The sequence below is a fragment of the Syntrophorhabdaceae bacterium genome (genome assembly GCA_028698615.1).
Taxonomy (GTDB): Bacteria; Desulfobacterota; Syntrophorhabdia; order Syntrophorhabdales; family Syntrophorhabdaceae; genus Delta-02.
Genome location: JAQVWF010000017.1, coordinates 1 through 49,766, shown reverse-complemented (window position 1 = coordinate 49,766; position 49,766 = coordinate 1). Strand labels below are relative to the sequence as shown.

The following is a 49,766-nucleotide window of genomic DNA, read 5'->3' as shown; positions in this document are numbered from 1 at the left end:
ACTTAGGATCCAGCGGGTTAAACCATAGGGGTTCAAGTCCCCTCTCTCGCATTATCCTTACCATCAATCGTTTACGTTATATATCCGGAAAGCTGTCTGGCTGCTGAAATATTATGGGTAAGCGTTTGGAGGTTATTGTTCGGTCTTTCTATCGATCAGACCCGCTTCTTCCATCGCCTTTTTGGCACACTCCGGACAGTAGCCGTGGGAGAACCGCGTGCCTGAGTGATGGCCGATATAGTCTTCCAGGTTTTGCCAAACACCCTGCTGATCACGGATCTTCTTGCATTCGGCACAGATGGGGAGGAAGGACTCGAGAACCTTAACCTCAGAAAGTGCCCGGCGCAGATCTTCTGCAGTGCTGTGCTCATGGTCAAGGGCGTGCCTTATTCTTGAAACAGACCACCCTATCGTCAAGAAGGAAAAGAAACGGATCATGGTGTTCCAGACTGCAATAATATGAGAGGCGGGTGTGTATCCCGTCAAGAAGTTCACTCCTAACCATACTAAAATACTGAGGACGGCTAAAGCCGCTGATGCCCCAAACCCAAGAAACCATGCACAGATCGATATGGGGGCAAAGTAGAACAACAGAAAATTTAGCTCATATCCAGTCAGCCAGTCGCCCCATCCGATGAGGAACACGCCTGCAGCCGCTGCTGTTGCCCATAGCCACACCGGCACATGTTTGTTCATCGCTTACCCTCCCTGGGTCAGGAATTATATTCCAAGCTCATTCCTTGATCCGCGCGAACCCCTGTAAAGTCTCAAGAACGAAACGTCGGGAACGTCAAAAGAAATATTCTGTTCAGAATGGTGGGAAGAAAATGGATTATATGGTGACATGATCCCTTTCATTTATTACCACCAGCAGCCATGGTGGTTCAAGGCAAAACGATCATGCTCTATTGCGGGAATCAACGGGCGGCGCGATATTCTACGTTTTATGTTCTCGGGACCCGGCGGGTTAAAACGCAGGGGGCCCTTCATCAGCATCAGCGTTGTTGACTTTCGCCTCAGATGAATGGCTCATCGATCTCTCGGGCTTCTCCGGCGTTTCTACAGGGAAATAGACATTAAAAGTCGTTCCCCTGTTCGGCTCGCTGGAAACGTTGATATATCCATTATGCTGCTTCACTATGCCGTAAACAATGGCAAGGCCAAGACCTGTTCCCTCCCCCGTTTTCTTCGTGGTATAGAAGGGCTCGAATATCTTGTCTTTTGCACCCTCATCCATGCCGGTGCCCGTGTCGGCAACGGTGATCAGGACATACTCCGCCGGGGCGCCGTATCCATGCAGCTCCTGGAATCTCTTGTCCAGGGTGACCTTTTTCGATTCAATGGTGATCTTCCCGCCTTGCGGCATGGCATCGCGGGCGTTTGCGATCAGATTCATCATGACCTGATCGATCTTGGATATATCCGCCAGGATCGTCTCATCCTGAGCGTCGAGCAACATCTCGAGCTGGATATTTTTCGGAAGCAGCGCGGCCAGAACGTATATGCCCTTCCTGATCACGGCATTGATCTGAACCGGTTGAAGCACGACGTCCTGTTTCCGGCTGAAGGCAAGGAGACTCCTGGTGAAGCTCGAGGCCTTTTCAATTGCATCGATGATCTGCGCCACACGGGCTTTCAGCGGATCGTCTCCCCGGATCTTCATCTTCAGAAAACCGGCATGGCCCAGCAGAACGGAAAGGATGTTGTTAAAGTCGTGGGCAATGCCGCCGGCCAGTTTTCCGATGGCTTCCATCTTTTCTGATTGGCGCATCCGCGCCTCAAGCTGCATCTTCTCTTTTTCCATCAGCTTTCGGGCGGTGATGTCCTCGCAGCTAATGAGGGTATCACCGCTGCTGAGCTGTACGGGGATAAAGTTGATCATCTTTTTCGAGCCGTCTTTACAGACCGCGGTAAACGTATAGGGTTTTCTCTCCCCGGCTTCGCCGGGCTTCAAGAATCTTCCCGCGCATTCGACCCAGGTGGAAATTACCCTGTGCCGATAGTCCCGATCGGGATATGCCTTTCGGAACCATGTCCTTCCATCCCGAAGATCTTCGATCTCATATCCGAATATTATTTTGAACTTGTTGTTGATATATTTGAGATTCCCCCGTTTATCGATGACCATCAGCCCAAATGGAGTGCTTTCTGTAAGGGCTGAAACTTTTTCGAGTTCATAATTGAGTCTTCCTGCGATACGTCTGCGGTTTGAAATATCGCGACAAAAAGCGACGATGCTATTTCCAGAATCGGTATTGATACGCGTGGAGTTGATCTCGACCGGCGTGACGCTGCCCTTCCTGTCCGTATGATCGATCTCGAGGTTCCGTGCAGAACCTTTCTCCAGGCATATCATCAGTTCTTGAGCGAGCCTGTCCCGATCGTGCGGCGCCGTCCATTCAAAGATGTTCTTTCCAAGGATGTCTCTGATACAGCGGTGGCCTGCAAGGCTGACATATGTAACGTTGGCGTCCACGACGGCGGCCCTGGCATTGAGGACCACAAAACCGATATCCGTTGACTCGATCAATGCTTGATATATCTCTTCCCTTTGCTTGATGGTCTCTTTATGCTCTTTTCGTTCCGTATCTTCTGCAAAGGTCATGGAACAGGCTCCCTCAGGGCGAACTGTGCCCGATTTGATGCTTTTTCATTTGAAATAGTCTGGATATGTCTTTCTTGCGCATTCCGGACAAAGGGCATGACTGAATTCTGCTTCCGAATGCCGTCTTATGTAATCTTCCAATTGTTCCCAACGACCCGTGTCATTGCGGATCTTCTTGCAGTGACTGCATATGGGAAGCAGTCCGCTCAATGTCTTGACCCTGAATAAGGCTTCTTTGAGTTCGACAATAAGTTCTTCCCGTTCCTCTTCCATGCGCTTCCGTTCGGTAATATCCCGGGCGATACCCTGCGAGTACAGAAAGCGTTTCCCCGGGTTTGATATGTCGGCATCGGGAACATCCCATTTCCCCTTGGAAGAAAGCTCAACGGTGACCTCGGCAAGAGAGTAGTTCTGGACGATTCTGTTCTTTTTAACAAGGCGCAGTTCCATTTTTCGGGTGGATCTATCGCCCACACGTCTTTCCACAAAGTGAGCCGGTGCTTGCCCTCGGTCATCAGGATGGACTATATCTTCGAACAACCTTCCCGTAAGCTCGTCCGGATCATAGCCGAGTTGTCTTACGGCGTTGGAAATGAACACTATCCGTCCTTCCTTGTCCAGGCGATAAATGATGTCGGGACTCAGGTCGACAAAAGAGCGGTAGTGTTCTTCACTCAAGCGAAACGTTCCCCCGACATGTTTGGTCTATGGCTTTCCTACGAAAGCAACACGTAATTGTATGCAAAAAGCAAACACAATGCTATAGCAAATAACTTGCTACGGAATACATATGAATTATTAGTATTGTGCAGACGCGAAAATTGTTCATGCAATTATGGGGGGGCCTCATTAAGTAAAACATGATATCGTTCGACCATTATTCCATAGCCCCGATGTCCAAGACGCATCATGACCAGGCGCAGGAATGGAGGGACGTGCACAGATTATGTGTAATATCAATGAAAACCGAAGGTCAGGGGAAGAGCTTCTCGAAAGGGAACGCAGATTTCGTGCGATATTTGACCTCACGTTTCAGTTCATGGCCCTGTTGACGCCTGGCGGCGACGTATTGGAGGTGAACAGGGCCGCATTGCTGTTCGTCGGGGCTCAGGAAAAGGATGTCATTGGACGCAAGTTCTGGATGACGCCATGGTGGTCTCATTCCAGGAAACTGATGAATATGCTGCGGAATGCCGTAAAGGAATCCGCAGACCAAAGACTCCAGCGTTTCGAGGCCACTCACCGCTCTTCGGACGGCGCCCTTCATTATTTCGATTTTTCCTTAAAACCCGTATTGGGCAAGGAGGGCAAGGCAGTTTTTCTGATTGCCGAAGGCCGTGATATAACAGAGCGGAGAAATGCTGAAACGCTGTTGAGGGAATCGGAAGAGCGTTACCGGATCGCTATTGAGAAATCGAATGACGGTGTTGCCCTGACAAAGGGCAGTCTGCATTTCTATGTGAATGAGAAATTCCTTAAGATGTTCGGATACGAAAATATCGGGGAGATCGTGGGACAGCCGATCACTATCACGGTGCACCCCGACGATCAAGAAATGGTGACCACCTACAGCAAAGGGGGGCGCAAGAAGCCCATCACGATACGAGTTCAAGGGTATCCGCAAAGATGGAACGGTTATATATATTGAGGTATCTGTTTCTGCCATAAAGTACTTTGGGGATTTCGCGCTGCTGTCGTACCTGAGAGACATAACAAATCGCAAACTGGCAGAGGAAGCATTGAAGAGGAGAGAGGAAGAACTTCGCTTCAAATCTCAGCATCTTGAGGAAGCAAATATAGCTTTGAAAGCGCTGGCCAGGCACATTGAAGAGAACAAACAGGAACTTGAGGATAACATTGTCCTCAACGTCAAAACACTGGTCTTCCCCTACATTAACAAAATGCAAAAAATGAATCTCAATATCAGACAAAAAATGTTCATGGAGATCATTGAAAACAACCTGAACAACATCATTTCACCGTTCTTGAAGAATATCAGTCATTTTGGGTTTACGCCCACGGAAATGCATATTGCGAGCCTGATCAAGGACGGCAGGAAAACAAAAGAGATTGCCGAATCACTTCACATATCCCGTCGGGCCGTTGAGGTTCACAGGTATAACATTAGAAAAAAACTGAACCTGAACAACAACAGGCGCAACCTGTGTGCTTTTTTGCTTTCCCTTGACCATTGGTCGTGATCGAGGCGGTTGAAGGCGGCAACATAATCGTCTTTCGCTTTACAATTTCAGGCACCGCTGGTACAATCGGAAAAATTCGGAAGGAGGTACGCCATGCGGTGCGGGAACTGCGGTAACGAGAATCCGGAGGGATCACATTTTTGCATAAAATGCGGAAAAGAACTGGGCGCAGCGGAACCCGGCATAGTGACCTGCCCCCATTGCGGCGTCCAGATAGCATCCGGGGCGCTCTTCTGCTCCGCATGCGGGAAATCCATAGGGGCCCCCTACGGGGATGTAAGCCAGGGCAGGACCTTTGACTCTCCCCTTCCCGAGCCCGACACAGGCTCCTTTTCATCGAACATCGCCCTCGACATCATCCTGTCCGTCATCACATGCGGCATCTACTGGTTCTTCTGGCAGGCCCGGCAGATGCGCGCCATCAATTACCTTCTCGGACAACAGCGGTATAATTTCTGGCTCTGGTTCCTTCTGACCATCGTGACCTGCAGCCTCTTTAACATTTACTACGAGTATTACATGGCCCAGGGTATCGTAGAAGCCCAGGACAAACGGGGCTTCCCACAATCCAGGGACCTGCCCGTCCTCAGTCTCATCCTCGCGATAATCGGCCTCAACATCGTCACCGACGCCATCCAGCAGAATGCCATAAACAAGATCTTCGGCAAATAGGATGGAGCATTATCTCATCCCCAGGAAAGCGGCCCTCGCCCTTATCGCCCTTCTCCTGGCGTTTGTCTTCGTTAACACGACGGGGATCGTCTCCGCCGAGAAACTCGTCGGCACCCTCCCCGTCTTCTGTCCCTTCGAGGCGCTCACGGGCATCCCCTGCCCCGGCTGCGGCATGACCCGCGCCATGCTCAGCCTTATCGCGGGCAACCCCGGAGACGCCGCCGCTTATAATCCTTTTTGCTTCTTCCTTCTCTTCGTGGTCATCGTAAGCATTATCCCCGCCCGCTGGCTTAAGAAGGCCCCCCCGGGCGTCGGACGTGTTCTGCCCCATCTTTATATCGTCGCTCTGGTCCTCGTCATCAGCTTCTGGGTGTTTGACCGCCTGCTGCCGAATCTGAAATGACGGGAGTGACCGGTGACCAGGAAAGCCGACAATAACCAAACAATGATACAGCTGCTGGTTCTTCTTTGGTCATTGGTTATTCGTTTGTCACTCACTTCGGTGCGATTTCCGGGAGGTATTCTTTGCGGATCTTGGCGAGGCTTCTGAAGATGTTCTTCTTTACGTTGCGGTTGTGCTGCCTGAGGTCGGCGACGATGCCTTTGACGAGGCTCCGCTTCGAGGTGTCCCCGCGGGGACATGACGAGGCGATGACGGGGAGGTCCAGGATCCTGGCGAGGCGGGTGAGTTCCTTCTCTTCGACATAGGCCAGGGGGCGAATGATGGCCAGTTCCCCGTCGAACATCTCCTGATAGGGCATCATGGTTCCGATCTCGCCCTGGAAAAAAAGATTGAGCAGCATCGTTTCTATGATGTCGTCCATGTGATGGGCGAAGGCGATCTTGTTCGCGCCGATGTCACCCGCGAGATCGAAGATGGCCTTGCGCCGGTTCCAGCTGCACCAGAAACAGTCGAAATCCTCCTCTTGCCCCTTCCATGCCTCGGGAGGCCGTGCGATGATGTAGGAAAGACCCTCCTTTTCGAAGTAGTCGGCGAGTATGTCCGTATTGACCCAGGGAAAACCCATGTCCACATGGCAGGCGATGAGTTCGTAATTGATGGGGACGAATTTCAGGCGCTCCTGCATTATCTTGAGAAGACACAGACTGTCCTTGCCGCCCGAGACGGCAAGGATGACCTTGTCGCCGTCGTTGAGCATCTTGTAGTCCCAGATGGCCTTGCCGGTCTTTTTCGTGGTGAAGTAGAAGGGACCGCGGATATTCATGCCAGTGATTCGGCGAGCGCCTTCGTCCTGTCTATGTATTCCTGTTTGACGCCCCCTTGCGGCTGGCAGCCGGGTACGTCGACCTGTCCCGCGTAGGTCACCTTGAGGAGGTCGAAGGTCTTCCGGAAAATATCGATCGCAGGTCGGCAGGAATCCATATCCTCGTCGCCGAATGTCGTCAGGGTAACGGCTTTCTTCCCTTCTATGCGGGAGCCAAAGTTCTCGTCCATGAAAGCCATGGACCGGTCCATGACGAGCTTCAACTGTCCTGAGGGGCCGAACCAGTATATCGGGGTCGCGTAAACAATGAGATCCGACTCCATGATATACTTGCGGACATCCCTCATGTCGTCATTGATCTTGCAGACGCCGCCGGGAAGACAAGCATAACAACCCTGGCAGGGCCGGATATTGAGGTCGTTGAGATAAAGCGTCCTGACACCCCATCCCCTGTCTTTCAGTGTATTTGACATGGCCCGGGCCAATTCGACCGTATTACCTTTCTTCCGGGGACTCCCAAAAAGGATCACCGCGTTTTTCATTCATGTCCTCCTCAGAGACAGGTTCCAGGTCACGGGACAAAATATACCATGGCCCCTTCTTTGCTGCCTTATTATATGGAAAGACGGTTTCAGGTTTCAAGTCTCAAGTTTCAGGCAAAGGATGAGCCGTTGCGGATCCCCCTTTAATGCGCCGGGGGAAGAATCCGCCTGCCTCTCGTCTTTTGTGCCTTTCGCACCATTCGAAGGTTAAACTTGAAACCCGAAGCTTGTCTTGATGTGGTATTATGATTATACTGTAGTAAGTTCGTTCGCGGGACACAGTGCAGCGTCCACATTGGCGTCTGGGGTCAATCTTGGTGAGAAGGGGGTGTCATGAATAATATTTTTCTGGGTATCATTACTCTGGCGGTGGTGGTACTCGTCGTGTATGTTGTTCATATGATAATAACTCTCAAGAAAACGGTGGCATCACTGGACCGGTTCATCGCAACCACGGAGGAAACCCTCCGGCCTACGCTGGAGGAATTGCAGACGACCTTGCAAAGCGTCAGGAAGATCACCGATGACGTGGGCACGGTAACGGACGACGCTCGGTATGTCTCGGGTTCCGTGAGGCAAATCGGAGAGGCTATCAACGAGGTAAGTTTTGCAGTAAAAGATGCCGCCGCGGCGTCGGTCAATGAAACAAGGGGGCTGAAAGCCGGGATAAGAGCGGGTGTAACTTATTTTTTGAGGAATGCGTGCTCCAGAGGCAGGACGCAGCGATAAAAAAGAGGAGGTAGTGTATGGGACAGCAGGATAGCGGTTTCAGTGCAGGTACGGTTCTTCTTTCCTTCTTTCTTGGCGGGATAATAGGCGCCGGAGTGGCCCTTCTGACAACTCCGAAGACCGGGCAGGAAACGAGAAGGATCATCAAGGATTTGGCCGAGGATGCAAAGGATAAGGCTGAAGAATACGTGGGCCATGTAAAGGAAAAGGCGACGACCTTTGTCGATAAGGGCAAGGACTTCGTCGACAAGGAGAAGAACATAATCACGAGGGCCGTTGAGGCCGGTAAGGAAGCATACGAAAGAGAAAAACAGGGCTAAGACCACATTGACACTCTGACATTATTTCCTAAGGCTGTCTCCGGGAACGGGGGCAGCCTTAACCCTATTCAGGTGGACCCATGATGGAAAACAGGTTCTACAGTTTCGTTCTTATGTTCATCGTTGTCGTGCTCGGGTATCTTACATACGAGATCCTCAGCCCTTTTCTGTCCGCCATCATGTGGGGGATCGTGCTTTCCCTTATCTTCTACCCCCTGTACGCCTTTATCCTTAAGTACGTGAGGTACAGATCGCTTGCATCGATCCTGACGCTTCTGTCCATCTTTCTTATCCTCATCGGGCCTTTCTCCTATTTCGCCTATCTCCTCACCCAGGAGACGGTCGCCCTTGTGAACCGCATCCAGACAGGTGACGGCAACCTGCTCCAGGGTTTTCTCGCCCACCCCATCGTCAGCACGGTAGTTCAAAAGCTCATCGTCGTCCTCCGGACGACGGAAGCGGAATTCTACAAGACCGTGACTGACAGCATCGTGTACACGGCGAGAGAGTCGACGGGTCTCATAAAGGCAGGGTTCGGCAACATTGTCGTCGGCAGCGTCAATTTCATCTTCATGTTCCTGGCCATCTTCTTTTTTCTTGAGGACGGTCCATCATTCATTGAAAAGATGGGGAGTTTCATGCCCTTTTCCAGGAAACAGCGCACCCGGCTTCTCCGCCAGACAAAGGATATCGTCGTATCCACCATCTACGGGGGTGTGGTCGTCGCAATGTCCCAGGCGGTCATTGGCAGCATCGCCTTTGCCCTTCTCGGTATTCGCTCTCCCATGGTTTGGGGTCTCGCCATGTTTATCGCATCTTTTATTCCCGCGGTGGGAACCTTTATCGTTTGGGGCCCCATGGTCATCTATCTTTTCTTCCAGGCCCAGTATGTAAAAGGTATAATCCTCATTCTCGTCGGGGTGCTGGCCATAAGCTCCGTTGACAACATACTCAGGCCCCTCATCATCAAAGGCAAAATGAAAATGCCCACAGTGGCGATATTCTTTGCCATCCTTGGGGGCATCAAGTTCTTCGGTTTCATCGGGCTCATCCTTGGCCCTCTTGTCCTTGCCCTCTTCGTCTCCGTCTTCGATATATTCAGGTATTCCGAGGAAGAAAGGGGCAAGATGGAAGATGACACCCAGTGACCAGATTCAAATAACCAAATAGAAAAAATCAGGAGCCGATGGCTGCCCATGAGAAAAGTTCTTTCAATTGGTAGATTGGCTATTGGTCACTATTCTTTAATGGTTATTCTCTTCTCTGAAAAGGTCCTGTACGCGCCCCTTCAGGGTGTTCCTCAGGTGGTCTTCGTCTCCGAAATATATCTCCCGGTACAGGGCGTCGCCAAGCCCGCACAGACTATCGACTATCTCGGGGTCAAAGTGCGATCCTCTGCCCTTTCTCATCATATCCATGGCTTCATCGTAGCTCATGGCACCTTTGTATGGCCGGGCGCTGGTCAATGCGTCGAAGACGTCCGCCACTGCAAAGATCCGTGCGTTGATGGGGATATCATCTCCCTTCAGACCGGCCATGTACCCCGTGCCATTGAATTTCTCGTGGTGGTAGAGGACAACATCGAGACAGTCGTTAAGCCAGGAATAGCTGTTGACGATATCGGAACCATGCTGCACATGGCCTTTCATGATCTCGAATTCTCTGCCCGTTAAGTGCCCTTCCTTGAGGAGGATCGCGTCGCTGATGCCTATTTTGCCCACATCGTGGAGAAAAGACCCCTTGATGAGGCTTCTCGTGTGCTTCTCGTCATGACCCAGAGCGGCCGCCACGTGGAATGCATAAAGTGTAACGCGATAATTGTGAGCGCTTGTCCCGTGATCTCTTTTCGCGATGGCGCTCCCCAGGACCTCGAGTACTCCTATGTTTGCCTGGTGCAGCGCTTTCGAGGTATTTTCCAGAACACCTTTCTGTTCTCTAAGGTTCTCGATCAGTCTTTCGAGGTTTTCCTCACGGGCCTCAACCATCACCATCATCATCCCGAAGGCCTCGGCAAGCTCCGTTATCCCCGGGGGATATTTCCCGGATTTTGTAAGCTCGAATATCTCCCCGGCCGAGCGATAGTCCCCTCGCGAAACTTCTTTTGCGGCTCTGGCCAGATACTCCAGGAGCTGGTGCAGGTTGTCTTCGCTCAAAAGCTCTCCCATGGATTTGCCCGGGCATGCGGCGTCTTTCCTTCACGCCGAACATTCACGATCATTATCGTCCATGTGGGACCAAGTTTCAAGTTTCAGGAAAACTCTCCCCTGTCAGAGGCCCCGGGTACCGTCGGCCAGCGCCTCAAGGGCAGGGCGGTCGATTATGCTGATGCGGCGCCCCTGCATTTCGATGAGCCCCCGCCCGGCCATTTTCGTCATGATGCGCGACAAGGTCTCCGGTATGGTCCCGAGGAGGCTCGCCAGCTGGCCCTTAGATATTCCGAGCGAGACCTGGTGCGACCCTTCGCGCTGAGCCAGGAATACGAGATATGCGGCCAGCCTCTGGGGTACCTCCTTGAGGGAAAGGTCTTCCACGAGACGCGTGAAATACTTGAGCCTCTGGGAAAGAATGGCGAGCATGTTCATTATGATGGAAGGGTCGTCCACGGCAAGCTGTTTGAAGGCCTTTCTCGAAAAGAACATCACCTCGCTCTCGCGGATAGCCTCGGCATGGGCGGGAAAGGTGGTCTCCGAAAAGAGGGCCACCTCGGCAAAAGGCTCACCGGACTCGATGATGTGCAGTATCTGCTCTTTCCCCTCCATCGAAAGCTTATATATCTTCAGGCGGCCTGAAAGGAGAACATAAAAACCTTCCGCGGGAGAGCCCTCCGCGAAGATCGTCTCTCCCGCTGCGTACCGCCGCCGCGGAAAGGCACGGGCAAGATCATCGAGCTGTTTATCCGAAAGGCCCTTGAAAAGAGGGACCGTTGCCATAGCATCCATTTTTTTGCATTCCCTCCATATCAGTAGCATATTCGGCACGAAAAGGCAACATCGCGGTGCCTGACCTTACAAAACGCATGTATTCGAACACGAAAATGTGGTATTACTTACAGACCATGGTCACCAAACAATCCAGGCCTGGGGGGGGTATGCAAAAACCAAGGGTCTTGATCCTGCTCGGCAGTGACAGCGACATCAATGTCATCGAAGACGGTCTTGCCTTCCTGGCGAAAGCGGGGGTTTCCTATGTCATCGACATCTCCTCGGCCCACCGCGACCCTGACAAGACTGTCAGCTATGCAAGAAACGCCCGCAAAGAAGGGATCGAGGTCATCATTGCCGTTGCAGGGATGGCCGCCCACCTGCCGGGCGTCATCGCGTCCCACACGACCCTGCCTGTCATCGGTGTGCCGGCAAGCGGCGGCATCCTTAAGGGTAAGGATGCGCTCTACTCTATCGTGCAGATGCCCAAGGGCGTGCCCGTCGCGTCCGTCGGGATCGATGCAGGCAAGAACGCGGCCATACTAGCCTGCGAGATACTCTCCATCAAATATGACGCCATCGCAAAGGCGCTGACAAAACTCAAGAAGGACCTCAAACGGGAAAACGAGCAAAAATCCCTGAATATTCGGAAAAAGCTGGGTAATTGACAAAATCTCATCATTGAAAGGTGATACCTTATGTTCAATTCCATAACTGACATTCCGGGCATCAAGGTGGGACATGCCTCCGACTTCACGGGGCTGACGGGCTGTACCGTCATACTTTGCGAAGAAGGGGCGGTGGGCGGGATCGACGTGCGCGGGAGCGCTTCGGGAACTCGGCAGGTCGATGCCCTCAGTACAGGCCATATCGTGGAACGGGTGCACGCAATTCTATTGTGCGGAGGAAGCTCCTTTGGTCTCGACGCGGCGACGGGCGTGTCCCGTTACCTCGAGGAAAAGGGCGTGGGATTCGACGTGGGGATAACACACGTCCCCATTGTTCCCTCGGCCGTCATCTTCGATCTTCTCTTCGGCGACCACAAGGCCCGGCCGACGGCGCAGATGGGCTACGAAGCCTGTATCAACGCCAGCGAAGAGGTTCCTGAGGGAAGCGTCGGCGCAGGAACGGGTGCTGTCGTCGGCAAGCTTTTCGAAATGTCGAGGGCGATGAAGGGCGGATTGGGAACATGCAGCGTCGCTATGCCCGACGGCCTCAAGGTGGGCGCGCTGGTCGTCGTAAACGCCTTCGGCGACATCATCGACAACGTGACGGGCAAGATCATCGCCGGCCTGAGAAAGTCCGAGGACAGCCTCGAATTCGCCAATACGACGAGTTGCCTGAAGCAGGGCATCGTAAAGAAACAATTTGGCATCGTGAACACAACCCTGGGCGTCGTCGCCACGAACGCCGGGTTCTCAAAGAGGGACATCACCAAGGTATCGCAGATGGCCCAGGGGGGTCTCATCAAGACGATAAATCCCGTCCACACAACCTTTGACGGGGACCTCGTATTCGCCCTCGCAATGGGAGAGATCGAAGCGGACATAAACAAGGTCGGGGTGCTTGCCGAATTTGTTCTTTCCGAAGCCATCAAGAGGGCCATCAAAAAGGCCGATGGATTCGGGATGATTCCCGCCTTCAGGGACATCAATAAGGGCTGGAAGACGGGTTGACAGGGACGTGAAGCGTAAAGCGTGAGGCGTCGAACTCCTTACTCCTTACGGCCTTTAAGGTAGAGATTGGGAATGAAAGAATACAGCAAGATAGCCGATATCATCAAGGAGCGAAAATACGTCGTCGCTTTCACGGGCGCCGGGATATCCGTGGATGCCGGTATACCCGCTTTTCGCGGCGGTCAGGGTCTCTGGGAAAAGTACGATCCCATGGAATATGCCCAGATCGGGTCCTTCATGAACCAGCCCGAAAAAGTCTGGATCATGTTGCGGGAGATGGCGGGGGTGATATTCGCGTCGGCACCCTCCAGGGCGCACCGCGCGCTCGGCAGCCTCGAAGAGATGGGCTACCTGAAGGCGATCATCACCCAGAACGTGGACGGCCTTCACCAGGAAGCGGGCAACAAGAACGTCATCGAATACCACGGTAATCATCGATGGCTCGTGTGCATTAACTGCCGCACGCGGCTGCCCTTCACACCCGAGGCGACCGCCATCCATCCCTATCCGCGATGCGAGAGGTGCGGAAAGGCCTTGAAGCCCGACGTCGTCTTTTTCGGTGAAGGCATTCCTGTGGGGGAGATGGCACGGGCCAATGACGAGGCGAACAAGTGCAAGGTCATGTTCATCATAGGCACGTCGGGGGTGGTCTATCCCGCCGCCGACATACCCTATATGGCTAAGTCCAAAGGGGCGGCCATTGTGGAGATCAACCTCGAAGAAACACCCTTCACCTCGGCCATCACGGACTATTTCCTCAAGGGAACGGCCTCGGACATCCTACCCGAGATCCTGAGATTCCTTTGAGGTGGGTGGCGCTATGAGCGAAAAAACGAAGAGGGCGGGGAAGAGAGTTTCCCCGAAAAGCAGGGCCTTCGAGGACACCTATTTCGTCATAATGGCCGGCGGGAAGGGCGAGCGTTTCTGGCCGCTGAGCACCGAGCTTGTGCCCAAACCCTTCGTCAGCGTCACCGGGGAAGGAACGCTCATCGAACTGACCGTCGACAGGGCCAGAAGGATAGTCCCCCTCGAGCACATCTTCGTGGTTCTCGGTAAGGAACATCTTCCTGTAGCAAGAAAATGTCTTCCCCGATTGCCCCGCGAGAATTTCATCATCGAGCCCGCAGGCCGCGACACGGCTCCCTGTGTGGGGTTGTCCGCCATGATGCTCCACAGGCGCAACCCCGATGCCGTCATGGTAATCCTGCCTTCCGACCACTATGTCCCCGACGATGCCGCTTTCTCGCGATCCATCGAAGAGACGGTGAAGGCCGCCCGCCGCGGAAACCACCTTGTTACCATAGGTGTCGTTCCGGGACGGCCGGAAACGGGATACGGCTACATAAAGACCGGCAATAAGGTTTCGTCGGCACTCTGCGCCGATTGTTTCGAGGTGGCGCAATATGTGGAAAAGCCGAACCTTGCGAAGGCCCGCCGTTACATCAAGGAAGGCGGCTACTTCTGGAACGCCGGAATCTTCGTCTGGCGCGCGGAAGTGCTCCTTGAGGGATTGAAAAACCATATGCCGGACCTTCACTCGGGCCTCCTGAGATTCGAAAAGGCGCTCGCAGCGGGTAAAAATGACCTGGCAGACACCATATTCTCCCGCCTGCCGAGGGTATCCATCGACTACGGCCTGATGGAAAAGGCGCGGAACGTCCTCATGATGCCCGCCCCCTTCACGTGGGATGATGTCGGCACCTGGACCTCCTTGCTGCGCGTGCTCCCCACAGACCAGAGCGGCAACGTCGTCCGCGGAAAGACCCTCGCCCTCGACACCAGCAGCTGCGTCATCATCACCGACAACACCCCCGTCGCCACCCTGGGCGTCTCGGGCCTCGTCATAGTCGCCTCAAGAAACGGCATCCTCGTCTGCGACGCCTCCAAGGCACAGGAAGTCCGAGAGATAGCGAAGACGTTATCAAAGAAAGGCAGCGGGTAATAAAGTGATGGGAAAGGCAAGACCCCATGACCTTATCGCCCATCGCCTGTCTTCTCCCCCCCCATTTTTTCGACACATAATCTCATCCCGAAAGTAATAGACCATAAATGGCACTTTCGTGCCTGCAAGAAGAAAAGGGGAGGAACATCTTTGATAGCGCGGATTCCTACGGCAACCGTTTATGGTATCAATGGAATAAAGATCGATGTGGAGGTGGACATTACCTATGGCTTGCCGGCATTCAACATCGTCGGCTTGCCGGAGGCCTCCGTAAAGGAGAGCAAGGAACGGGTCAGGTCAGCCATCAAAAATGCCGGGTTCGAGTTTCCCGGGGACCGCATTACCATCAATCTCGCGCCCGCCGATGTCCGCAAGGAAGGTTCATCCTTCGACCTGCCTATCGCTGTTGGCATCCTCGCCGCCATGGGGGCCCTGAAGAAAGACTCCCTGGAAGGTCATCTCATAGCGGGAGAGCTCTCTCTCGATGGCTCCGTAAAACCGGTTCGGGGCATCCTGCCCGTGGCATTGCTGACCCGAGAGGAGGGCATAGGCACCATCGTCGTTCCCCTCGGAAACGGCAGGGAGGCTTCCATCGTGCGGGACATAACCGTTCTCGCAGCCGACCATCTCCTTCAGATATTCCATTACTTCAAAGGGGAAGGTGAACTTGTCCCCTTTGTGGGAGACAGTCATCCCGGGCCGGGTACCGCGGCACGGGATGATGCGGATTTTTCCGATATCAGCGGCCAGGCTCAGGCAAAGAGGGCCCTCGAGATCGCCGCGGCGGGGGGGCATAATATCATTATGGTGGGGCCTCCCGGTTCGGGCAAGACGATGCTTTCCCGTTGTCTCCCCACCATCATGCCGAACCTTGCTTATGCCGAGGCGGTGGAGACAACCAAGATCCACAGCATTGCCGGCTTTCTCGGCGCCGACCGCGCCCTCATCATGAAGCGGCCGTTCCGCTCGCCTCATCACAGCATATCCGACGCCGGCCTCATCGGCGGAGGCCACGTCCCGAGACCCGGCGAGGTAAGCCTTGCTCACAACGGCGTCCTCTTCCTCGATGAATTCCCGGAATTCCGCCGTCACGTCCTCGACGCCCTGCGCCAGCCGCTCGAAGACGGCGATGTTACCATATCCAGGGTGAATCATGCCGTCACCTTTCCGGCCAGATTCATGCTCGTTGCCGCCATGAATCCCTGCCCCTGCGGCTACCTCGGTGACCCAAAACGGGCCTGCACGTGCACGGGCCCCCAGATCTACAAATACCGCTCACGCATCTCCGGCCCGCTCCTCGACAGGATCGATATCCACATCGAGGTGCCTCCCGTGAAGATCAGCGAGCTTGCCCTTGACCGCCGCGAAGAACCATCGACCGCGATAAGGGAGAGGGTTTCCCGGTCCCGGGCGATACAGCGCGAACGATACACGGGAAAGAGTTTCCATGCGAACGCACAGATGCCCGCGCGAGCCATCAGGAAATATTGCCCCCTTGAGGGCGCAGCCCAGGCAATGCTGGAAGCGGCCGTCGATAAGTGGGCCCTATCCCCCCGGGCCTATCACCGCATCCTCAAGGTCGCCCGAACGATAGCCGATGTCGACACGACCGAAGCGATCACGGAAACCCACATAGCGGAAGCTATCAGGTATCGCGCGCTCGACAAGAGACCAACAATGTAGACAATCTTTTCTTTTCTTGCCGGTTACGGTATACTGATGACCCAGGGCAGCATTACGGGCGTTCAGGTCAGCGCTGCAAATCCCAAACGAGAGAGCTGATGGTTCCACCGCGATGTCTTCCTGAAACATGATACAGGGGAGAACAGGATGTATATTTCCGTCATTGGTCCGGCACGTTCCGGAAAGAGTACGCTTTTCCAGGCCCTCAGCGGCGTGGAAAGCGCCAGGGGATTCTCTGACGGAGACAACATCATCTCCATCGATGTCCCCGACGTGCGCGTCGATGAGCTGACAGGGATCTTCAAGCCGAAGAAAAGCACCTACGCCCGCATAGAACTCGCCGATACCGTGGCCATATCGGAAGGCAACGTCAAGGATTCCACCATCAATGCGAAAACGCTCCAGAAGATGCGCATGAGCGACGCCTTCATCCTGACCCTGAACAATTTCGAGGGAGCGGCGGCGGCTGAGCTTGAGAAGGAGTTTCACGGCATAGTCAGCGAATTCATCCTTGCCGACATGATCCAGATAGAAGGGCGCATCGAGCGCATCAAGAAACAGGCCGGGAAAAAGGACAACACGGCGCTTCTCCTGGAAGAGGAGCTTCTGGAACGTTGCCTCGTCCACGTGGGCGAAGGGAAACCCCTCAAGGCCCTTGAGCTTTCCCTCAATGACGAGAAGGCTCTCAGGGGTTTCAGGTTTCTCTCCCAGAAGTCCATGATGATCGCCGTAAACTCCTCCGAGGACAGGGTCGGCGCCCTGTCAAAAGGGCAGGGGTCTATCGCGGATATCGAGGGCTGCCCGGTGATATATGTTTGCGCCAGCCTGGAGTGCGAACTGGCGATGATGGGAGACGAGGAGCGAGCGGCCTTCATGGAAGAGTTTGCCGTCGAAGAATCCATAAGGGACCGCATGATACGCCTTGCCTTCGACACATTGGGGCTCATCTCTTTCCTCACCGTGGGCGACGATGAATGCCGTGCATGGCCCATAAGGAAAGGCATGAACGCGCAGGAGGCCGCTGGGGCGATCCACACCGACCTTTCCGCCCGCTTCATTCGGGCCGAAACCGTCTCCTACTCGGACTTCATGAAGTTCGGCAGCATGGCCGAATGCAAGAAAGCCGGCGTATGGCGCCTCGAAGGCAAGACATACATCGTTGAGGACGGCGACATCATCTCGATACGGGCCGGAGCCTGACGTTCCTAAAATGACCAAATTACAGTAAAAGGGCGGGCCCCACATGTTGCACATTCGCACAATACATGTATGATAGGTTATAGGTGTTCGAATGGGATAAAGCAGCGTATACTCTGAAGAAGGAGGTCAGCTAATATGGCACAGGATCCCGGTATCGGGTACAAGATCACGGCAACCGTTGTCGAGACCAAGGGAAGTTGCAGCGCCGGCCATGAAGCAGGCAACACCTTTGAGCTGAGCTGCCACAATCCCGGCGGGTTATGCGGTTTTTTCTACCACAGCATCTTCCCCGATCTCGAGACATTCCAGTTCGGAGGAAGCCTCCCCTGGTGGGATGGCGACAAGATAGAAGTCCAATGCCCTGACGTCGCCAACATGGTGACCCTGGAACTGGAGAGAAAGAAAAGGGTGTGAACAAGAAAGGGGCGCCGATTAATTTTCCTTTTAACGGCGACATCTGCTAAGATATATCCTCAGAGAAAAACTTTCCCGCACCAAAGGGAAACAGAGCATAAAACAATACGGTCTGAAAGAGGAAATGATGGCGTACACAGCTTCCACTGCTTCAACAAAGGATGAAAAGGCTGGAACGGTCTTTGCCGATGATCTCGAGATCCAGGGTACCGTAAAGTTCAAGGGTTCTCTCATGATCGAAGGCGTCTTCAACGGTGAGATCCTGTCCGAAGGTCTCCTGATGGTGGGGCCGTCGGCAAAGGTCACGGCCACCATACGGACAAAGTCCCTCATATCCCGCGGCGAGATCCACGGTGACGTCTATGCGGACGAACAGGTCGTATTGCAGGAGACAGCCATTCACAACGGCAACATAACCTCGCCCGGCATCGTCATAGAAAGAGGATCGAGCTTTAACGGTTCCTGCTCAATGAAAAGGGGTGACACGGGAACTTCCGGCAGCCTTTAAGGCGGCGGATCGTCCACTTCGACGGCGCGACAGGAGCCAGGCGATACCGCTTCGCTATCGGTCCGCCTGATCAGCTTTTCCACGATAGGTTTGTCCGCCTCGGGGAAATCGTAGTCGGCCAGGTCGGTCGGCCTTACCCATCGCAGTTCTTCATGGTCGTTCAAGCTGAAAGTCCCGGACAACAAGGTCACTTTGTAGGCCAGCAGCTTAACGGTCCAGTCAGGGGCGTAGCTGACTGTGCTGCAGCAGAAAAGGTTGCCCACTGCAACCTCTATGTCAAGTTCTTCCTGGAGCTCCCGCTTCAGACACTCCTCCGGCGTCTCGCCCTCTTCAAGTGTGCCGCCCGGAAACTCCCAGTTTCCGGCAAAACGTTTCCCCCGCTTGCGTTTGCCGATCAGGATAAGCCCACCCTTCTCGATCACCGCTGCCGAGACTATTTGAGGACGCTGTTTTCCTGTCACATCCCGCCTCGTTCTGTTGCGTGCAGGCGCGGCCCTGCCCTTTTGCCGATACTGCCCGGTCCCAACACCGTGCTGCGCCAGGAACGGATGCCTTTATGTGCCGCAGGAGACAAATTCGCCATGAAGTCACAATATCATGAGAAATGGATCAAATACAAACGACACCATCGATCCAATGCCCTGCGGTATGTCGCTGACAAGTGATCGTTGGTATGCTATAAAACAAGCAGTGCAGTTAAATAATCGAGCTGAGGAGGGAACACATGGAAGAGCGGGAAATCACTGAACGGGTCTGTTCGCTTTTTGAGGAAACGGTACCAATCTTAAACAATATATACAAGGGCTTCGTGACCCACAAGCTCAACCTTCTCAAGGAGAGCAGGGCAAAATTCAGGGAATCTCTCAAGGAGAGGCTTCCCGGAATAGAAAAGCTCGTTGAAGGTAAGGACAAGAACGCGGCCGAACAGAGGTTTGTGGTTGCGCTTCCCCATCTCCAGCGCATTGCGTTGGCTCTCGACAGTCTTCTCGACAAAATGGAAATAAAGGTCGAATCCAACGTGCTCTTCACCGACAAAGCCCTTGCGGAGATAAAGCAGCTCATGGTGGCTGTCGGCGCGGAATTTACCGATGTAAAGGATTATTGCTTCACCAAGAACCCGGTGCTGAAGAAACAGATAGAGGCTGACATGGAGAAGGTCACGAAGATGATAGACGAATTCGACATGGTCCATCAGAACCGGTTGATCACCGGCGTATGCATGCCCCAGGCTTCATACCTCTATATCGACATGACCGACTCCCTGAAGAGGATGGCAAGAGAACTGGGTGCTTTCGCTCAGAAGGCCTAAACCTCACGGGGAAAACCTTTCGGGGGTCACTGAGATCATGAACTGCGGTATCGCGGATCAACCACCCGGTTGGTCCGCGTATCGATGTCCGTTGACACGGCCATCAACGTTTCAGGGCGGTCCCTTCCCCGATTCCGCCTGTCTTCGATCTTGTTCCAGAAGATAGAGCAACTCCCCTCCGACAAGAAAGATGGTCGCAGAATAGTAGATCCACAGAACGAAAACGGCGACGGCGGTGAGCGAACCATAGAAAAGGGAATACTGGGCCAAATTGGCAACATACCAGGCGAAAACATGCTTCGCCAGCTCCCAGAGTACGCTGGTAAACAGACCAACCTTAAGGGTGGATCTAAAGTATACCGTTTTGTTCGGAATAACCTTGTAAACCAGACAGAACACAGCATAGGTCAGCAAGAAGGGGAGCAGGTATTTCAGCGTCCATTGGATCGCGGGCCCCGCGACCGCGAGGATCCTCCCTTGATAACCCTGGAGAACGGTGAAAACAGAACTCAGGACCATGTTCAGAAGGAACAGGGTTCCCACGGCGCCGACCATCAAAAGATCAACACCCAGCGCCCGTATGATATTTCGAGGTTTTCCTGCCCGAAACACGATGTTGAGAGCTATCCGAATGGACGTGAAGACCCACGTTGAAAACCAGATCAATCCCCCAAACCCGAGAATCCCTATGGCCTGACGTCTTTGGATGACATCCATGAGGTTGCTCATGATCCTGGGATCCATTGTCGGCGCCACATTCCTCAAATAGGCACGCACATGGTCGAGCACGTCCTGGTCATTGTAGAGATAGGTTCCAACAACTGCCAGCAGAAGAATAATAAACGGGATCAGGGTGATGAGGATATTGAAGGTGATCCCCGAAGACAGGAAAAAACCGTTGTCCCCATAGAATTTTACCAGGGCCTGCCAGAGCAGACCCAGGCCCCTGCGCATCCTTGTGAAAGGCCTGAGCCTCATCGCATACCTTCGCATCATTGCATCCACATTTCCCAACAGGTTCCCCCGATCAGTCCTGAATAATATATTACCAGTTTTCCCCTGAACGACAAGAGCTTACTCGGGGCCAGGACATTCGTGGCGAATATGGTGACACACCGGCGGACATCAAGGCAGTCTCCCATGCCGCAGGCTATCCTCCCCTTATCGGGAAACCCCGTGAGAAACCTGTGGGCCTCCGGGTACGCCAACCGCGCAGTCAGCCATGATCCATGCAGGCTCAAGAGTTCGTTAGTGTTATCTCGCTCAGAAAGGAGTATACTATAGATACTGTCGATCTCACCTTCTTTGTCACGCAGCTATATGGGATCGGCTGATACGGAATACAATCGCACATCGCCTTTTGATTCCTTACAGATTTACAGCGAAGCAACGTAAAAGGAGTAAATGATGACAAGCATTGCGGAGTTCATCAAGGCAAGGGAAAGCATCGAGGAGCTGGCCACGCAGATCACCCTCCTCGTCGAGCGCAAGGCAGTCAAGGATTCAAGAAAGTATCTCGATAATGCAAATCGCCAGTTGGAGGTACTCAGGACCATGGTCGCCAACGATACGCAGGTAATCGTTGACAGCCGTCTCTCTGCGCAGCTTGCAGGCCTCGGCGCGAAGGTTCAGAAAATGGAAGCTAAAGTGCCCGTCAGAAAGAGGGCGGTGAAGAAGTCGGAAGCACCGGTTAAGCCGGACATGGCAGAAGCACCGCAATTAGTGGTATTCGATCGCTCCTAACGTCAAACCGGGGTCAGGTCAATCATACATCTGCGGCCTCAAGCCCTCTTCAACGCCCGGCTCACTGTAGAATAGTGGACATTGAGATGCCCGGCTATCTCTTTCAGGGTGCAGCCGCAGGCCGCGGCCCTGGCGACGGCCTTGTCCCTTTCCGATCTGTCATTACGGCATCCTTCGGCAAGGAATATCTCCCCCTTCAGGTTCTTCCGGAGCGATTCGCGGGTAATGCCCTCCTTGACAAAAAGCGCGTAGAGTTTCTGCGCCCTCTTCTTTTCGGTGCCAAACTGCCTCAGGATCCAGCCTGCTGAAAGGAAGGGCGGAGCATTGTCGATACCGCCCGTGGGGCGGTAGCTGCTCCATGTCCGGTTCTTCGGATCCTCCACCATATTGGCGCGCACGGGGTCCAAGACGACATGCCTGACGAGCTCAAGGCCATGCCTTCCGGCGAAGGCGTGGCCTGTCCTGTTGTGCCTCTAGTTGGACTTCTGGGTACAAAAACCATTCAACTGCCTCATGCCCTCGGAGAGGTTCCCCCCGGGCGTCTCGATGACGTCGGAAAAGACTCTCCCGTCATTATCATTCCTGAATTTTTTCCGCTTTGTATTCCCGCGGGAGGCAACATGATAGAGGTCACCGGGATACTCTAAACGTAAACTGTTTTACAGAACAGTAGACCATTATGAGGTATAAACAGAAACGCAACAAATCCGATAACCTGGTTTCGGAGGCTGGAAGAATACGAAGCGTGCCTCGGAAGGCGGTAATTTAAGCTAAAGGAGGAGACGATGCACTTGACCCGAGCCCAGAATCAGACAGCGCCAACAATGGAAGAGTCGGTGCGGCCCTTTCTCTGGAATGATTGGAGATGGCAGATCCGAAATTCAGTTCGCGACCTGGAAACCTTCGAAAAACTTCTTGGGGTTGAGTTTAATGACAGTCAGCGAGAACAGTATGAGGACACCGTCGGTCGCTTTCCCATGTCCATAACACCGTACTATCTTTCGCTCATTGACGTGGAGAATCTGGAGCATGACCCGATCTTCAAGCAGAGCTTTCCTTCTGTGCTGGAAATGGATGTTTCTCCCCACGACATGATCGATCCCCTTCATGAAGATGAGGACAGTCCTGTCCCGGGCATTACCCACCGGTATCCCGACAGGGTGTTGTTCCTCGTGAGCAATACCTGCGCCATGTACTGCCGCCATTGCACGCGAAAGCGCCGTGTCGGCGACCGCGACAATATTCCCGACCGCGACCAGATACAGGCGGGAATCGACTACATCAGGGAAACTCCGCAAGTCCGGGATGTGCTGCTCAGCGGAGGCGATCCCTTCCTGCTGTCCGATGATTATCTCGATTGGATTCTCACTGAACTGGACACCATAGATCACGTGGAGATCGTCCGCATCGGAACACGTACGCCGGTTGTGCTTCCTTACCGCATAACAGACAACCTGGTGACCATGCTCAAGAGACATCACCCCATCTGGGTCAATACACATTTCAACCATCCCCGTGAGTTGACCGACTCTTCCCGAGAGGCTCTCGCCAGGCTTGCCGATGCGGGTATGCCCCTGGGCAACCAATCCGTGCTCCTGGCGGGCGTCAATGATTGTCCGCGCATCATGAAGTCGTTGGTCCATAAACTGGTGGCCAACCGTGTCCGGCCCTACTACCTCTATCAGTGCGACCTGTCTGAGGGATTAAGTCATTTTCGCACACCCGTGGGCAAGGGAATCGAGATCGTGGAGAGCCTGATCGGGCATACCAGCGGGTTGTGCGTACCCACCTATGTGATCGATGCGCCCGCAGGCGGCGGAAAGATCCCCGTCATGCCGCACTATCTTATCTCCTGGTCTACAAACAAAGTTGTCCTCAGAAACTATGAGGGCGTCATCACGACGTACAAGGAACCGGATTCGTACGAACCCGTCTTCTGCGACCGGAACTGCGTGAAGTGCGACCTCCAGCTGGAACTCGATGACAGGAAGGAACAGGAGAGTATCGGGGTTGAGGGGCTTCTCGCTGACTACGATGAAACGATTTCGCTCGTTCCCACAGACAATGCGAGGCATGGCAGAAGACCGGCCGATGATTGAGAAGCCGGCCGACAAGCTGGAGTACTTCGAAGGTTGCCTCATCCAGCACGGTCCCTCAAATGACCGCATCTACCTCATGAAACTCGGTGCCTCCGATCCCGAAAGAGCGGCCGTCAGCCTGATTGCGAAGGCAATGGATAATGGTTATTCGAAGATCTTTGCAAAAGTGCCTGACTCCACGAAAAACGCTTTTCTTGATCACGGTTTTCAGGTGGAAGCCCGTATTCCCGGGTTCTACAATGGATCTGCGGGCGCGAGTTTCCTTGGATTTTATCTGGCCGAAAAACGAGCCGTTGAGGAAAACCGCATCGCATTGAACGGTTTGCTTGACCTTTGTCTGAAGCATTCCGCGTCACCCGTAACCAGCCTGCCCGATGGCTTCTTCCTGCGCAAATGTTCTCAAGACGACGCCGACCGGATGGCCGGGATATATTCGATCGTCTTTCCCACCTACCCGTTCCCCATAGATGACCCCTCTTATCTGCGCGAGACAATGGAGGCGCACGTTCGTTATTTCGGTATTGAGGCGTTCGGAACGCTCATTGCCCTGTCGTCCGCGGAAATGGACGAAGAGGGTGAAAATGCGGAGATGACCGATTTCGCCACCCTCCCCGACTGGAGGGGGTATGGCCTGTCGATCCACCTTCTCCGGGCCATGGAGGACGCCATGCGCGCCGAAGGAATGAAGACGGCGTACACCATAGCCAGATCGTTGTCCCCGGGAATGAACCTCACCTTTGCCAGATCGGGTTACCGGTACGGTGGAAGAATGCTAAACAACACCAACATATCGGGGCGGATAGAGAGCATGAACGTGTGGTACAAGCCACTGGGTGAATCCACAACCGTTTCATGACGCAGCCCTTCGGACAGGGTCGCGTGACACCTCCCCTGGTATTCCAGAAGAAAACCCGCTGTGAAACCGCTGATCTGTCTGATAATTCATGAGGCCGCTGGCCATGCAGGGACTGCATCATGCGAAATGCAGTACTGCAGGGCTTGACCCCATGAGGAGGAGTGGTGACGGGTCGCTTTTTATGTCAGGCCTTGAGGGACAGGGTAACCCTTGACAGTCCGTCGGGCTCCTGCTCCACTTTGAATCCCAGCTTTCTGCAAAGGGTAAGCATCTTTTCATTCTCCGTCAAAACAAGACCATAGATCTCGTCCAATTGTTTCTCCTGAGCTATGCCGATCAGGATATCGATCAGTTTTGCGCCCAACCCCATTCTCTGAAAATCGTCATGTATAAGGATGGCAAACTGACCTTTTCTCGTACCGGGTTCGCTAATGAGCCTGTTTCCACCGATCATTCTCTTCTTCCCATCTTGTTGGATCTCCGCGATGATCGCTATTTCGCGGTCATAATCAGTATTGCAGGAACGGATCAACAGGTCGCGGGTTATCTCCCGAACACTGAAGAACCTGACCCGCAAAGACTCCTCGGACAGCGTATCGAGCATCTCGCGGCTCATGGGTTCATCTTCGGGACGAATGGGTCTCAGGAGCGCCTCGGTTCCATCGGGAAGTCTCCAGGTTGTTATGTAGCGTAACGGATAGGGCGTTATCACGAGGTGGGGATACACGGAAGAGCGATCGTTCATCTGGCATGGAACGATCTTCACATCTCCGGCCAGTACGTCCGATTGCCGGACCCACAGGACAAGGTCCGCGCTCTCAATTTCCGGGAAATCTACCACCAGATCCGAAAAGCCGAGGAGAACGTCCTCAAGTCTCTTCAAGGCCTGCCGCCCCGCATCGGTATCTTTTAGCTGGGGATAGATCGCTATCCCTTCAAGGAGACGTCTGGCGAGGACCTGATTAAGGGGGGGCAGGCCTATGCAAACATCGTCCTGAGCCCCCGAACCGGGGCTCAGGACCACAATGCTGCGAAACTCGGGGTCTCTTCTCAGTTCGAGCTTCACTTTGTGGCTGCCGGGTGCCGCCGGCTTCTGCAAAATGATCTCGACATCCCGCCCGCGATCAGTGTCGTGCAGGAAGAGCCTGCGTCTCGCCTCTTCGCAAGCTTCTCTGGCCTCCCGCTCGTCGTTCAGCAGGACCGGCTTATCCTCTCTGCCCTCACCAGGATGCCGTAATTTGAGCAATAAGGGGAACCCCACATCGAGAACCTTGCCGAGGCTATCGATATCAGTCAATACCGTTGTTCTTGTCGTAGAGATCTGATAGTTGGCAAGCAGGTCAAGGGAATGACTGGCGCTCAACCAATGCTGCCGAGCCCGGGCAGCGTTCCGCACTGTCGCCTTCACGTAATTCTTGAGGGGCGCCCCGGTCTGTCCTCTTTCGGCAGGTGTTTCGTAGAGCAGATCGATGTTCCTTCGATAGCTGTACATGTAAAGGTACGTCTTTACCGCCTCTTCCGGAGTCGCATACGCGGGTACGTTGCTCTGGAGCAGGATGCGGCGCCCCTCGGCGGCGCGCTCGCCCCCCATCCAGACCGCCACAATCGATTTTGCCGTCTTGCGGGACGCTTCTATAAGCGCTCTGGCAAGCTCGATCGCGTCGGCGACGGCCCGCGGCGCATACGCCACGAGTATACCGTCCACCCCGTCATCGTCGAGACAGACCGCGACTGTGTCCATGTAGCGCGCGAGGTCCGCGTCCGCTACGATGTCGATGGGATTGTTCCGGCTCCATTGTTCCGGTAGAAAGGAGTCGAGCTCCTTTGCGCTTTCGTCAGAAAGGCAGGCAAGCTCGCCCCCGAATTCAGCGAGTGTATCGCTGGCGATTATTCCCACGCTTCCCGTATTCGTGATTATCGCAAGTTTCGGTCCCCTGGGCAGGTGGCGGGAGTCGAGAACTTCTGCCATGTTGAAAAGGTCCGAGACTTCCCTGACCCTCACTACCCCGACCCTCTTGAAAACGGCATCATATACCCGGTCGTTCCCCGTCCGTCCGCCGGTATGCGCGGCAATGGCTTGAGCGCTGCCTTTCCAGCGACCGGGCTTGAGCACGATCAGGGGCTTCGTCATGGCGAATCCGCGAGCAGCGCTGATAAAGCCTCTCGCGTCCCCCACATACTCCATGTAGATCAGGATGCTCTTCGTCCAATAGTCCTGACTGAGAAAATCTATGAAGTCGCCGAACCCGACGTCTATCATCGAGCCCAAGGACACGAAGGCGCTGAAACCGATGCCCATCGCGCCGCCCCAGTCGAGTATCGCATCGCCCAGTGCCCCGCTCTGCGATATGATGGCTATTTGGCCAGGCTTGGGATCTGTCGAAAGAAATGTGCAATTGAGGCCGATATGGGGCAGGATGACGCCCAGACAGTTGGGACCGATAATTCTCAACCCGTACTTATTCCGTATATCGACGAGCTCCCTCTCAAGTCCTTTTCCTTCCGGGCCAGCCTCTCCGAAACCTGCCGAAAGGATGATAGCCCCCGCCACCCCCGCATCTCCACACTCCCTTACAATGGCGGGAACGGTATGCGCCGGGGTAACGATGACGGCAAGGTCTACCCGTGAGGGGATATCCCCGACGGACGGAAAAGATGGAATTCCGAGAACGCTTTTTCTGTTGGGGTTTACAGCATACAAGGTGCGGTTCGTTGCCGGCAGAAGGTTCATGAGGACGGCTTTGCCCATGGAACCCTCTCGTTCAGTTGCCCCGATGAGGGCTACCGACTGCGGATTCAACATTTTTGCGAGACCGCCCATGTTCTTCCTTTGCCTTTCGGGAAAATAAATATTGCGCCTAATACTATCACTTAGCTCCCGGCACAGTAAAGATGAATGGAACCCAATCCATCACCCTGGGGTCGCCTATGAGTTTCCCACCAGTATTTGACAGGGGAAATATGCAACAACATTATTGCCTTCAGCGCCATCAACGAAAATCCAAGCTCTAACCAGACAATTCCGCGTACTCGCCGCGCTTGTCCTGGTTTTTACCTTATACCGCATTTCTTCCTGCACCAATCGTTTATCGTAAGGTTCGATCCCACCCCTTCTTTCTTTCGTCAATGCCCTATCCAGTACGTCAGCCTGCGCGGCGAGGACATCAGTGGTCTGGTTGCGCAGGCCCCCTATATTTTCCGGCCTGTTCTGAGCCGTCGGCTGAGGGTGAAACAAGGCGAAAAGCTGGCCCGGGAAAGAGTATGCGGTCTCCGGCAACCGTCAACGAGATCGGAGAAAACGATAGAATGTGAAAATGTGAAGGGCATCCCCAAAGTTCACTCAGGAAGAGGAATGGTTTCTCTATTGCATATCGATAAGATTTTTTGGAAAATGGATAGGGGGCACGGGGTAGGGAATTATGTTTGGAGATGACTTCAGCGGCCAATCGCGAAGGGTTTCAGGATGCGGTCAGCCAGAGGTAGAGATGGTGCGGTAGAGGAGGGGTACGTCAATATGAATGATCACGGTTTCGTCCGGGCATTTGTAATGGAAGGACTGATCGGCATAGCCATCATCGCTATCATTGCCGCCATCGCTATTCCAATATATGTGGATTATAGAAATCGCGACCTCAATCAAGAAGCCGAAGCCCACGCCCATAAGGCATATGAAGCGTCGCAGGCCTATTTCCGCATTAACCCGAAGGCACCGGTGAACCTGGAGGATATCTCGCGACATGGTTATCAAAGCTCCCCCGACATTATATTGATCATCAGCGGGAACAAAGAAAGTCTTTTCATAAAAGCAAACCATGTGAAGAGCAGTAAAGCGTATCGGATAGACGCGAAAGGGGAGTTGTCCACCGACTGAACATAGGGGAGGCTTTCCGCCAGGGACATCCCCGTTACCGAAACAGCAAGACTCGCGGGTCTATAGCGGGTTCATTGGGGTCACCCGTGAGCCTGCAGTCTCATAACCAACGATCAGCTATGCTGATAACATAACGTTTGGACACGTGCAGGTACAAAAATTTCCGCAAGGCGCAGGAAGCGCCTCTGGCGCTCCGCCCCCACCTGTATCCGCAATAAGCATCGAGCGAGCCGAAAGCGCGTAACGGGTGTGATCCGGAGCGTGGCTGCCCGGAGACAAGACCCCGCGCGGACCTCCCGTAACGAGAACAGGCAAATGGTTTCGGCCCCTTGAGGGGACTTAAAAAAACCAGGCCCCCCTGGGTGGGGGGCCTTTGAGTGGAGGATGAAGTTTTTAGGTTTTAGAGCTTGCGGACGTTTTCTGCCGCCGGGCCCTTGGGGCCCTCTACGACTTCGAAGCTGACCCGGTCGCCCTCAGCCAGTGATTTGTAGCCTTCTCCCTGAATCGCGGAATGGTGGACGAATACGTCCTTCCCGCCGTCTTGCTCGATAAAGCCGAATCCCTTTGAATCATTGAACCACTTCACTTTTCCTTCTGGCATCTTTTCTCCTCATGTTTCTGACACTTTTCCCTGTCTTTCTTGCCCTTGTCTCCCATGCTTACCCCCTTCATCCTTCACAGACGCTCCTGGTGCTTCCCCTTCCTTTACCCTCCCCTCCCTGCCTCTATCAGGAGGATGTGCAGGTCCATGACGTTCGTTCCCGTCGGCCCTGTGATCAACAGTTCACCTGTTTCCTTGAAGAAGCTATATGAATCATTCCTCTCGAGATACTCTTCCGCCTTCAATCCCTTCTCCCTCGCCATCTTCACCGTCCCCCCATCGACTATCGCCCCCGCTGCATCCGTAGGTCCATCGGTTCCATCCGTTCCGGCTGACAGGAACGTAACGCCCTCCATCCCTTCAACGGCAAGGGCAAATGCCAGGGCCAGTTCCGTGTTCCTTCCCCCTTTGCCGTTTCCTTTGACCGTCACCGTTGGTTCACCGCCGTAGATAAAACACATGCTCTGGCGGTCGGGGACGCTCAACCAGCCTTGGGTTGATCTTACGGCGCGGGCATACCGCTCGCCCAGTTTTCTTGCCTCACCCTCGACGTTGTTGGCGGGGGCTACGGCGTTGAAGCCCAGTTCGACGGCGCGCAGTTCGGCTGCGCGGGTGGCTTTCTGGTTGCCGGCTATGATGATGTTCTCGAAGTTCTCGAAGACGGGGTCGCCCTTCTTCGGGGTCTCGGGGAGGATGCCCGCCACGCCGTCCCGCAATATCTTCATGACGTTCGCGGGGACAGCGCCTGTGAGATCGTATTTTCCCAGGACTCCCAGGGCGTCGGCATACGTCGAGGGGTCGGGTGCAGTGGGGCCGGAGGCTATTACGTCCAGGCGGTCGCCTATCACATCGGAGAGAATAAGCGATATGCCGTGGGCCGGATAGGCGGCTTTGGCAAGCCTGCCGCCCTTGACGCGCGATAGGTGCTTGCGGACGGTGTTGAGTTCGTCTATGGTTGCCCCCGATCTCAGGAGAAGGTCCGTTACGGACTGTTTGTCTGCCAGCGAGATGCCTTCGGCCGGGGCGGCAAGAAGGGCCGAGCCGCCACCGGATATGAGGAACAGGACCAGCATGGTCTCATCCGCATCGGTGAGGACCTCCAGGACCTTTTGCGCCGCGTCGTGGCCAGCCTGGTCGGGTATGGGGTGGCCCGCCTCGTAAACCTCCATCTCCCCGCGAAATACGGCGCCGTGCACATGGCCGTACTTCGTCAGGACGATGCCCCTGGCATGCACCTGATCGTTCAGTTCCTCCATGGCCGCCCTCGCCATGGTGACAGCGCCTTTGCCGAAGCCTACAACCTCCACTTCCGTAATGCCGCGCTCCCGGCATATGTCCAGCACGTGGGGCATGCGCTGCCGCACGGACCTGGCGGGATCAACAGCACGCAGGCCTGCTGTGAATATATCGACTATTGCGTCTCTTCTTTCTTTCGGTGTCATAGTCACAAGTATACCCCGTAGAGGAACAAGTTTCAAAAAACTATCTCACGCCCGTTCGTCGCCCAGTCCCCTCACACGAGGCAGCTAAGGAGGGTAAGAGTGAAGCGGGAGTCACCCACGCTCCTTCCACGGAGGGTCCGCATGGCCACTGGATGAGAAATCGTGATAACAACCTGCTGGAACGTCCATGTGGCCAGCGGAAAAAAAGGGGGGGGTAGGGGATGCTGCTATTGAGATCGGAGGTATTTTGCGTGCTCATACCTCCACGGGTTTGAAGATGAGGACTATGCCCATTACTACGAAAACCATCGTTTCCGCAGCGGGACCCCAGTAGCGGCCCGTTATGGCCATGACAAGACCCAGGACAAAAGCCGAGACAAAGGTGCCTTTTATGTTCCCCAGGCCTCCGACGAGGACGACGGCGAAGCTGATGAGGAGCACCGTCATGCCCATGTAGGGGTGCACCGATGTTATGGGCGCGTAAAGCACCCCGCCGAGCGCGGCGAGACAACTGCCAATGACGAAGACGATGGAGAAATATTTATCGACGTTGATGCCCAGGCTCTTCACAGCGTCCTTGTCTTCCAGCGACGCCGTCACGATCTTGCCCACGATGGTCTTCTTGAAAAACATCGTCAGGGCGCCGAATATCACCAGCGCCAGGGCGATGATGAGGACGCGGTACATCGGAAGCGTGATCGAGAAGACGCTTATATCCCTGCCGATGGGATCTGACAGCGGGATGGGAGAGGCGCCCCATATCCATTTTATGCTGTCGACACCGATGAGGACGACGGCATAGGTGGCTATGATGGCATAGTCGATGGAAACCCCATAGAGCTTGCGGATGACAAAACGCTCCACCACGTAGCTGATGGGGATCACGGCGGCCACGGCGATCACGGCGCCGAGGAAGAAGTTGTTTCGCACGAAGGGCAGCGCTGAGATGAGGAGGTAGGCGCCTATGGTGTAGACAAAGCCGTGGGCGAAGTTGACTATCCTCATGGTCCCGAAGGTGAGGGAAAGCCCGATGCTGATGATGTAGAGGATAGCCCCTATGGTCAGTCCGTATGCGATCGTGTTTATCATGGTTACCTCGCTAAGGCCTTGCGCCTTCTGCTGAACAATCCGACAGCGAATCCCCACACGCCGGTCCTGAACCTGAAAACGACGATGAGGAGCGCAAACCCGAGAAACATCTCCCATCTCGGAATGTAAGAGGCCAGGTAATTGCTGATGGCCATGTAGACCACGCCGCCTATGATGGAACCGTAGAGGCTCCCCGACCCCCCGATGAGGGCGGCGAATATAACCTCGACGGCCCGGGAGGGATCGATGAAGCTCGGCGTAACATAGCCGTAGTTGAGGATCGAAAGCGCTCCGGCAAAGGCGGAGATCGTCGTGGAGATGATGAAGGTGATCCACTTATAAATGAATGTATTGTATCCCAGGAACTTGACCCGGGTCTCATTCTCCTTGATGGACTTTATGAGAACGCCAAAGGGCGAGGCTGTGAATTTCTTGAGGAAATAGTATGCCAGAAGCAGGCAGAACAGGACGAATCCGAAGACGACGGCTTTGTTCCCGAAATTGAGAAGGGGCAGCTTCGCAAAATAGGCGGACATGCCGTCCTCTCCGCCGGTCTGACGGGAAAAGGCAACGAGGACGAGAAAATAGCCCATCTGGCAGAATGCAAGGTTGATAAGGGCAAAACAGGCGCCCGTGGTCCTGACGATGATGGGACCGAGGATCACCCCGATGAGCGCCCCGGCAGCAAGGCTCGCGAGTATAGCGAGGAGCGGGTTCTGGGAAACGTGTTCCGAGAAGAGAGTGGCCGCGTAAGCCCCGGTGCCCAGATACAGCATGTGCCCGAAGGAAAGCCTGCCCATGAAACCATAGAGAATATTAAAGGCCAGAACGAAGATGCAGAAGATGGCAAAATCCGTCGTCCTGTTGATCCCGAGCAGGGGGAGGATCACCAGGAACCCGGCGGCAATGATGGGTATGTCCAGCGACCGCCAGATGTTTCTTTTCGTGAGGTCCGTCTTGACTGTTTCCATGGCCCGTAAGCCTCCGTTTCATATCTCCCGACCGCTCCCCGAAGGAAGCGGCCAGGAGCGTTCAGGGGGGGTAGTATCGCATCACGCGAGGTTCTTGAGAAACTCCTTGTAGTTCATCACGTGACCGATCTTGGGGAAAATATACTTTTCAGCATAGTTCTGTTCTTCGTCCGTGTCGGTGCCGGTGCAGTCGCCTATGACGATGACGCGGTAACCGTGGTCGTAGGCGGAGCGGGCCGTGGATTCCACGCACCAGTTGGTGTGGAAGCCGACGATTGCCACATGCTCGATCATGTTGACCCGGAGCGTGTAGTCGAGGGCGGTGGACCAGAAGGCATCGAGGGTCTTCTTGCCGCGGATGATGATGTCGCCCTTCTGCGGGGTCAGTTCGGGGATGATCTCCGGGCCCGGCGTTCCCGCCACCCAGGCGCCCGACACCTTCTTCCCGCCAAGCTTCCAGCCGGTGGGCATATCGATCTCAAGCCCGCGCAGGCCGCCCATGCCGGGGCCTTCCTTGTCTATCTCGGGAAAACCAGGCTCGAAGGCCTCGAAAGGAATGTAGATGATCTTTTTTATCTTTTTGCGCGCCTTGCTCACGAGGCTTGCAAGGTTTTCTATGACGTGCCGTTCTTTGAGCTGCTCCGCAATGAACTGGTACATGGACCCGCCGGGCTTCAAAAAGTCGTACTGCGGTTCAATAAGGACGATGGCCGTTTTCTTTGCATCGATCTTTGTCGTCTTTTTTTGTGCTGCCATGGGTTTCCTCCTCTATGTTCTTTCTATCTATCTCCACGCAAGCATATATGTCCTGCTGCATACCCGCTTCGGCTGTCACAGAAACTGCTCCAGCCGTGACTTGTCCGTTATCTCCTCTTTCTGGGAGCATGTCTGTACTATCTTGCCTTCCCGCATGATGTAGACCTTTTCGGCAAGCATCCCGACCACGGAGAGGTTCTGCTCGACGATGATCATGGAGACCTTGCCTTTCATCATGGCGAGGACATTCAAAATGTCGTTGATGGTCCCCGCGGCGAGGCCCTCCGTGGGCTCGTCGATGAGGAGCAGCTTCGGGTCGCCCACGAGCGCCCTGCCGATGAGCAGGATCTGCCGCTGCCCTCCGCTCAGGCTCCCGGCCCTGAGGTTCAGGAACTTCTCCATTTTGGGATAGATGCTCATCACCTTTTCTATGGCCTTTGATGTCTTCTCCTTCACGGGATATGCCGCAAGTTCCAGGTTCTCCCTGACGGTGAGGTGGGAAAAGACCCTTTTGTCCTGAAAAACATACCGGATGCCGCGAAGCGCAACCTTCTCCGGCGGCATCCCGGTGATGTCCTGCCCCAGAAAGGATATGCTGCCTGCCACGGGCTTCATGAAACCGGCTATGGATTTGAGGAAGGTGGTCTTGCCGGCACCGTTGCGGCCCGCTACGAAGACCATGCTGCCCGCCTCAAGCTCCAGCGAGATGTCGTGGAGGACCCGTGCGTGTCCGTAGGCGACGTCTATATTTTTCACACTGAGCATGTAAGGCCCTCCTCTTTTCCCCAATAGACCTCCCTGACGGTGGGATCGGAGAGCACCGCGTCCGGCGGGCCGTCGGCGATAAGCCTGCCCTCGTGCATCACGCAGAGCCTTTCCACCATGTCGACTATCCTCGATATCTTGTGTTCGATGATTATCAGGCTGAGGTCCGTCTTGACGCTGTTGATGATAAGGGAAACCTCTGAGATCTCGTTGTCGCCAAGGCCCGCGAAGGGTTCGTCCAGAAGAAGTATCCTCGGTTTGAGCGACAGCGCGACGGCTATCTCAAGCTTGCGTTTATCCCCGTAAGAAAGCTCCGAGGTCATGAGGTCCGCCTTGTCGGAGATGCCCAGCAATTGAAGCCTCTCCATGCAGACCTTCATGATGCGTTCATTGTGGACATTGGTGAAGAAGAACTTACCCTTCGATCCGTAATTTTCACCGAACCGAATGGTGGATAGCGCGAGATTGTCGATAACGGGCAGGGAATCAAAAACGGAGACGAGCTGAAAGGTCCTTATGATCCCCAGGGCCACTCTCTTGTAGGGGGGGACCTTTGTTATATCTCTGCCGGAAAACAGGATGGCGCCTTCCGTCGGGGTGTAAAGACCGGTGAGAAGATTGAAGAACGTGGTTTTCCCCGCACCGTTGGGGCCGATGATGCCCACCGCCTCCCCTTCTGCCATCCGGAAATTGACACTGTCTACCGCCGTGAGGCCGTTGAAGCGTATCGTCGCCTTTTTCGTCTCAATTATCGGGTCAGATGACATCACAAACTCCAGTCATGCTTGTTTAAGGATGGGACGGATGCTCATCCGCCCCATCCATCTTATCAATCACTACTAATATCCAAGGGTCTTCAGGTTGGGGAGATAATCCTCGCCCGTGTAGGCCCCGATGATCTTTACGAGGTCATATTTCGCGTTCTTGCGCTCCTTGGCTCCCTTGCCGATGGTGACATAGGCCCCATACTTGAAAATCGGCTGATGGTCGGCCCGCCATGTGCCCTTGCCCTTCATGGAATCGAAGGTGGGGTTGGCCATGAGGGCCTTCGCTATCGCCTTGCCGTCAAGGGAATTGGCAAGCTCCATGCCGCGGACGGCTTCCCTCACACCTTCATAGGCCATTGCCGAATAGGGGTCAGGGGGATACTTGTATTCCGCCCGGAACTTCTTCGTGAAGGCGTCCGATGCCTTTACGATGGCCGCATCCTGAAAGCCTTTCATGTCGTAGTACCAGCCCATCAGTGAATAAACACCCTCCAGGGCTTCCGGCGGCACGCCGCTGCCGAAGGCGTTCGTCATCCAGTTGAACCACACCTTTGAATTCTTCTTGATGCCTACCTCGTACGTCTGTTTGAGAACGTTGATCGCGTCAACCCCCCAGTGGGCAAGCATGACGATCTCGGGCTTCTTCTCTTTGATCTTCAGGAGGTACGATGTGTAGTCGCTTGTTCCGACGGGTGATTCCAGGTATTCCACCTTGATCTTGCGCGCCGCGAAGGCGTCCTTCGCGCCCTCCCACTGGTCGCGGCCGAAGGCGTAAGCTGGCCCGAAGAATATGATCTTCTTGAAGCCGAGTTTGTCGACGATATACGAGGCGCCGGCGTAGCCGATCGAATATGCGCTGCCATGGATGGCAAAGGTCGTTTCGGCCATTTCCTTTTTCTCGAACATCCCGACAGCCACAACATTTACAGGAAAGTATGCGATGGAGGTCTTCTTCACTTCCTTGTTAAGGGCCGCTGAGATAGGCGCGAATGTCTGCCCGATGACGACGTTCACCTTGTTCTCGTCGACGAGTTCCCTGAAGCGCCTGATGGCGACGTCGGGCTTCGACTCATCGTCCTTGGAGACAAATTCGATGGGTACCTTCTTGCCGCCGAGTTTCACGCCGCCCGCCGCGTTTATTTCCTTTATCGCCAGCTTGGCTCCGTCAAGCTGCAGGGGGCCGATGGGCGATGCGGCTCCGGTGAGGCCGAATATAAGGCCGACCTTCACCTTGTTCTGTGCAAGGACATCCGTTCCGGTCAAACAGACGGAACCCATAACAAAGAGACCGATAAGAACAACGATTGAAAACGATCTGATCTTCCGTGACATTACTCTTCCTCCTTTCATGATGTGAAGATCTCTATAATTGTGCCTTTCTCTCCCCGTCTTCATGTACCTCCTTCCATGTATCGGAGCCTATGCTCTTTTCAATGAGCTCGATCATGCGGGAATTGTGCCTGTTGAAGGCGACCTCGGCGCGCTCAGCGTCGTGCGCTTCAAGGGCGTCGAGGAGGTCGAGGTGGTCCCGGTAAAGGTCGGCAAGCACAAGGTTGATGTGCAATGAAATGGGACGCATCTTGCTCTTCACGGTCTGGAGCATCTCCTGGAGCGTCTTGTTCCGGCTTGCCTCATAGACAAGTGCGTGGAAGTCATAATCAAGCTGGGAATAACCCACCAGATCTTCCTGCTCCACGACCTTTGCCTGTTCCTCGATGGACCTGCGCATCTTCCTCAATGTCTTGCCATCTATGTTAACGGCGGCATGCCGCACGGCAAGAGCCTCCAGGGCGTTGCGCACCTCGTAGAGCTCGATGGCCCTCTCGGGCTTCAGGGCAACCATGAAAACCCCCCTGTTGGGAATATTCTCAAGGAGCCCTTCCTGTATCAGCCGGTGCACCGCCTCCCAGACCGGCGTCCTGGAGGCCCCGACCTCCTTGGCGATCTGTTCCACGTTGATCCTCGTGCCGGGACTGAAGCGGTAATCGGCGATCATTTCCTTCAGAATATCGTAGACCTGGTTACTGAGCCTTTGCCTGCTAACTTTTGTCGTTGTCATCATACCCGTAATTCTACGCCCCCGGTGAAATCCCTGTCAAGCTTTTTCATGAAATATTTTTCATATTTCATGAAATAACTACTATGACAAGGTATTGAAACAACAGACTAAGAGGTTTTTTTACCAGTGAAAGCCCTGTCCCGATCGTAAGCAGACCAGCGGCAGGACACCAGGAGTGCTGAACGAGCGAACTCCGGATCTTATACCGTCAGATGGTTTCCTACCGGTTCTGTCTCCTGGATTCCGGCCTTCGCCGGAATGACGGGGGGGCAAAGGCAGGCTTTTCCTGTGCACCCTTCTCATCAGAACCTCCGCGTGCTCGGCTGAGGAGCTTTGGCGACAAACGGGCGTGAGGCAGGGTCTTTTCACATCCGATCTCTGGCAAAGGTCAGCAGGAAATGGTATCGTCTTTTTCATGATGATATTCCTCAGAGCGTCGTCGATCATGACGGTCCTCATGATGCTGGCGGCGGTCGGGTTCGCTGCCGGAAATCTCGTGGCCGACAAGGTCCTCATTGAAAAGAAGGCAAGGCGCCTGACCTTGCTATCGGAAGGACAGGCTGTAAAGACGTACAGGATAGCTTTAGGAGGAGCTCCTGAAGGACCGAAGGAGAAGGAAGGGGACAACAAGACGCCCGAAGGGGTCTATATCATTGATGCCCGGAACAGCAACAGCGCATATCACCTGTCGCTCCATATTTCCTACCCCAACGTGAAGGACAGGAAGCGGGCCAGGGAGCTGGGTGTCTCCCCCGGCGGACAAATAATGATCCACGGCATAAAGAACGGTTTCGGATGGATCGGCGCCCTTCACACCCGCTACAACTGGACGCAAGGCTGCATCGCGGTCACGAATGAAGAGATCGAGGAGATAGCCGCCCTGGCCCCTGACGGCACGCCCGTGGAAATAAGGCCATAAAGCTCGACTTCTATCTATGGCGGGACGTGAGCAAGACAATCCTCTACCTTTCTGTTCTCGTCCTCAGCCGGGAATTTGATCACATCGGAAGGGCATGTGGACACGCACAACCCGCACGATACACAGGCGTCCTCGTCGACGTGGGCCATTGGAATACCGGTGGATGAGATGGGGCCGAAGACGGATACCTGCTTTTCCGTTATCACGATGTCTATCGCCTTCTGCGGGCAGGCGTCCTTGCAGGAGCCGCAGCCGCTGCAGCGCTCCTCCTCCACTGTCGGGTAGAGGCGCTCCTCTCCCCGGTCGAGGAGTATTTCACCGAGGGCTCCGAGAACCTCCCGTGGCTTCCAGCGTTTATCGCGGGGATGGCGCAGAAACCCTATATGGTATTTCCTGCGGCTCCAGCGGGTGGGGTTCCAGCGGAGCTGGGGCTCGGAGCGGTAAACGGAGAGGAATTCTCGTCCCTTAAAATGGTCGATGTAGTCGCCAAAGGAGACAACGCGGTCGATGCCGAGGGCGATGTCCTTTCCGGGGCCGATGATGCGCATGACGCCGTCGGATGCGCTGAAGGCATCTCCTTCTTCGAGATTGATGACGATGACGCCCTCGCGCCGCGCCTTCTCGAAGGTCACCTCGTCGTAGGAGGGCATGACGACGTTCTTCGTCACCACGTAGACTGTCTTGCCGGACTGTCTGAGTTCGCGGGCGGACCCGATGAAACGGGCCGACATGTATTCGTAGAACATAGCGGCGCCGGGGTCATCGACGCCGAGGTAGAACGCGCAGGAGGCAAAGTCTCCTTCGGGCATGGTAATCTCGGGAGGGTCCTCGTCGCAGATGAGGCCTTCCTCCCTGGCGGCAGTTGTCAGCAGGTCTGCGTCCTTGACGGCGAGGACGCCGGCGCCGAAACCAGTCATGATGGAATCCTTGATGTTCATGGGCTCCAGGGCGCCCCCGCAGGCGAAAACCCCCGGGGCGTCTGTCACGAGGGGCTCCTCTTCCGCGACAAAGCCGTATTCGTTCATGGAAAAACCGAAGAGGGCGCCGAGGTCCGCAAGCCCGGGGTTGGGGCGCAGCCCGATGGCGAGGACGATGTAGTTGAATCGTTCCTCCTTGAGCTCTCCATCCACGAAGTAACGCACCGTCACACCCTCTTCGTCTTCCTCGAAGTACCGGGAATTGGCGCGGATAAAGCGAACACCCGCGTCGCGATAGACCTTTTCGAGGTAGAATTCCTGTCCGAAGAGCCTGAGGTCGTTGTAGAAGACGGCGATCTCGGGTTTGGCGCGCTGGAGGGTCCACTTGACCTCGCGTATTGTGTAGGAACAACACACGGATGAACACAGGGGGTATTCTTTCGAGCGCGAGCCCACGCAGAGGAAGAAGCCTATCTTGTTGAAATCCTCGGGGAGGTCGCCGTTTCGCTGGTCGATGCGGGCATCGTATTCGAGGCTCGTCAGGACCCTTTTTCCTTTGTACTCCACGGGGTCGTAAGGGGAAAGGCCGGCGGCCACGATCACCCTGTGGGCCTCCAGTACCTCGCCGTCGCTCAGCGTGACCGAAAACGCGTCGGCCCTCCTCTGCGCCGCCGTGACCGACGCACCCTTCAGAACACGGAGATTCGGTTCATCTCGTATTTCATCGAAAAAGGTCTTGAAGCCAATGCGGCAATTCGCGATGCGGGCCATTGTCCCGCCCAGTTCGGCCGTGTTTTCGAGGACGATCGCATTGTGCCCCTCTTTGAGGACAACCTTTGCCGCCGAGATGCCGCTGATGCCTCCGCCTATTATCAATACGTTCATAACGTGCCCGATTCTCCCATGATATGGAGGAGGAGGTCCGTGTAATAGACGACCTTCCTTTCGCCCGAAAATGTCTTCATTGCCATATGGCACAGGGGGCAGAAAACGACGATGGTCCCCCTCGACCTGTTAAGGACAAGGCGCGAGAGTTTTTCCGTGACGTCCTTGTTGATGAATATCTGGTTCCCGCCGCAGCAGCGGTCCTTAACCGCTCCGCCCGACACCTCCCCGCCGAAGCGGGCGATGGTCTCTTCCATGACGGTGGTGTTCCGTATCGCCGTCTCTTTCGGCCGCAGGAGAATGCAGCCATAGTAGGGGGTAAAGACCTGGCCCTTCAGGTCCCTGGCCTGTTTCATGGCGGCAAAGAAGGCCTCATCGAAAAGGTCCAGCGGGTGCGTGACGGCGAATTCGTTCCCTTCGTCCGCCTCTTTGAGGTTCTTGTAGCAGGCCGGACAGGGAGCGACGATCTCGCTGAAATGCCCCCGCGCCTTTTCGAGGTTCTTCTTCGAGAACCCCGCGAGCTCCTTCCGGTCACCGTACTCGAAAGCACCGCAGCAGTTCCAGTCGGGTATCTCCCTGAGGGTGTGACCCTGCTTCGCGAAGACCTTCTTGATGCCCTTGTCGAGCTTGTGGGCCGAGCCTGTCAGCGAGCAGCCGGGGTAGTAGCCGTATTCCATATTACGTCCTCTTTACCTTGTGGGGCAGGTGAAAACCCATGTATTCCATCCACCGTGTCATATGTTTCATGTACCCGCCTTTGAGGAGAAAAGGCACGGCCTTCATGAGCACATAGGGCTCGTAAACCCTGCCGAAGAGAGAGACCGACCCCTTGAAGGCCTTTTCGAAGGGAGACTCCGCGCCAAGCTCATGGCGCAGGGCCCGGATGACCTCGGGTATACGTATCTCCCAGGGGCAGGCGCCGGTGCAGCGGTAGCAACCGGTGCAGAAGCGCACCAGCGAATCGGCGGCGGCCACATCCTTTCCGAGAAAAAGCCTCTGGAGCATCTCCTGGGGGTTCGTGCCGGGGGAAATGTCGTTCACGGTGCACACCGACGCGCAGATCTTGCACCCCAGGCAGACGGAAAAGTCCTGTCTCCTGTAACCGGTGAGTTCTATCGCGCGATCAGTCTTCCGCATCTTTCAGTTCGTCCTCGACAAAGGTCAGGTAAGGTATGGTCTCGTCCAGGCTCCGGCCCGACATGTAGGAGAACATCCCCTGGAGCCTCTCCGATACCCCCTTGAAGTACTTCGTAAGCGGTATGCCCTGGGGGCAGGCCTCTTCGCAGGCGCCGCAGCCGACGCAGGTCTGGGAGACATGGTACATGCGGATGAGATGGAAGAGCTCCTTGCCGCGCGGCATCCCCGTCGAACCGGTGCGAAAGACCTTGTTGAAGAGGGCGTCCCCTTTCGGCAGGTACTCGTCGCCGTTGAAGACGCAGTCCACGCAGTAGCACACGGGGCACATGTCACGGCAGTTCATGCACATGATGCATTTTGAAAAATCCTTGGTGAACTCCTTCATGTCGACCTGGAATGCCGGATGGGTCTCGCTCGGGCCGATCTCCATCTGGACGGGAGCTTCCTCGGCGTCGCCGTCGAGGAGGGACAGGAACGTCGTGCCCTTGTCGGTATAGGAAAATGCCCAGAAATTTCCGCTCCCGTCGAGCCTGATCCCGGCGTCGCCCACGACGCCGCGGCGCTCGCGGCAGGTCGTGCACGCCCAGCGCGCCGATTCTGTGTCCTTCGTAAAACCCTTGAGTGCCTCTCCGGCCGGGACATCTCCCTCCCTCTTCGAAGAGACCGTCCCGAAGCAGTCGACGGAGACGGCGATGATGTCCTCGGACTCTATCTGGGCCAGCTTGACAAGCTCTACGTAAGACCGTATCTCGCAGGGCCGGAGCACAAGAACGATCTGCGCGCCCTTGGCGAAGAGCCGCCTCAGGTAGAGGGCGCCGTTCATCGCAAAAACGGGGCTCATCAGGGCGTAATTGTCGAGCTTGCCCTTAAAAACCCTGTGATACACGGTGGAGCTGTCCTTTTCGAAACCCATCACAAGGCATTTGTTCGCTTCCAGGAGTTTGTTGAGAGCGCCTTCGAGTTCGCCGTTCTTTATCCTTTTACCCTGCATTTTTCTTTTCCTTTATGTCGTTGTAGAACTCCGTCACCTTCTCCACGAAACGCCGCGCCTCGGCGGCGCTCACCCAGAAGAGGCGGAGTTTGTCTCTCATGCCGAAAGCGTCTAGCTGTTCCTTCAGGGCGGCTATCTTCCTGCGGGTGTAAAAATTGCCCTTGATGAAGTGGCAGTCGCCCGGGTGGCACCCGGCCACGAAGACACCGTCGGCCCCCTCGAGGATCGCCTTGATGACAAAGGCCGGGTCGACCCTGCTCGAACAGGGGACCTGTATGAGCTTCACCCCGTCGGGATATTTCATCCTCAGGCTGCCCGCCATCTCCGACGCCTTGAAGGTGCAAAAGGAACAGGCGAAACCGACTATTTCCGGGTTCTTTCTCATCTTTTCTTCCATTACATTACCCCTGCCGACATTTTCATATGGCCTCCAGAAGGGCGCTTATCTCGTCGTCTATGATGCTGTCCACGTACCCCTTGAGGCTGATCGCCGATGACGGGCACGTGGCATTGCACAGCCCGCACCCCATGCAGGCCGCCTCCTCGACGTGCGCTATTCTTTTTTCCGCATCGAACTTTATGGCCTTGGCCACGCATGCCTGCTCGCACATCCGGCAGCCGCTGCACCGTTTGGGATCGACGATGGAGATGAAGGGGTCCACGAAGGCATAGCCAAGGTTAAGAAAACCGTAGAGTTTCAGCGCCGCCGCCCTGCCATGGTTTATGGACTCTTCAACGTCCTTCGGCCCCGAGCAGGACCCCGCGATGAAGATCCCCTTCACCGCCGTATCGAAGGGCCGCAGCTTGATGTGGGCCTCGAGGAAGAACCTGTCCTTGTCGAGGCTGATCTTGAGGAGCGTCGCCATCTCCTTGCTGGTTTCCGGAGGCGACATGCCGATGGAAAGGACCACGAGGTCGAATTCCCGCTCGAAGGTCTCGCCGAAAAGAGTGTCCTCGCCCCTCAACACCAATCCCGAAGAGGTCGGAAGGATCTCGGCGATGTTGGCCCTCGTGAAAAGGACGCCCTTCTCCTGAGTGTCCTCGAAGAATTCCTCGGCTCCCCGCGGATGGGCCCTCACGTCCATGTAGAAGGACTCCACGTAGGAATCGTCGTACCTTTCCCTGATCGCCTCGCCAACACGCAGCGCGTTGACGCAGCAAACCCGTGAACAGTACGGCCTGCCGATCTGCTCGTCCCTGGAGCCGATGCAATGGAGGATGGCGACCCTGGGCTTGTCCGGCAGGTTCAGGCCGTCGTCCGTCCGCTCGAGATCAAGGGTGGTGACGACGCGGGGGTCTTTCCCATAGCACAGCTCCGGCTTGATCTGCGGATCGAAGGGCGCAAAACCGATGGAGACCACGACCCCGCCGATGGTCACCTTTCGCTCGCCCTGGGGGGTTTCGAGGGTGGCCTCGTAGTTGCCGAAGAAACCTTCAAAGTTGACGAGCTTCGTTGACGTGAAGATCTCCACGTTCGGCCTCTGCCGCAGTTCCTTCTCCATGTCCTCGACGATCTTCGAACCGGGGAGCCGTGAGGGCCATACGCTTTTGAGTTCGCGGACATGCCCTCCCAGTTCGGCCTCCGATTCGACGAGGAAGACGTCCATACCCATCCTGGAGAGAAAAAGCGCCGCGCTCAGTCCTGACACCCCGCCGCCTATGACGAGAGCCGATTTGTTGACATCAACCCTCTTCTCCTCGAGGGGGATGTAGTGCGCCGCCCCGTAGAGCCCGGCAAGAATGAGCCTCTTCGCCTTTTCCGTGTTCGCCTCGATGTCGTCGCCCACCCAGGAGCAGTGTTCCCTGATGCCAACCCGTCTTAACAGGAAGGGGTTCAGGTCCGCCTTTTTAACAAGGTCCTTGAAGAGGTCGCCGTGGAGGGACGGCGTGCAGGAGGCAACGATGACGCGGTCGAGGCCGTGCTTTTCGATGCTCTCCTTTATCATGTCCTGCCCCGGCTCGGAGCACACGAAGGGGTAATCCTCGGAAACGGTGACGTTCATGTATCTCTTGAAGTAGTCGCTTAAGGCCTTCACATCGACGGTGTGCTTGATATTGTGCCCGCAATGACAGATAAAGATCCCCGTTTTCATGAAGAGAGTCCCTCGCTCAGGTATTCCATACACCGCGAAGCGGCCTCACCGCCGGATGCGACCGTGTCGGGCACATCCTTGGGCCCCGATCCCATGCCGCAGACAAAGATGCCTTCCACGTTCGTCTTTGAGGGCGCTATCGCATCGACCTTGATGAAACCGTACTCGTCGCGCTCAAGGGACATCATCTCGCAGAGGGCCTCGATCCCCTTGCGCGGCCTGACGCCCGTCGCGAGGATCACGAGGTCGACCTCGATCTCCCGCAACTCGCCGCTGAGCATATCCTCGACGCGCACGAGGAGCCCGTCTTTACCCTTCACCACCTCGCCGGGAATGCCCCGGATATATAAGGTGCCGCTCTCCTGGGTGCTCTTGTAGAACTCCTCGTAGCCTTTTCCGTAGGCCCTGACGTCAATGTAGGAGACGTAGATCTCGGCGTCCCTGATCCGGTCCTTAACGATGCTCGCGTGCTTCGCCGTATACATGCAGCATACGCGCGAGCAGAAGCGCGCCCCGCTCTGGCGGTCCCGCGAACCAACGCACTGTATGAAATAGAAGCGTTTGGGCTCTTTTCCGTCGAGCAGGATATCGCCGCCCGTCGGACCCGTCACGGAACAGATCCGCTCGAACTCGATCCCCGTTATGACGCCGTCGAGCGTGCCATAACCAAGCTCCTTCTTTTCCGTCGGATCGTAGAGGTCGAATCCCGGCGCGAGGACGATGCCGTCAAAGTCCATGTCAACGACCTCGTCCCTCATGGAATGGTCGATGGCCGCGACCTCGCAGCGCCGCTCGCATTCACCGCACTCAATGCACCCTTCCACCTGGCCCGCAAGGCACCGCGCCGCCTCCGCCATGGCCTCCCGGGGGGCATACCCGAGCCCCACCTCGCGAAAATCGGTTATCCTGTCGCCGATGGGTTCCTCAGGCATGGCGCTCCTGCGCTGCGAGCCGATCCTGCCGGAAAGGGCCGCGACCTCATCCGCCGACAGCTTCTGCGGCTCGGCCCTTTGTTCCTCACCCGCCAGGGCCTCACCCTTCAGGTACGCGCCTATGGACCGTGCCGCCTTCTTTCCCGCCGCTATGGCGTCGATGACGTATGCGGGACCGGTGACCACATCCCCGCCCGCGAAGACCCCATCGATGTTCGTCGCGCCTGTCGACGGGTCGATAGTTATCGTCCCGCCTTTGCCCATTGTAATGCCAATCGAATCCAGGAAGGAGGTCTGCACCGCCTGCCCCAGGGCCGTTATCACACAGTCCACGGGTACGGTGAACTCCGAACCGGCCTTCGGCACGGGACGTCGCCGGCCGCTTTCGTCGGGCTCGCCCAGCTCCATGCGCACGCATTCCATCGTCGCCACCCTGCCGCCGGCACCTTCGAAACGAACAGGCGCGGCAAGGAAGTCGATCTCTATCCCTTCGTGCAGCAGCGCCTCTATCTCCTCTCCCGCCGCGGGCATCTCGTCCCTCGTCCGGCGATAGACGATCCTGACGGACTCGCTGCCGAGCCTCTTCGCTGTCCTCGCGCAGTCAACCGCGGTGTTCCCGCCGCCGATGACGGCAACCTGCTTTCCCGGCGATGCATGTTCGCCGCTGTTGACAGCGCGAAGGAACCTGATGCCGTCGACGATGCCGTCAGAAGTCTCTCCTTCCACGCCCAGGGGAAGGCCCTTCGGGGCGCCCGTTGCCACAAATATGGCCTCATGGGCGCTCTTGATCTCATCGATGGCCGTCTGGCCGCCGATCTCGACGCCGCAACGTATGTCGACGCCGAGCCTCAGGATAAGATCGATCTCACCTTTCAGCTCACTTTTTGGAAGCCTGTATTCGGGGATGGCATATCGCAGCATCCCGCCCGGCTCGGGAAGGGTCTCGTACACCGTCACGTCATGGCCCTCGACGGCGAGGTCGTGGGCGCAGGCAAGCCCGGCCGGTCCGGCGCCGATGACGGCCACCTTCCTGCCCGTCTTCTGCACCTGGGGAACTTCCAGGGAGGCGATATCGAAGCTGTCAACGGCAAAACGCTTCAGGTCCCTGATCGCCAGCGGCTCATCGAGTTCACCCCTGTTGCAGGCCCCTTCACAGGGAGCGTAGCAGACCCGTCCACACACGGAAGGAAAGGGGTTCGTCGCCCTGATGAGCTTGTAGGCGTCGGCAAACCTTCCCTCGCTGATGTGCTTCAGGTAACCGGGCACATTCGTGTTCACCGGGCAGACATCCATGCAGGCCGCATGACAGAGGCGTCCTTCGCGTTTATCTATCGAGGCCTTGTTGGGAATTGCCTGGGGAAAGGGGATGTAGATCGCCTTTCTCGGTCCCGTGCCCATATTGAATTCGCTTTTCATCACCACCGGACAGCCTTCGGAGCAGACGCCGCAGGCCGTGCATTTTTTCATGTCCACATAGCGCGCCTTCTTCAGGATGGTTACCGTGAAGCCCTTCCCCCTTTTCTTCACCGCCATCGGTTTCGACCAGGAGAGAAGGTCGATCTTCGGCTGAAGCGCCACCTCCACCATCTTCGGCGAGAGGGTGCACGTCGAACAGTCGAGGGTGGGAAACGTCTTGTCGAGCTGGATCATTCTGCCCCCTATGGAGGGGCCTTCTTCCAGCATGGTCACATTGATGCCGCAGGATGCCAGCTCCAGGGCGGCGGTTATCCCGCCTATCCCGCCTCCTACGACGAGGACATTTCTTTCCCTTTCGTCCATCAGCCCTTTGCTGTCTCTTTAAGTTTGTCCCGCACCTTGTGGATGTCGCCCACGATGCCGTAATGCGCGTATTGAAAGATGGGCGCCTCCGCGTCCTTGTTGACGGCTATGATGCAGTCGGAGTCCTTCATCCCCGCGATGTGCTGGAATGCGCCCGAAATACCCATCGCGAGATAGACCTTCGGTTTCACCGTTTTGCCCGAGGTCCCCACCTGCCGCGCTTTGGGGAGCCACATCTTGTCGATGACGGGCCGCGACCCGCAAAGAACGGCCTTCAGGATGCCCGCAAGTTCCTCGTATCCGGCAACCTCGTCCTGGCTCCCGATCCCCCTGCCGACGGAAAGGAGGAATTCCGCCTTTGTGATATCGACATCCGATCTTTCCTCTTCCACGTAGTCGATGAATGTCCGGCCTTCAACAACCGCCGTTCCTTCGAGGGCTTCGGCATTCGCCGCCGCAGCCTTTTCACCGGCAAACTCCCTGAAGCTGCCGCTTCGGACAGTAAGGACCAGGGGGCCTTCCGACGCCTTGAACTGCCCGAAGACCTTGTCGGAGTAATAGCTCTTCAGGAAAAAGCCGCCCTCTTTGTCGTAGCCGCTCACGTCGGTTATTATGGGAAAGCCGAAAAGGCCGGCTGTGTATGCGGCCGATTCGGTTCCCGAGGAGGAGTGGGTAAAAAGTATACAGTCCGGTTTTCCCCGCGCCGTGAAGACATTTTCCAGTATCTTGCCCATACTCATGGGGTTGAGGTATATCTCTTCGCCGGCCTTCACCTTAACGATGGTATCTGCCAGCTTTTCGCCCATCTCGTATGTCCCATCGGGTGCGAGAAGGACCGCCTCTTTCCCGAGAAGGGCGGCAAGGCCGATGGAGTCGAGGTTTCTCTCTTCAAAAACACCCCGCCTCACTTCCGATACGATCAAAGCGTAACTCATTGACACACCCCCTTCTCCCTGAGTATCCCAAAGAGCTGGCCGCAGACATCGGCAAGCTCTCCCGTAAGCATCGTCGCCCCGCCCTTTTTAGCCGGGTAGACCCATTTCACTACCTCTATCCTGGGCGCTCCGGTGGTGTAGCCCGAGGCCTTGAAGACCTTGCGCTCCACCTTGGAGGCCTTGCGGATACCCATGATGGAGACATATCTCGGCTCGTTGATGCCGCTCTGCAGCGAAAGGACACAGGGGGTCGCGATCTTGACCCGTTCCTGAAGCCCGCCTTCGAGTTCCCGGCGCACCACCATGTGGTCCTTTTCTATGCTGTCGATACCGATCACCATGGACGAATAAGGAAGCCCCATGATGGCCGCAAGGATGCCTCCCACGGCCCCGAACTGGTCGTCTTCGGACTGGACACCGGTAAAGATGACGTCGAAGGGCACCTTCTCGGCATCAATGAAACTGCGGATCAGCTCGCTTCGAGCGAAGGGATCATGAAGGGTCTCGCCCGTCTCGATGAGAAAACCATCCCTGGTGCCCATGGCTATGGCTCGCCTGAGAACATCGTCGGACTCCGTGTCGCCGATGGATATGGCCGTCGCCGCGCCGCCTGTCTTTTCGACGATGCGCACCGCCTCTTCCACGGCGTAATTATCCCAGTCGTTGACCTTGAAAGGCACCTTCGAGAGATCGACAACCTGCCCTTCCCCCGTGATGCGCAGCTCCTCTTCCTGGGTTGCGGCAACCCTTTTAGTAAATACAAGGATATTCATCTTATAAAACCTCCGTCAGTATTTCGGAAAGCTCCTTCACTATGAGACCCTTTTCCGTGGCCGGATCCTCCAGGGTCATGACGCAGAAAGGACACGCGGTGGCAATGATCTCGGCGCCTCTATCGACGGCGTCGAGCACCCGCACCTCGGCGTTGCGCTGATACGTTGCCTCCACTTCGAAGAACATCCTGCCCCCGCCGCCTTCACAGCACAGCGAGACCTCCCGCGACCGGGAAAATTCGAGAAGCTCGAGACCGGGAACCGCCTTCAGCATGTCCCGCGGCTCGTCGAAGACGTTGTTCTGCTTCCCCAGGAAACAGGGGTCGTGATAGATGACCTTCTTGTCGCAGGACCCGGTAAAGGAAAGGGCCCCGCTCTTGATCATCGGGGCGAGAAGCTCCGTATAATGGGAAACCTTGATGCCCGTCTCGCCGTATTCCTTCTTCAACACGTTCATGCAATGGGGGGAAAGGGCGACGATCTCCTTTACACCGTATTCCTGGAAAGCAGCCAGATTCTCCTCCTGCAATTCTTCGAAGAGACCCGCCTCCCCGATGCGCCTTATTTCGTTGCCGCAGCAGGCCTCCTCTTCGCCGAGGATGCCGAATTCCAGGCCGGCGGCGTTGAACAGCCGTGCAACGTTGACGGGGATCACCATGCACCTCGGGTCGTATGCCTGAATGCAGCAGACAAAGAGCAGCCTCCTGCTCTCCGTTTCCGATACATGGGGGACCTCGAAATCGAGCTTCTGTGTCCAATCGGCGCGTTTGTTGCGGGAACGGCCCCAGGGGTTCTTCTGGACAAAGGTGTTCTCCAGCGCCTTTTGGAGTGCGACGGGTATGTCGCCGTCCTCGACGAACTTTGAGCGTATCTCGATGATGACCTCCGAGGGCTTTACGTCCCTGGGGCACCGGATGGTGCAGGCCCCGCAGGAGGTACAGTACCACGGAAGGGTCTCTTCGACGGCTGACCGGAACTGTTTCTTCCTGACGAGCATCCTCACGTTGAAGGGCGTCCGGCCCGACTCGGGACAGCTCCCCGTGCATTTGCCGCACTGGATGCATGTCAATACCCTGGTTGCGGATTGTTCACCCATTACATGTAACCCCCGGTGGTGATTCCACCTCTATGACGGTCATTATTGCTCATACTCTGATGCATGTCCATATGCAATGAGGATACCAAAGGGCGCAGCAAAGAAACAACCCATCATTGCAGTATGTTACATCGCAGGACCCCATGCGGGCGATCCACCCGGCGTGTCCGATTCGGTAACAGGTGTATCATTTTGATACGATATTGGAGATATCAATCGAGGCATGTTTGAAGGACGGGGGGCTGACGGGTGCGGACTTCGAGATGAGGCTTCAGGGCTCCTACGATTCCCTGGAGTATGTCTGCCAGTACGGGGAGAGTCATTTGAACTTCGTGTCGAGAT

At 55.6% G+C, this 49,766-nt stretch carries 52 protein-coding genes; 22 read left to right on the top strand and 30 right to left on the bottom strand.

Annotated features, from left to right (window positions below; genetic code table 11):
* Positions 1-132: 132 nt before the first annotated feature.
* From PHC90_08100 to PHC90_08090, 3 genes are all read right to left on the bottom strand, one after another.
* Positions 133-696 (bottom strand): hypothetical protein, encoded by a 564-nt coding sequence (locus PHC90_08100; protein ID MDD3846308.1) that lies wholly within the window; start codon positions 694-696, stop codon positions 133-135.
* A gap of 271 nt (positions 697-967) precedes the next feature.
* Positions 968-2,605, bottom strand: coding sequence for a PAS domain S-box protein (locus PHC90_08095; GenBank protein ID MDD3846307.1), 1,638 nt, complete (start codon positions 2,603-2,605; stop codon positions 968-970).
* A 45-nt stretch (positions 2,606-2,650) separates the two neighbouring features.
* Positions 2,651-3,283, bottom strand: coding sequence for a PAS domain S-box protein (locus tag PHC90_08090; GenBank protein MDD3846306.1), 633 nt, complete (start codon positions 3,281-3,283; stop codon positions 2,651-2,653).
* Positions 3,284-3,551: 268 nt separating this feature from the next.
* On the opposite strand from PHC90_08090, the gene PHC90_08085 reads away from it, so the two are divergent.
* The 4 genes from PHC90_08085 (at position 3,552) to PHC90_08070 (ending at position 5,881) form a co-directional block, all read left to right on the top strand.
* Positions 3,552-4,253 carry a PAS domain-containing protein gene (locus tag PHC90_08085; protein MDD3846305.1) on the top strand — a complete coding sequence of 234 codons (702 nt, stop codon included), beginning with the start codon at positions 3,552-3,554 and terminating at the stop codon, positions 4,251-4,253.
* Positions 4,254-4,344: 91 nt separating this feature from the next.
* On the top strand, positions 4,345-4,806 hold the full coding sequence (locus tag PHC90_08080; GenBank protein ID MDD3846304.1) for a helix-turn-helix transcriptional regulator: 462 nt from the start codon (positions 4,345-4,347) through the stop codon (positions 4,804-4,806).
* 93 nt (positions 4,807-4,899) lie between these two features.
* Positions 4,900-5,478, top strand: a complete 579-nt coding sequence (locus PHC90_08075) for a zinc-ribbon domain-containing protein (GenBank protein ID MDD3846303.1) — start codon at positions 4,900-4,902, stop codon at positions 5,476-5,478.
* A 1-nt stretch (position 5,479) separates the two neighbouring features.
* Positions 5,480-5,881, top strand: a complete 402-nt coding sequence (locus PHC90_08070) for a DUF2752 domain-containing protein (protein MDD3846302.1) — start codon at positions 5,480-5,482, stop codon at positions 5,879-5,881.
* A gap of 91 nt (positions 5,882-5,972) precedes the next feature.
* Here the strand turns inward: PHC90_08070 and PHC90_08065 are convergent, their stop codons facing one another.
* Together PHC90_08065 and PHC90_08060 are read right to left on the bottom strand one after the other, a co-directional pair.
* The gene (locus tag PHC90_08065; GenBank protein MDD3846301.1) at positions 5,973-6,704 is read right to left on the bottom strand and encodes an ATP-binding protein; all 732 of its coding nucleotides are present in this window, start codon (positions 6,702-6,704) and stop codon (positions 5,973-5,975) included.
* Positions 6,701-7,246, bottom strand: a complete 546-nt coding sequence (locus tag PHC90_08060) for a flavodoxin family protein (protein ID MDD3846300.1) — start codon at positions 7,244-7,246, stop codon at positions 6,701-6,703. The genes PHC90_08065 and PHC90_08060 overlap by 4 nt, the downstream gene beginning before the upstream one ends.
* 333 nt (positions 7,247-7,579) lie before the next feature.
* Between PHC90_08060 and PHC90_08055 the strand changes: the two genes are divergently transcribed.
* From PHC90_08055 to PHC90_08045, 3 genes are all read left to right on the top strand, one after another.
* Complete coding sequence (locus PHC90_08055) at positions 7,580-7,975, top strand: DUF948 domain-containing protein (protein MDD3846299.1); 396 nt, start codon at positions 7,580-7,582, stop codon at positions 7,973-7,975.
* Positions 7,976-7,992: 17 nt separating this feature from the next.
* Positions 7,993-8,295: a YtxH domain-containing protein gene (locus PHC90_08050; protein ID MDD3846298.1), complete on the top strand. Its 303-nt coding sequence runs from the start codon at positions 7,993-7,995 to the stop codon at positions 8,293-8,295.
* Between the two features lie 80 nt (positions 8,296-8,375).
* On the top strand, positions 8,376-9,443 hold the full coding sequence (locus tag PHC90_08045; protein MDD3846297.1) for an AI-2E family transporter: 1,068 nt from the start codon (positions 8,376-8,378) through the stop codon (positions 9,441-9,443).
* Positions 9,444-9,539: 96 nt separating this feature from the next.
* Here PHC90_08045 and PHC90_08040 read toward each other — a convergent pair whose 3' ends face one another.
* A complete protein-coding gene (locus tag PHC90_08040; GenBank protein MDD3846296.1) occupies positions 9,540-10,448 on the bottom strand; it encodes an HD-GYP domain-containing protein in 909 nt (302 codons plus the stop codon).
* A gap of 114 nt (positions 10,449-10,562) precedes the next feature.
* Positions 10,563-11,234 carry a Crp/Fnr family transcriptional regulator gene (locus PHC90_08035; protein ID MDD3846295.1) on the bottom strand — a complete coding sequence of 224 codons (672 nt, stop codon included), beginning with the start codon at positions 11,232-11,234 and terminating at the stop codon, positions 10,563-10,565.
* Positions 11,235-11,383: 149 nt separating this feature from the next.
* On the opposite strand from PHC90_08035, the gene purE reads away from it, so the two are divergent.
* The 8 genes from purE (at position 11,384) to PHC90_07995 (ending at position 18,639) form a co-directional block, all read left to right on the top strand.
* Positions 11,384-11,884 carry a 5-(carboxyamino)imidazole ribonucleotide mutase gene (purE, locus tag PHC90_08030; protein ID MDD3846294.1) on the top strand — a complete coding sequence of 167 codons (501 nt, stop codon included), beginning with the start codon at positions 11,384-11,386 and terminating at the stop codon, positions 11,882-11,884.
* Between the two features lie 30 nt (positions 11,885-11,914).
* Positions 11,915-12,892 carry a P1 family peptidase gene (locus PHC90_08025; protein ID MDD3846293.1) on the top strand — a complete coding sequence of 326 codons (978 nt, stop codon included), beginning with the start codon at positions 11,915-11,917 and terminating at the stop codon, positions 12,890-12,892.
* Between the two features lie 72 nt (positions 12,893-12,964).
* Positions 12,965-13,699 (top strand): NAD-dependent deacylase, encoded by a 735-nt coding sequence (locus tag PHC90_08020; GenBank protein ID MDD3846292.1) that lies wholly within the window; start codon positions 12,965-12,967, stop codon positions 13,697-13,699.
* Positions 13,700-13,712: 13 nt separating this feature from the next.
* Entirely contained in the window at positions 13,713-14,834 is a 1,122-nt protein-coding gene (locus PHC90_08015; protein MDD3846291.1) for a mannose-1-phosphate guanylyltransferase, read from the top strand.
* Positions 14,835-14,984: 150 nt separating this feature from the next.
* Positions 14,985-16,517 carry a YifB family Mg chelatase-like AAA ATPase gene (locus tag PHC90_08010; protein ID MDD3846290.1) on the top strand — a complete coding sequence of 511 codons (1,533 nt, stop codon included), beginning with the start codon at positions 14,985-14,987 and terminating at the stop codon, positions 16,515-16,517.
* A 147-nt stretch (positions 16,518-16,664) separates the two neighbouring features.
* A complete protein-coding gene (locus tag PHC90_08005; protein ID MDD3846289.1) occupies positions 16,665-17,717 on the top strand; it encodes a DUF933 domain-containing protein in 1,053 nt (350 codons plus the stop codon).
* 135 nt (positions 17,718-17,852) lie between these two features.
* A complete protein-coding gene (locus PHC90_08000) occupies positions 17,853-18,131 on the top strand; it encodes a TIGR04076 family protein (protein MDD3846288.1) in 279 nt (92 codons plus the stop codon).
* Between the two features lie 124 nt (positions 18,132-18,255).
* Positions 18,256-18,639, top strand: coding sequence for a polymer-forming cytoskeletal protein (locus tag PHC90_07995; GenBank protein MDD3846287.1), 384 nt, complete (start codon positions 18,256-18,258; stop codon positions 18,637-18,639).
* On the opposite strand, the gene PHC90_07990 is transcribed toward PHC90_07995, so the two are convergent.
* Positions 18,636-19,100: a (deoxy)nucleoside triphosphate pyrophosphohydrolase gene (locus PHC90_07990; GenBank protein ID MDD3846286.1), complete on the bottom strand. Its 465-nt coding sequence runs from the start codon at positions 19,098-19,100 to the stop codon at positions 18,636-18,638. The two genes, PHC90_07995 and PHC90_07990, sit on opposite strands and share 4 nt — an antisense overlap.
* Positions 19,101-19,363: 263 nt before the next feature.
* Between PHC90_07990 and PHC90_07985 the strand changes: the two genes are divergently transcribed.
* Positions 19,364-19,948 carry a hypothetical protein gene (locus PHC90_07985; protein ID MDD3846285.1) on the top strand — a complete coding sequence of 195 codons (585 nt, stop codon included), beginning with the start codon at positions 19,364-19,366 and terminating at the stop codon, positions 19,946-19,948.
* Between the two features lie 111 nt (positions 19,949-20,059).
* On the opposite strand, the gene PHC90_07980 is transcribed toward PHC90_07985, so the two are convergent.
* On the bottom strand, positions 20,060-20,953 hold the full coding sequence (locus PHC90_07980; GenBank protein ID MDD3846284.1) for a YihY/virulence factor BrkB family protein: 894 nt from the start codon (positions 20,951-20,953) through the stop codon (positions 20,060-20,062).
* A 399-nt stretch (positions 20,954-21,352) separates the two neighbouring features.
* Here PHC90_07980 and PHC90_07975 point away from each other — a divergent pair, with 399 nt between their 5' ends.
* On the top strand, positions 21,353-21,691 hold the full coding sequence (locus PHC90_07975; protein MDD3846283.1) for a hypothetical protein: 339 nt from the start codon (positions 21,353-21,355) through the stop codon (positions 21,689-21,691).
* Positions 21,692-21,729: 38 nt separating this feature from the next.
* Here PHC90_07975 and PHC90_07970 read toward each other — a convergent pair whose 3' ends face one another.
* Positions 21,730-22,089 (bottom strand): helix-turn-helix domain-containing protein, encoded by a 360-nt coding sequence (locus tag PHC90_07970; protein MDD3846282.1) that lies wholly within the window; start codon positions 22,087-22,089, stop codon positions 21,730-21,732.
* 15 nt (positions 22,090-22,104) lie between these two features.
* On the opposite strand from PHC90_07970, the gene PHC90_07965 reads away from it, so the two are divergent.
* The 3 genes from PHC90_07965 (at position 22,105) to ablB (ending at position 24,646) form a co-directional block, all read left to right on the top strand.
* Positions 22,105-22,338: a hypothetical protein gene (locus tag PHC90_07965; GenBank protein MDD3846281.1), complete on the top strand. Its 234-nt coding sequence runs from the start codon at positions 22,105-22,107 to the stop codon at positions 22,336-22,338.
* A 138-nt stretch (positions 22,339-22,476) separates the two neighbouring features.
* Positions 22,477-23,790: a lysine 2,3-aminomutase gene (ablA, locus tag PHC90_07960; GenBank protein ID MDD3846280.1), complete on the top strand. Its 1,314-nt coding sequence runs from the start codon at positions 22,477-22,479 to the stop codon at positions 23,788-23,790.
* On the top strand, positions 23,783-24,646 hold the full coding sequence (gene ablB, locus PHC90_07955) for a putative beta-lysine N-acetyltransferase (protein MDD3846279.1): 864 nt from the start codon (positions 23,783-23,785) through the stop codon (positions 24,644-24,646). The genes ablA and ablB overlap by 8 nt, the downstream gene beginning before the upstream one ends.
* Positions 24,647-24,830: 184 nt before the next feature.
* On the opposite strand, the gene PHC90_07950 is transcribed toward ablB, so the two are convergent.
* Positions 24,831-27,449, bottom strand: a complete 2,619-nt coding sequence (locus PHC90_07950) for a GNAT family N-acetyltransferase (GenBank protein ID MDD3846278.1) — start codon at positions 27,447-27,449, stop codon at positions 24,831-24,833.
* Positions 27,450-28,160: 711 nt separating this feature from the next.
* Between PHC90_07950 and PHC90_07945 the strand changes: the two genes are divergently transcribed.
* The gene (locus PHC90_07945) at positions 28,161-28,517 is read left to right on the top strand and encodes a hypothetical protein (GenBank protein ID MDD3846277.1); all 357 of its coding nucleotides are present in this window, start codon (positions 28,161-28,163) and stop codon (positions 28,515-28,517) included.
* Positions 28,518-28,917: 400 nt separating this feature from the next.
* Here PHC90_07945 and PHC90_07940 read toward each other — a convergent pair whose 3' ends face one another.
* From PHC90_07940 to PHC90_07900, 9 genes are all read right to left on the bottom strand, one after another.
* Positions 28,918-29,118: a cold-shock protein gene (locus PHC90_07940; GenBank protein ID MDD3846276.1), complete on the bottom strand. Its 201-nt coding sequence runs from the start codon at positions 29,116-29,118 to the stop codon at positions 28,918-28,920.
* 104 nt (positions 29,119-29,222) lie between these two features.
* A complete protein-coding gene (locus tag PHC90_07935) occupies positions 29,223-30,560 on the bottom strand; it encodes a glycerate kinase (GenBank protein ID MDD3846275.1) in 1,338 nt (445 codons plus the stop codon).
* Between the two features lie 255 nt (positions 30,561-30,815).
* Positions 30,816-31,649, bottom strand: a complete 834-nt coding sequence (locus PHC90_07930) for a branched-chain amino acid ABC transporter permease (GenBank protein MDD3846274.1) — start codon at positions 31,647-31,649, stop codon at positions 30,816-30,818.
* A 2-nt stretch (positions 31,650-31,651) separates the two neighbouring features.
* Positions 31,652-32,620 (bottom strand): branched-chain amino acid ABC transporter permease, encoded by a 969-nt coding sequence (locus PHC90_07925; protein ID MDD3846273.1) that lies wholly within the window; start codon positions 32,618-32,620, stop codon positions 31,652-31,654.
* Positions 32,621-32,701: 81 nt separating this feature from the next.
* Positions 32,702-33,376: a cysteine hydrolase gene (locus tag PHC90_07920; protein ID MDD3846272.1), complete on the bottom strand. Its 675-nt coding sequence runs from the start codon at positions 33,374-33,376 to the stop codon at positions 32,702-32,704.
* 75 nt (positions 33,377-33,451) lie between these two features.
* On the bottom strand, positions 33,452-34,141 hold the full coding sequence (locus PHC90_07915) for an ABC transporter ATP-binding protein (GenBank protein MDD3846271.1): 690 nt from the start codon (positions 34,139-34,141) through the stop codon (positions 33,452-33,454).
* Positions 34,129-34,908 carry an ABC transporter ATP-binding protein gene (locus PHC90_07910; GenBank protein ID MDD3846270.1) on the bottom strand — a complete coding sequence of 260 codons (780 nt, stop codon included), beginning with the start codon at positions 34,906-34,908 and terminating at the stop codon, positions 34,129-34,131. Before PHC90_07910 ends, PHC90_07915 begins: the two co-directional genes overlap by 13 nt.
* Positions 34,909-34,980: 72 nt before the next feature.
* Positions 34,981-36,240 carry an ABC transporter substrate-binding protein gene (locus PHC90_07905; protein ID MDD3846269.1) on the bottom strand — a complete coding sequence of 420 codons (1,260 nt, stop codon included), beginning with the start codon at positions 36,238-36,240 and terminating at the stop codon, positions 34,981-34,983.
* A 31-nt stretch (positions 36,241-36,271) separates the two neighbouring features.
* Positions 36,272-36,970 carry a GntR family transcriptional regulator gene (locus tag PHC90_07900; GenBank protein ID MDD3846268.1) on the bottom strand — a complete coding sequence of 233 codons (699 nt, stop codon included), beginning with the start codon at positions 36,968-36,970 and terminating at the stop codon, positions 36,272-36,274.
* A gap of 412 nt (positions 36,971-37,382) precedes the next feature.
* Between PHC90_07900 and PHC90_07895 the strand changes: the two genes are divergently transcribed.
* Positions 37,383-37,886 (top strand): L,D-transpeptidase family protein, encoded by a 504-nt coding sequence (locus tag PHC90_07895; protein ID MDD3846267.1) that lies wholly within the window; start codon positions 37,383-37,385, stop codon positions 37,884-37,886.
* A 14-nt stretch (positions 37,887-37,900) separates the two neighbouring features.
* Here the strand turns inward: PHC90_07895 and PHC90_07890 are convergent, their stop codons facing one another.
* Genes PHC90_07890 through PHC90_07845 form a run of 10 tightly spaced genes read right to left on the bottom strand, consistent with a single transcriptional unit; the run spans position 37,901 to position 49,424 of the window.
* Positions 37,901-39,688 (bottom strand): FAD-dependent oxidoreductase, encoded by a 1,788-nt coding sequence (locus PHC90_07890; protein MDD3846266.1) that lies wholly within the window; start codon positions 39,686-39,688, stop codon positions 37,901-37,903.
* On the bottom strand, positions 39,685-40,365 hold the full coding sequence (locus PHC90_07885) for a heterodisulfide reductase-related iron-sulfur binding cluster (GenBank protein MDD3846265.1): 681 nt from the start codon (positions 40,363-40,365) through the stop codon (positions 39,685-39,687). Before PHC90_07885 ends, PHC90_07890 begins: the two co-directional genes overlap by 4 nt.
* Position 40,366: 1 nt before the next feature.
* Positions 40,367-40,825 carry a (Fe-S)-binding protein gene (locus PHC90_07880; GenBank protein MDD3846264.1) on the bottom strand — a complete coding sequence of 153 codons (459 nt, stop codon included), beginning with the start codon at positions 40,823-40,825 and terminating at the stop codon, positions 40,367-40,369.
* Positions 40,812-41,816 carry a 4Fe-4S binding protein gene (locus tag PHC90_07875; protein ID MDD3846263.1) on the bottom strand — a complete coding sequence of 335 codons (1,005 nt, stop codon included), beginning with the start codon at positions 41,814-41,816 and terminating at the stop codon, positions 40,812-40,814. Before PHC90_07875 ends, PHC90_07880 begins: the two co-directional genes overlap by 14 nt.
* Complete coding sequence (locus tag PHC90_07870; protein ID MDD3846262.1) at positions 41,806-42,213, bottom strand: hydrogenase iron-sulfur subunit; 408 nt, start codon at positions 42,211-42,213, stop codon at positions 41,806-41,808. The genes PHC90_07875 and PHC90_07870 overlap by 11 nt, the downstream gene beginning before the upstream one ends.
* Before the next feature lie 22 nt (positions 42,214-42,235).
* Entirely contained in the window at positions 42,236-43,909 is a 1,674-nt protein-coding gene (locus tag PHC90_07865; protein ID MDD3846261.1) for a CoB--CoM heterodisulfide reductase iron-sulfur subunit A family protein, read from the bottom strand.
* Complete coding sequence (locus PHC90_07860) at positions 43,906-46,620, bottom strand: FAD-dependent oxidoreductase (protein ID MDD3846260.1); 2,715 nt, start codon at positions 46,618-46,620, stop codon at positions 43,906-43,908. Before PHC90_07860 ends, PHC90_07865 begins: the two co-directional genes overlap by 4 nt.
* The gene (locus PHC90_07855) at positions 46,620-47,555 is read right to left on the bottom strand and encodes an electron transfer flavoprotein subunit alpha/FixB family protein (GenBank protein ID MDD3846259.1); all 936 of its coding nucleotides are present in this window, start codon (positions 47,553-47,555) and stop codon (positions 46,620-46,622) included. Before PHC90_07855 ends, PHC90_07860 begins: the two co-directional genes overlap by 1 nt.
* On the bottom strand, positions 47,552-48,328 hold the full coding sequence (locus tag PHC90_07850; protein MDD3846258.1) for an electron transfer flavoprotein subunit beta/FixA family protein: 777 nt from the start codon (positions 48,326-48,328) through the stop codon (positions 47,552-47,554). The genes PHC90_07855 and PHC90_07850 overlap by 4 nt, the downstream gene beginning before the upstream one ends.
* A 1-nt stretch (position 48,329) precedes the next feature.
* Positions 48,330-49,424: a (Fe-S)-binding protein gene (locus tag PHC90_07845; protein ID MDD3846257.1), complete on the bottom strand. Its 1,095-nt coding sequence runs from the start codon at positions 49,422-49,424 to the stop codon at positions 48,330-48,332.
* Positions 49,425-49,766: the final 342 nt, after the last annotated feature.

Excerpts from the sequence above, each read along its gene's own strand:
- PHC90_08100 (MDD3846308.1), bottom strand. The coding sequence starts at position 696 with ATGAACAAACATGTGCCGGTGTGGCTATGGGCAACAGCAGCGGCTGCA.
- PHC90_08095 (MDD3846307.1), bottom strand. The coding sequence starts at position 2,605 with ATGACCTTTGCAGAAGATACGGAACGAAAAGAGCATAAAGAGACCATC.
- PHC90_08085 (MDD3846305.1), top strand. The coding sequence starts at position 3,552 with ATGTGTAATATCAATGAAAACCGAAGGTCAGGGGAAGAGCTTCTCGAA.
- PHC90_08075 (MDD3846303.1), top strand. The coding sequence starts at position 4,900 with ATGCGGTGCGGGAACTGCGGTAACGAGAATCCGGAGGGATCACATTTT.
- PHC90_08070 (MDD3846302.1), top strand. The coding sequence starts at position 5,480 with ATGGAGCATTATCTCATCCCCAGGAAAGCGGCCCTCGCCCTTATCGCC.
- PHC90_08065 (MDD3846301.1), bottom strand. The coding sequence starts at position 6,704 with ATGAATATCCGCGGTCCCTTCTACTTCACCACGAAAAAGACCGGCAAG.
- PHC90_08060 (MDD3846300.1), bottom strand. The coding sequence starts at position 7,246 with ATGAAAAACGCGGTGATCCTTTTTGGGAGTCCCCGGAAGAAAGGTAAT.
- PHC90_08055 (MDD3846299.1), top strand. The coding sequence starts at position 7,580 with ATGAATAATATTTTTCTGGGTATCATTACTCTGGCGGTGGTGGTACTC.
- PHC90_08050 (MDD3846298.1), top strand. The coding sequence starts at position 7,993 with ATGGGACAGCAGGATAGCGGTTTCAGTGCAGGTACGGTTCTTCTTTCC.
- PHC90_08045 (MDD3846297.1), top strand. The coding sequence starts at position 8,376 with ATGATGGAAAACAGGTTCTACAGTTTCGTTCTTATGTTCATCGTTGTC.
- PHC90_08035 (MDD3846295.1), bottom strand. The coding sequence starts at position 11,234 with ATGGATGCTATGGCAACGGTCCCTCTTTTCAAGGGCCTTTCGGATAAA.
- purE (MDD3846294.1), top strand. The coding sequence starts at position 11,384 with ATGCAAAAACCAAGGGTCTTGATCCTGCTCGGCAGTGACAGCGACATC.
- PHC90_08025 (MDD3846293.1), top strand. The coding sequence starts at position 11,915 with ATGTTCAATTCCATAACTGACATTCCGGGCATCAAGGTGGGACATGCC.
- PHC90_08020 (MDD3846292.1), top strand. The coding sequence starts at position 12,965 with ATGAAAGAATACAGCAAGATAGCCGATATCATCAAGGAGCGAAAATAC.
- PHC90_08015 (MDD3846291.1), top strand. The coding sequence starts at position 13,713 with ATGAGCGAAAAAACGAAGAGGGCGGGGAAGAGAGTTTCCCCGAAAAGC.
- PHC90_08005 (MDD3846289.1), top strand. The coding sequence starts at position 16,665 with ATGTATATTTCCGTCATTGGTCCGGCACGTTCCGGAAAGAGTACGCTT.
- PHC90_08000 (MDD3846288.1), top strand. The coding sequence starts at position 17,853 with ATGGCACAGGATCCCGGTATCGGGTACAAGATCACGGCAACCGTTGTC.
- PHC90_07995 (MDD3846287.1), top strand. The coding sequence starts at position 18,256 with ATGATGGCGTACACAGCTTCCACTGCTTCAACAAAGGATGAAAAGGCT.
- PHC90_07985 (MDD3846285.1), top strand. The coding sequence starts at position 19,364 with ATGGAAGAGCGGGAAATCACTGAACGGGTCTGTTCGCTTTTTGAGGAA.
- PHC90_07975 (MDD3846283.1), top strand. The coding sequence starts at position 21,353 with ATGATGACAAGCATTGCGGAGTTCATCAAGGCAAGGGAAAGCATCGAG.
- PHC90_07965 (MDD3846281.1), top strand. The coding sequence starts at position 22,105 with ATGCCTGACGAGCTCAAGGCCATGCCTTCCGGCGAAGGCGTGGCCTGT.
- ablA (MDD3846280.1), top strand. The coding sequence starts at position 22,477 with ATGCACTTGACCCGAGCCCAGAATCAGACAGCGCCAACAATGGAAGAG.
- ablB (MDD3846279.1), top strand. The coding sequence starts at position 23,783 with ATGATTGAGAAGCCGGCCGACAAGCTGGAGTACTTCGAAGGTTGCCTC.
- PHC90_07950 (MDD3846278.1), bottom strand. The coding sequence starts at position 27,449 with ATGTTGAATCCGCAGTCGGTAGCCCTCATCGGGGCAACTGAACGAGAG.
- PHC90_07945 (MDD3846277.1), top strand. The coding sequence starts at position 28,161 with ATGAATGATCACGGTTTCGTCCGGGCATTTGTAATGGAAGGACTGATC.
- PHC90_07940 (MDD3846276.1), bottom strand. The coding sequence starts at position 29,118 with ATGCCAGAAGGAAAAGTGAAGTGGTTCAATGATTCAAAGGGATTCGGC.
- PHC90_07935 (MDD3846275.1), bottom strand. The coding sequence starts at position 30,560 with ATGACACCGAAAGAAAGAAGAGACGCAATAGTCGATATATTCACAGCA.
- PHC90_07930 (MDD3846274.1), bottom strand. The coding sequence starts at position 31,649 with ATGATAAACACGATCGCATACGGACTGACCATAGGGGCTATCCTCTAC.
- PHC90_07925 (MDD3846273.1), bottom strand. The coding sequence starts at position 32,620 with ATGGAAACAGTCAAGACGGACCTCACGAAAAGAAACATCTGGCGGTCG.
- PHC90_07920 (MDD3846272.1), bottom strand. The coding sequence starts at position 33,376 with ATGGCAGCACAAAAAAAGACGACAAAGATCGATGCAAAGAAAACGGCC.
- PHC90_07915 (MDD3846271.1), bottom strand. The coding sequence starts at position 34,141 with ATGCTCAGTGTGAAAAATATAGACGTCGCCTACGGACACGCACGGGTC.
- PHC90_07910 (MDD3846270.1), bottom strand. The coding sequence starts at position 34,908 with ATGTCATCTGACCCGATAATTGAGACGAAAAAGGCGACGATACGCTTC.
- PHC90_07905 (MDD3846269.1), bottom strand. The coding sequence starts at position 36,240 with ATGTCACGGAAGATCAGATCGTTTTCAATCGTTGTTCTTATCGGTCTC.
- PHC90_07900 (MDD3846268.1), bottom strand. The coding sequence starts at position 36,970 with ATGATGACAACGACAAAAGTTAGCAGGCAAAGGCTCAGTAACCAGGTC.
- PHC90_07895 (MDD3846267.1), top strand. The coding sequence starts at position 37,383 with ATGATGATATTCCTCAGAGCGTCGTCGATCATGACGGTCCTCATGATG.
- PHC90_07890 (MDD3846266.1), bottom strand. The coding sequence starts at position 39,688 with ATGAACGTATTGATAATAGGCGGAGGCATCAGCGGCATCTCGGCGGCA.
- PHC90_07885 (MDD3846265.1), bottom strand. The coding sequence starts at position 40,365 with ATGGAATACGGCTACTACCCCGGCTGCTCGCTGACAGGCTCGGCCCAC.
- PHC90_07880 (MDD3846264.1), bottom strand. The coding sequence starts at position 40,825 with ATGCGGAAGACTGATCGCGCGATAGAACTCACCGGTTACAGGAGACAG.
- PHC90_07875 (MDD3846263.1), bottom strand. The coding sequence starts at position 41,816 with ATGCAGGGTAAAAGGATAAAGAACGGCGAACTCGAAGGCGCTCTCAAC.
- PHC90_07870 (MDD3846262.1), bottom strand. The coding sequence starts at position 42,213 with ATGGAAGAAAAGATGAGAAAGAACCCGGAAATAGTCGGTTTCGCCTGT.
- PHC90_07865 (MDD3846261.1), bottom strand. The coding sequence starts at position 43,909 with ATGAAAACGGGGATCTTTATCTGTCATTGCGGGCACAATATCAAGCAC.
- PHC90_07860 (MDD3846260.1), bottom strand. The coding sequence starts at position 46,620 with ATGGACGAAAGGGAAAGAAATGTCCTCGTCGTAGGAGGCGGGATAGGC.
- PHC90_07855 (MDD3846259.1), bottom strand. The coding sequence starts at position 47,555 with ATGAGTTACGCTTTGATCGTATCGGAAGTGAGGCGGGGTGTTTTTGAA.
- PHC90_07850 (MDD3846258.1), bottom strand. The coding sequence starts at position 48,328 with ATGAATATCCTTGTATTTACTAAAAGGGTTGCCGCAACCCAGGAAGAG.
- PHC90_07845 (MDD3846257.1), bottom strand. The coding sequence starts at position 49,424 with ATGGGTGAACAATCCGCAACCAGGGTATTGACATGCATCCAGTGCGGC.